This window comes from Moritella sp. PE36 (genome assembly GCF_000170855.1).
In the GTDB taxonomy this organism is placed as follows: Bacteria; Pseudomonadota; Gammaproteobacteria; order Enterobacterales; family Moritellaceae; genus Moritella.
The window spans coordinates 1-52,877 of record NZ_ABCQ01000029.1 but is presented as its reverse complement, the minus strand read 5'-3'; the positions used below and the strand labels follow the sequence as shown (position 1 = coordinate 52,877).

Annotated in this window: 50 protein-coding genes, 1 other RNA gene and 2 pseudogenes; 18 read left to right on the top strand and 35 right to left on the bottom strand. The window is 42.6% G+C overall.

Annotated elements, in window-relative coordinates; translation table 11 throughout:
- From ftsA to rsmI, 15 genes and pseudogenes are all read right to left on the bottom strand, one after another.
- A pseudogene (ftsA, locus tag PE36_RS24425) lies at nucleotides 1-167 on the bottom strand (cell division protein FtsA); the annotation flags it as partial.
- Between the two features lie 5 nt (nucleotides 168-172).
- Nucleotides 173-994 carry a cell division protein FtsQ/DivIB gene (locus tag PE36_RS15375; RefSeq protein ID WP_006032955.1) on the bottom strand — a complete coding sequence of 274 codons (822 nt, stop codon included), beginning with the start codon at nucleotides 992-994 and terminating at the stop codon, nucleotides 173-175.
- Between the two features lie 3 nt (nucleotides 995-997).
- On the bottom strand, nucleotides 998-1,936 hold the full coding sequence (locus PE36_RS15370) for a D-alanine--D-alanine ligase (RefSeq protein ID WP_006032954.1): 939 nt from the start codon (nucleotides 1,934-1,936) through the stop codon (nucleotides 998-1,000).
- Nucleotides 1,924-3,384, bottom strand: a complete 1,461-nt coding sequence (gene murC / locus PE36_RS15365) for a UDP-N-acetylmuramate--L-alanine ligase (protein ID WP_198138621.1) — start codon at nucleotides 3,382-3,384, stop codon at nucleotides 1,924-1,926. The genes PE36_RS15370 and murC overlap by 13 nt, the downstream gene beginning before the upstream one ends.
- On the bottom strand, nucleotides 3,385-4,452 hold the full coding sequence (gene murG, locus PE36_RS15360) for an undecaprenyldiphospho-muramoylpentapeptide beta-N-acetylglucosaminyltransferase (RefSeq protein ID WP_043994598.1): 1,068 nt from the start codon (nucleotides 4,450-4,452) through the stop codon (nucleotides 3,385-3,387). It abuts the gene before it with no gap.
- Nucleotides 4,453-4,505: 53 nt separating this feature from the next.
- Nucleotides 4,506-5,702 carry a cell division protein FtsW gene (ftsW, locus tag PE36_RS15355; RefSeq protein WP_006032951.1) on the bottom strand — a complete coding sequence of 399 codons (1,197 nt, stop codon included), beginning with the start codon at nucleotides 5,700-5,702 and terminating at the stop codon, nucleotides 4,506-4,508.
- Nucleotides 5,702-7,039, bottom strand: a complete 1,338-nt coding sequence (murD, locus tag PE36_RS15350; protein WP_006032950.1) for a UDP-N-acetylmuramoyl-L-alanine--D-glutamate ligase — start codon at nucleotides 7,037-7,039, stop codon at nucleotides 5,702-5,704. The genes ftsW and murD overlap by 1 nt, the downstream gene beginning before the upstream one ends.
- On the bottom strand, nucleotides 7,039-8,121 hold the full coding sequence (gene mraY, locus PE36_RS15345; RefSeq protein WP_006032949.1) for a phospho-N-acetylmuramoyl-pentapeptide-transferase: 1,083 nt from the start codon (nucleotides 8,119-8,121) through the stop codon (nucleotides 7,039-7,041). The genes murD and mraY overlap by 1 nt, the downstream gene beginning before the upstream one ends.
- Nucleotides 8,115-9,551 carry a UDP-N-acetylmuramoyl-tripeptide--D-alanyl-D-alanine ligase gene (gene murF, locus PE36_RS15340; RefSeq protein ID WP_006032948.1) on the bottom strand — a complete coding sequence of 479 codons (1,437 nt, stop codon included), beginning with the start codon at nucleotides 9,549-9,551 and terminating at the stop codon, nucleotides 8,115-8,117. Before murF ends, mraY begins: the two co-directional genes overlap by 7 nt.
- Nucleotides 9,548-11,026 carry a UDP-N-acetylmuramoyl-L-alanyl-D-glutamate--2,6-diaminopimelate ligase gene (murE, locus tag PE36_RS15335; protein WP_232286594.1) on the bottom strand — a complete coding sequence of 493 codons (1,479 nt, stop codon included), beginning with the start codon at nucleotides 11,024-11,026 and terminating at the stop codon, nucleotides 9,548-9,550. Before murE ends, murF begins: the two co-directional genes overlap by 4 nt.
- Before the next feature lie 102 nt (nucleotides 11,027-11,128).
- Nucleotides 11,129-12,856 carry a peptidoglycan glycosyltransferase FtsI gene (locus PE36_RS15330; protein WP_006032946.1) on the bottom strand — a complete coding sequence of 576 codons (1,728 nt, stop codon included), beginning with the start codon at nucleotides 12,854-12,856 and terminating at the stop codon, nucleotides 11,129-11,131.
- Nucleotides 12,853-13,131, bottom strand: a complete 279-nt coding sequence (gene ftsL, locus PE36_RS15325; RefSeq protein ID WP_232286593.1) for a cell division protein FtsL — start codon at nucleotides 13,129-13,131, stop codon at nucleotides 12,853-12,855. The genes PE36_RS15330 and ftsL overlap by 4 nt, the downstream gene beginning before the upstream one ends.
- A gap of 37 nt (nucleotides 13,132-13,168) precedes the next feature.
- On the bottom strand, nucleotides 13,169-14,110 hold the full coding sequence (rsmH, locus tag PE36_RS15320; RefSeq protein ID WP_006032944.1) for a 16S rRNA (cytosine(1402)-N(4))-methyltransferase RsmH: 942 nt from the start codon (nucleotides 14,108-14,110) through the stop codon (nucleotides 13,169-13,171).
- A 169-nt stretch (nucleotides 14,111-14,279) separates the two neighbouring features.
- Nucleotides 14,280-14,655: RNase P RNA component class A (rnpB, locus tag PE36_RS23770), an RNA gene on the bottom strand.
- A 43-nt stretch (nucleotides 14,656-14,698) separates the two neighbouring features.
- Nucleotides 14,699-15,538, bottom strand: coding sequence for a 16S rRNA (cytidine(1402)-2'-O)-methyltransferase (gene rsmI, locus PE36_RS15315; protein ID WP_006032943.1), 840 nt, complete (start codon nucleotides 15,536-15,538; stop codon nucleotides 14,699-14,701).
- Nucleotides 15,539-15,621: 83 nt separating this feature from the next.
- Between rsmI and PE36_RS15310 the strand changes: the two genes are divergently transcribed.
- Genes PE36_RS15310 through PE36_RS15295 form a run of 4 tightly spaced genes read left to right on the top strand, consistent with a single transcriptional unit; the run spans nucleotide 15,622 to nucleotide 19,025 of the window.
- Nucleotides 15,622-17,496, top strand: coding sequence for a penicillin-binding protein activator (locus tag PE36_RS15310; RefSeq protein ID WP_006032942.1), 1,875 nt, complete (start codon nucleotides 15,622-15,624; stop codon nucleotides 17,494-17,496).
- On the top strand, nucleotides 17,459-17,866 hold the full coding sequence (locus tag PE36_RS15305) for a YraN family protein (RefSeq protein ID WP_006032941.1): 408 nt from the start codon (nucleotides 17,459-17,461) through the stop codon (nucleotides 17,864-17,866). The genes PE36_RS15310 and PE36_RS15305 overlap by 38 nt, the downstream gene beginning before the upstream one ends.
- 11 nt (nucleotides 17,867-17,877) lie before the next feature.
- Complete coding sequence (locus tag PE36_RS15300; RefSeq protein WP_006032940.1) at nucleotides 17,878-18,471, top strand: SIS domain-containing protein; 594 nt, start codon at nucleotides 17,878-17,880, stop codon at nucleotides 18,469-18,471.
- A gap of 5 nt (nucleotides 18,472-18,476) precedes the next feature.
- On the top strand, nucleotides 18,477-19,025 hold the full coding sequence (locus PE36_RS15295; protein WP_006032939.1) for a BON domain-containing protein: 549 nt from the start codon (nucleotides 18,477-18,479) through the stop codon (nucleotides 19,023-19,025).
- Nucleotides 19,026-19,139: 114 nt separating this feature from the next.
- Here the strand turns inward: PE36_RS15295 and sspB are convergent, their stop codons facing one another.
- From sspB to zapE, 9 genes are all read right to left on the bottom strand, one after another.
- The gene (gene sspB, locus PE36_RS15290; protein ID WP_006032938.1) at nucleotides 19,140-19,631 is read right to left on the bottom strand and encodes a ClpXP protease specificity-enhancing factor; all 492 of its coding nucleotides are present in this window, start codon (nucleotides 19,629-19,631) and stop codon (nucleotides 19,140-19,142) included.
- Nucleotides 19,632-19,634: 3 nt separating this feature from the next.
- A complete protein-coding gene (sspA, locus tag PE36_RS15285) occupies nucleotides 19,635-20,270 on the bottom strand; it encodes a stringent starvation protein SspA (protein ID WP_006032937.1) in 636 nt (211 codons plus the stop codon).
- Nucleotides 20,271-20,383: 113 nt separating this feature from the next.
- Nucleotides 20,384-21,184, bottom strand: a complete 801-nt coding sequence (locus PE36_RS15280) for a cytochrome c1 (protein ID WP_006032936.1) — start codon at nucleotides 21,182-21,184, stop codon at nucleotides 20,384-20,386.
- The gene (locus tag PE36_RS15275; RefSeq protein ID WP_006032935.1) at nucleotides 21,184-22,398 is read right to left on the bottom strand and encodes a cytochrome bc complex cytochrome b subunit; all 1,215 of its coding nucleotides are present in this window, start codon (nucleotides 22,396-22,398) and stop codon (nucleotides 21,184-21,186) included. The genes PE36_RS15280 and PE36_RS15275 overlap by 1 nt, the downstream gene beginning before the upstream one ends.
- The gene (petA, locus tag PE36_RS15270; RefSeq protein WP_006032934.1) at nucleotides 22,398-22,988 is read right to left on the bottom strand and encodes a ubiquinol-cytochrome c reductase iron-sulfur subunit; all 591 of its coding nucleotides are present in this window, start codon (nucleotides 22,986-22,988) and stop codon (nucleotides 22,398-22,400) included. Before petA ends, PE36_RS15275 begins: the two co-directional genes overlap by 1 nt.
- A gap of 382 nt (nucleotides 22,989-23,370) precedes the next feature.
- On the bottom strand, nucleotides 23,371-23,763 hold the full coding sequence (rpsI, locus tag PE36_RS15265; RefSeq protein ID WP_006032933.1) for a 30S ribosomal protein S9: 393 nt from the start codon (nucleotides 23,761-23,763) through the stop codon (nucleotides 23,371-23,373).
- A gap of 18 nt (nucleotides 23,764-23,781) precedes the next feature.
- Nucleotides 23,782-24,210 carry a 50S ribosomal protein L13 gene (gene rplM, locus PE36_RS15260; protein WP_006032932.1) on the bottom strand — a complete coding sequence of 143 codons (429 nt, stop codon included), beginning with the start codon at nucleotides 24,208-24,210 and terminating at the stop codon, nucleotides 23,782-23,784.
- 248 nt (nucleotides 24,211-24,458) lie between these two features.
- Nucleotides 24,459-25,391 (bottom strand): type I pantothenate kinase, encoded by a 933-nt coding sequence (coaA, locus tag PE36_RS15255; RefSeq protein WP_006032931.1) that lies wholly within the window; start codon nucleotides 25,389-25,391, stop codon nucleotides 24,459-24,461.
- A 251-nt stretch (nucleotides 25,392-25,642) separates the two neighbouring features.
- Nucleotides 25,643-26,755, bottom strand: coding sequence for a cell division protein ZapE (gene zapE, locus PE36_RS15250; protein WP_043994599.1), 1,113 nt, complete (start codon nucleotides 26,753-26,755; stop codon nucleotides 25,643-25,645).
- 177 nt (nucleotides 26,756-26,932) lie between these two features.
- On the opposite strand from zapE, the gene PE36_RS15245 reads away from it, so the two are divergent.
- The 3 genes from PE36_RS15245 to degS all read left to right on the top strand — a co-directional run bounded on the left by PE36_RS15245 (nucleotide 26,933) and on the right by degS (nucleotide 29,920).
- Nucleotides 26,933-27,304 (top strand): YhcB family protein, encoded by a 372-nt coding sequence (locus PE36_RS15245; RefSeq protein ID WP_006032929.1) that lies wholly within the window; start codon nucleotides 26,933-26,935, stop codon nucleotides 27,302-27,304.
- A 67-nt stretch (nucleotides 27,305-27,371) separates the two neighbouring features.
- Complete coding sequence (locus tag PE36_RS15240) at nucleotides 27,372-28,733, top strand: DegQ family serine endoprotease (protein ID WP_006032928.1); 1,362 nt, start codon at nucleotides 27,372-27,374, stop codon at nucleotides 28,731-28,733.
- 95 nt (nucleotides 28,734-28,828) lie between these two features.
- Nucleotides 28,829-29,920 (top strand): outer membrane-stress sensor serine endopeptidase DegS, encoded by a 1,092-nt coding sequence (gene degS, locus PE36_RS15235; RefSeq protein ID WP_006032927.1) that lies wholly within the window; start codon nucleotides 28,829-28,831, stop codon nucleotides 29,918-29,920.
- A 123-nt stretch (nucleotides 29,921-30,043) separates the two neighbouring features.
- Here the strand turns inward: degS and murA are convergent, their stop codons facing one another.
- Together murA and PE36_RS15225 are read right to left on the bottom strand one after the other, a co-directional pair.
- Nucleotides 30,044-31,306 (bottom strand): UDP-N-acetylglucosamine 1-carboxyvinyltransferase, encoded by a 1,263-nt coding sequence (gene murA, locus PE36_RS15230; RefSeq protein WP_006032926.1) that lies wholly within the window; start codon nucleotides 31,304-31,306, stop codon nucleotides 30,044-30,046.
- A gap of 11 nt (nucleotides 31,307-31,317) precedes the next feature.
- Nucleotides 31,318-31,575 (bottom strand): BolA family protein, encoded by a 258-nt coding sequence (locus PE36_RS15225; protein ID WP_006032925.1) that lies wholly within the window; start codon nucleotides 31,573-31,575, stop codon nucleotides 31,318-31,320.
- A 322-nt stretch (nucleotides 31,576-31,897) separates the two neighbouring features.
- On the opposite strand from PE36_RS15225, the gene PE36_RS15220 reads away from it, so the two are divergent.
- The 10 genes from PE36_RS15220 to mgtE all read left to right on the top strand — a co-directional run bounded on the left by PE36_RS15220 (nucleotide 31,898) and on the right by mgtE (nucleotide 40,680).
- Nucleotides 31,898-32,866, top strand: coding sequence for a calcium/sodium antiporter (locus PE36_RS15220; protein ID WP_006032924.1), 969 nt, complete (start codon nucleotides 31,898-31,900; stop codon nucleotides 32,864-32,866).
- A 57-nt stretch (nucleotides 32,867-32,923) separates the two neighbouring features.
- Nucleotides 32,924-33,895 (top strand): KpsF/GutQ family sugar-phosphate isomerase, encoded by a 972-nt coding sequence (locus PE36_RS15215; protein WP_006032923.1) that lies wholly within the window; start codon nucleotides 32,924-32,926, stop codon nucleotides 33,893-33,895.
- A gap of 2 nt (nucleotides 33,896-33,897) precedes the next feature.
- Nucleotides 33,898-34,446 (top strand): 3-deoxy-manno-octulosonate-8-phosphatase KdsC, encoded by a 549-nt coding sequence (kdsC, locus tag PE36_RS15210; RefSeq protein WP_006032922.1) that lies wholly within the window; start codon nucleotides 33,898-33,900, stop codon nucleotides 34,444-34,446.
- Complete coding sequence (gene lptC / locus PE36_RS15205) at nucleotides 34,443-35,003, top strand: LPS export ABC transporter periplasmic protein LptC (protein ID WP_006032921.1); 561 nt, start codon at nucleotides 34,443-34,445, stop codon at nucleotides 35,001-35,003. Before kdsC ends, lptC begins: the two co-directional genes overlap by 4 nt.
- Nucleotides 34,987-35,487 carry a lipopolysaccharide transport periplasmic protein LptA gene (gene lptA / locus PE36_RS15200; RefSeq protein ID WP_006032920.1) on the top strand — a complete coding sequence of 167 codons (501 nt, stop codon included), beginning with the start codon at nucleotides 34,987-34,989 and terminating at the stop codon, nucleotides 35,485-35,487. The genes lptC and lptA overlap by 17 nt, the downstream gene beginning before the upstream one ends.
- 15 nt (nucleotides 35,488-35,502) lie before the next feature.
- Nucleotides 35,503-36,228, top strand: a complete 726-nt coding sequence (gene lptB / locus PE36_RS15195; RefSeq protein WP_006032919.1) for an LPS export ABC transporter ATP-binding protein — start codon at nucleotides 35,503-35,505, stop codon at nucleotides 36,226-36,228.
- Nucleotides 36,229-36,276: 48 nt separating this feature from the next.
- On the top strand, nucleotides 36,277-37,791 hold the full coding sequence (locus PE36_RS15190) for an RNA polymerase factor sigma-54 (protein ID WP_006032918.1): 1,515 nt from the start codon (nucleotides 36,277-36,279) through the stop codon (nucleotides 37,789-37,791).
- Between the two features lie 31 nt (nucleotides 37,792-37,822).
- On the top strand, nucleotides 37,823-38,110 hold the full coding sequence (gene hpf, locus PE36_RS15185; RefSeq protein WP_006032917.1) for a ribosome hibernation promoting factor: 288 nt from the start codon (nucleotides 37,823-37,825) through the stop codon (nucleotides 38,108-38,110).
- Nucleotides 38,111-38,310: 200 nt separating this feature from the next.
- The gene (gene rapZ, locus PE36_RS15180; protein ID WP_006032916.1) at nucleotides 38,311-39,174 is read left to right on the top strand and encodes an RNase adapter RapZ; all 864 of its coding nucleotides are present in this window, start codon (nucleotides 38,311-38,313) and stop codon (nucleotides 39,172-39,174) included.
- Between the two features lie 147 nt (nucleotides 39,175-39,321).
- Nucleotides 39,322-40,680, top strand: coding sequence for a magnesium transporter (gene mgtE / locus PE36_RS15175; protein WP_006032915.1), 1,359 nt, complete (start codon nucleotides 39,322-39,324; stop codon nucleotides 40,678-40,680).
- Between the two features lie 125 nt (nucleotides 40,681-40,805).
- Here mgtE and pmbA read toward each other — a convergent pair whose 3' ends face one another.
- Entirely contained in the window at nucleotides 40,806-42,146 is a 1,341-nt protein-coding gene (gene pmbA, locus PE36_RS15170) for a metalloprotease PmbA (RefSeq protein WP_006032914.1), read from the bottom strand.
- A gap of 125 nt (nucleotides 42,147-42,271) precedes the next feature.
- On the opposite strand from pmbA, the gene yjgA reads away from it, so the two are divergent.
- Nucleotides 42,272-42,823, top strand: coding sequence for a ribosome biogenesis factor YjgA (gene yjgA, locus PE36_RS15165; RefSeq protein WP_006032913.1), 552 nt, complete (start codon nucleotides 42,272-42,274; stop codon nucleotides 42,821-42,823).
- Between the two features lie 119 nt (nucleotides 42,824-42,942).
- Here the strand turns inward: yjgA and tldD are convergent, their stop codons facing one another.
- The 8 genes and pseudogenes from tldD to PE36_RS24095 all read right to left on the bottom strand — a co-directional run.
- Entirely contained in the window at nucleotides 42,943-44,391 is a 1,449-nt protein-coding gene (gene tldD / locus PE36_RS15160; RefSeq protein WP_006032912.1) for a metalloprotease TldD, read from the bottom strand.
- An 8-nt stretch (nucleotides 44,392-44,399) separates the two neighbouring features.
- A complete protein-coding gene (locus tag PE36_RS15155; protein ID WP_006032911.1) occupies nucleotides 44,400-45,272 on the bottom strand; it encodes a carbon-nitrogen hydrolase family protein in 873 nt (290 codons plus the stop codon).
- Nucleotides 45,272-49,168: a YhdP family protein gene (locus PE36_RS15150; protein ID WP_085983557.1), complete on the bottom strand. Its 3,897-nt coding sequence runs from the start codon at nucleotides 49,166-49,168 to the stop codon at nucleotides 45,272-45,274. Before PE36_RS15150 ends, PE36_RS15155 begins: the two co-directional genes overlap by 1 nt.
- A 1-nt stretch (nucleotide 49,169) precedes the next feature.
- On the bottom strand, nucleotides 49,170-50,645 hold the full coding sequence (gene rng, locus PE36_RS15145) for a ribonuclease G (RefSeq protein WP_006032909.1): 1,476 nt from the start codon (nucleotides 50,643-50,645) through the stop codon (nucleotides 49,170-49,172).
- A gap of 16 nt (nucleotides 50,646-50,661) precedes the next feature.
- Nucleotides 50,662-51,279: a nucleoside triphosphate pyrophosphatase gene (locus tag PE36_RS15140; RefSeq protein WP_043994595.1), complete on the bottom strand. Its 618-nt coding sequence runs from the start codon at nucleotides 51,277-51,279 to the stop codon at nucleotides 50,662-50,664.
- 38 nt (nucleotides 51,280-51,317) lie between these two features.
- The gene (mreD, locus tag PE36_RS15135) at nucleotides 51,318-51,800 is read right to left on the bottom strand and encodes a rod shape-determining protein MreD (RefSeq protein ID WP_006032907.1); all 483 of its coding nucleotides are present in this window, start codon (nucleotides 51,798-51,800) and stop codon (nucleotides 51,318-51,320) included.
- Complete coding sequence (gene mreC / locus PE36_RS15130; RefSeq protein ID WP_006032906.1) at nucleotides 51,797-52,666, bottom strand: rod shape-determining protein MreC; 870 nt, start codon at nucleotides 52,664-52,666, stop codon at nucleotides 51,797-51,799. The genes mreD and mreC overlap by 4 nt, the downstream gene beginning before the upstream one ends.
- 60 nt (nucleotides 52,667-52,726) lie before the next feature.
- A pseudogene (locus PE36_RS24095) lies at nucleotides 52,727-52,877 on the bottom strand (rod shape-determining protein); the annotation flags it as partial.

Sequence of the window (52,877 nt, the reverse complement as noted above, 5' to 3'; positions counted from 1 at the left end):
GATTCAAGGTCGTTCACACCACCTTTGTCCATGCCTCTCGACGCACTTTCACCTAAACCGATGATGTTGAGTTCGCCGTCAGGTAGTAACTCACCAACGACAACGGCAATTTTTGAGGTACCGATATCCAAACCTACAATTAATTTTCGTTCCATCGACTTAGTCATTATCATTACTCTTTATTGTCATTTTTCCAGCCAACTGAGAAACCTGTATCGTAACGTAAATCTATATAGGCTATTTTGTCTTTATCTAATACTGCAACATAATCGATGTAGCGCTGGATCCGTGATATCGCATCTTCACGCCCTAAGCGCAGCATAATACCATTACTTAATACAACCGTTATTGCATTTCGCAAATTAAGTGTCATTGTAACGATTTTGTACTCATTAAGCTGCAGTAGCCCATTGAATTGATTGTATTTAGATAATGTTTGTTCGATTCTATCACCGGGACTATAAAGTTTCACCAATGATTTCGGCGCACTGTTAATCTGAGCATCAAAAACAATACCGTCTGCATTCAATAACTGCGTATCATTCCATACTGCAACAACGGGTTGTTCTTGAATATATACCCGTAATAAGTCAGGCCAACTTTTACGCACCGAGGCATGATAAACCCAAGGTAATGATTCGATTTTGCGTTGAATATCATCAACGTTTACTGAAAAATAATTCTCTATTGCCGGTTTTTGTAACAATACCCTGCGGATATCATCATCGCTGACATAATGACGCTCACCTTGAATAATCAGCGCTGACATTGGCATCTTACTGGCATCAGTTAGATAGTTTTCCATGCTGCTAAACATCCAGCTAAAAAAGACTATCACCATAAAGAAGAAAAATAGACCTAAACCACGTTTTAACCGTGACGACGCTAATTCTTCAACGCAGGACTCATCCGCTTGAATTTCAAGTTCGGTGAGCGCATAGATATTATCATCAAGCGTGTCAGGTAACGGCGTAACCGTCGCGGTGGCCATCATCGATTAATGCGCGAGCGCTAATACCTTAGACACTAAACTGTCAAAGTTATAACCCGCGGCATTCGCAGCCATTGGCACTAAACTTTTTTCGGTCATACCTGGCACCGTATTCACCTCCAGTAATTGGAACTGACCTTGCGCATCCAGCATCGCATCAACACGACCCCAACCTTCAGCAGCTACCGCATGAAATGCTTTTAATGCATAGGCTTGTAATTGCTGACGTTGCTCATCGGTAATGGGTGCCGGGCACAAGTATTCGGTGGTATTGGATTGATATTTAGCTTGGTAATCATAAAAGGTATTTGGCGTTTTAAGTTGAATAACCGGTAATACTTCGTCACCGAGAATAGCCACGGTAAACTCTGGACCTTCAATCCATTGTTCAACTAGGATCTCGTTATCATAGGCAAATGCAGCCGTCACCGCAGTTTCTAACTCCGCCACGTTATGCACTTTCGCCATGCCTATACTTGACCCTTCTTTCGCCGGTTTAATGATAACTGGAGAGCCAAGATCAGCGATGATATCGCTAGCGATTGTCGTATTAAAATTAATAGGTGTCACAACACGGTAAAGTGCGGTTGGTAAACCTTGCGATTGCCAAATTTGCTTAGTACGGATCTTGTCCATCGCTAATGCAGCACCTAACACACGGCTGCCTGTATACGGAATTCCCAGTTGCTCTAATGCACCTTGCATCACGCCATCTTCTCCACCACGACCATGCAAGGCAATAAACGCATGGGTAAAGCCATCACGACCAAGCTGATGCACATCGTACTCAGCGGTATCTAATGCATGCGCATCGACACCAGCACGCAGTAATCCAGCGGTCACCGCGGCACCTGATTTTAGTGAGACCTCGCGTTCGGCAGAATGCCCGCCAAATAATACCGCGACTTTTTTAATGCTTGTTACGCTCATGATTACTTCTTCCATTGTTTCATCGTACTAACATTCATTTCCATTGCAGCTAGTTCCTTAGCCAGCGCCCCCACATTACCAGCACCTTGGGTCAATACCAAGTCACCGTCTTGTAAATGCTCAGCTAAAATTGCCGGAATTTCATCAGGGCTAGAAACAAAAATTGGTTCTATATTGCCACGTTGCCTAATACTTCGACATAATGAGCGACTATCCGCTCCCGGTATTGGCTCTTCACCGGCTGGGTATACTTCTAATAAGAATAACAAATCAACCTTTGATAACACGTTGGCAAAGTCTTCATACAAATCACGGGTTCGGGTATAACGATGTGGTTGGAATACGGATACTAAACGTTTTTCAGGCCAGCCTGCACGTGCTGCAGTAATGGTAACATCAACCTCGGTCGGGTGATGACCATAATCGTCTACCAACATCACATTACCGGCACCTGAATCAAACTCACCAAGCTGTTCAAAGCGTCGACCAGTGCCCGCAAAATTAGCTAATGCGGTAACAATCGCCCTATCATCAATGCCATCTTCAGTGGCAACCGCAACCGCAGCCGTGGCATTTAAGGCATTATGTTGACCCGGAGAGTTTAAACTAACACGCAAATCATCACGATCTTTACGACAAATAGTAAAGTGACTTTTATGGCCTTTTTGCACATAATCAATAATACGTACATCGGCATTTTCAGCAAAACCATAAGTCACCACCTGACGACCAACATCAGGAATAAGTTTTTCAATCACCGCATCATCGGCACACATCACCGCTAAACCGTAAAATGGTAAATTGTGCAGAAAATCAACAAAAGTTTTTTCTAACTTAGCGAAGTCACCACCATAAGTGTCCATATGGTCAGCTTCAATATTGGTGATCACCGCAACCATTGGCTGTAATAATAAGAATGACGCATCACTCTCATCCGCTTCAGCAATCAAATAACGGCTAGTGCCTAAACCCGCGTTGGTGCCGGTGCTTTTTACTAATCCGCCATTAACGAATGTAGGATCTAAACCTGCTTCATGGTAAATACCGGTCACCAGCGCTGTAGTCGATGTTTTACCGTGGGTACCAGCAATCGCAATACCATGACGAAAACGCATTAATTCAGCTAACATTTCAGCACGCTTAATCACCGGAATACGGTTTTCATGGGCTGCAACAATTTCAGGATTAGTTAAATCGATAGCCGTTGATACCACCACGACACTCGCATTCCGCACATTTTCGGCAGTATGCTCAAAATTAATTTTTGCACCTAATTTTACGAGGCGATCAGTCACTGGATTCGGCGCGAGGTCAGAACCCGTAATCTGGTAACCTTCATTGGCTAATACTTCTGCGATCCCACCCATGCCAGCACCACCGATGCCAACAAAATGAATAGTTTTAACACGGCGCATCTCTGGCACTATTGTTCTTAATTGTGCGATCTTTTGTTCAGGCATTATCTATCTCTCTTCACTTAACGCTGAACAGGCAGTTGCGACCTGCTCAGTTGCATCTAGAATGGCAGCACTTCTGGCTGCATTTGACATAGTCACAAGGTGTGCTTCATCATCAATCCATTGCTGTAATAATTTGGCTAAATCCACGGCATTTAATTGGCGTTGTGGTATCAATACCGCGCCACCTGCTTGTACCAATGATTGCGCATTTTTAGTCTGATGATCATCCACTGCATGTGGTAATGGAATAAAAATAGCCGGCAGCCCGGCAACCGCGACCTCTGACACAGTTAATGCACCAGCGCGGCACACTACCACATCTGCTTGACCATAAGCTTGCGCCATATCATCAATAAAATCAGTTACCTCAAGTTCAGCTGTCACACCAGCAGCTTGATAAGCACTAATCACCTTGGCTGCATTATTTTTACCTACCTGATGCCGTACACAAATATGCTCTTGCGGTAATAATGCCAGCGCAGCAGGTAACGTATCGTTGAGTACTTTTGCCCCTAAACTACCACCAACCACTAATACTGTCAGTTTGTCTTTCTTCATACGCACTTGCTCATGCAAAGCTAACACGTCTTCACGCACAGGATTGCCGACTAACTGACCATCAGCAAACGCACCCGGAAAGGCCATCAATACCCGTTTGGCAATTTTAGCTAATAACCGATTGGTTAAACCTGCTGCCGCATTTTGTTCGTGCAATACCACGGGAATACCTTGCAGCCATGCAGCCACCCCTCCGGGTCCACTGGCAAAACCGCCCATCCCCAATACCACATCGGGCTTAAAATCTTGCATCACTTTACGCGCCTGCAACACCGATTTTAATATTCGAAAAGGTGCAGCACATAAACGCTTAAAACCGTTACCACGTACACCGGAGATATCAATAAATGAAATATCAAACCCATGCTGCGGCACTAAATCGGCTTCCATGCGATCGGCAGTGCCAATCCAATGGATAGTCCAGCCCTGCTGTTGTAAATATGTTGCCACAGCAATACCGGGAAACACGTGACCGCCAGTACCACCAGCCATCACCAATAAACGTTTTGTCATCATATTATCTTTCATTTGTTATGAGATTTAATTCATTATTACAGTGAGTGTGGTCATTCATGCGCTACTAAGTTGGGCTTGGCATTATTTTCCATCGACACTTTTCGTGCCCGATATTCATAATCGATCCGCAATAATACCGCCACGGCACAGCTCATCACTAACAAGCTAGAACCACCATAACTCACTAAAGGTAAGGTTAAGCCTTTGGTTGGTAATAACCCCGATGCCGCACCGACATTAACCAAGGTTTGAAAACAAAACCAAACACCAACACTGATCGCCAAGAAACCCGCAAAAGATTGATCAGTTTCTAAGCTACGACGGCCAATCTGCAGTGCTTTAAATACCAGTAGCATTTGCAGCATCAATACGATACATACACCGATAAAACCTAACTCTTCAGCAAGGATCGCAAATACAAAGTCGGTATGCGCTTCAGGTAAATACTCTAATTTTTGGATTGAATTACCCAGTCCTTCACCGCTAAAGCTGCCACGACCAAATGCCATTAACGACTGCGTTAGCTGATAACCACTACCAAATGGGTCATCCCAAGGGTCGAGAAAAGAGGTTATTCGACGCATTCGATACGGCGATAATATCACCGCTAATACCCCCAGTAAAATAGCCACAACACATAATGCCATGAAGTGGACTAACTTTGCACCACCGATAAATAACAGCGCCACACTGGTGGTTAAAATAACCATGACAGAGCCGAAATCGGGCTGAAAAAGCAACAATGCAGAAATAACAGCAATGACTAATAAGCCATTCACAAAACCTTTATAACTTTCTTGTAATAAATTCTTTTGACGAACCAGGTAACCGGAAAAATAGGTAAATAAGGCAAATTTAGCAAATTCAGCGGGCTGCATATTCAACGGGCCGAATGAGATCCAACGGGTACTACCATTCACCGTACGCCCAATCACTAATACCAGCACCAATAATCCAATCGCCACAAATAAAAACCGCACACTATTTCGTTCAAAAAACGCAATAGGCACATTCAATACACACGTTGCCGCACACAGAGACACAGCTAAAAAGATCAAGTGCTTTTTCACGAACATAAACGGATCGTTGCCCAAGGCGATACCTTCTGGCAACGAGGCTGATGCCACCATCACTAAACCCACCATCATCAACACGATGGCCAGTAATAATAATTGTCGATCATACACAGCGCTTTGCTGTGCTTCAGCACCGAGTAAATAGTGTTTCGTGCGGATTAAAAATTCCATTACAATGCCTTAACTAGCGCTCTAAAATGATCGCCTCGCGCCATAAAGTTCGCGTACATATCAATACTGGCGCAGGCTGGTGATAACAATACCCAATCACCCGGTTGTACCAACTGACTAATTTCTGCAATCGCGGTATCTAAATCAGCAACCAACTTAGTATTCTCGGCTAAGCCAGCAAAACGTACACCGTCTTTACCAAAGCAATAAGTCAGGGCTATATCATCACGTAATGCCGGCACTAAAGGACCAAAGTCAGCGCCTTTACCATCACCACCGGCAATCAGATATAAGCGTCCTTTGACACTGCTTTTCAGACCATCAAGTGCCGCCAGCGTGGCGCCGACATTGGTAGCCTTGGTATCATTGATCCACATAACATCATTCAATTTACGGATAAATTCGCAGCGATGTGCAAGTCCCGTAAACTGTTTTAAACCCGGTAAGGTTTTAATTCGGTCCACACCCGCAGCATCAAGTAGCGCTATCGCTGACAACGCATTCATCAGGTTGTGTACACCCGTGATCTGCAAATCATCAGCGCTGATAATACCTTCTCCTTGATAAGCCAGCCAAGTACATCCTTGCTGTTGGATCAAACCATAGTCAGCATCATCTGCACCAACGCTATGCTTGCCCACATCGCGATTATCTTGGGTAGCACAAACCGTTAATACATCATCACGATTGGTCACTATGGTTTGCGCATCTTGGTAAATCGACAATTTAGCCTGACGATACGCTTCAAAATCCGGATAACGGTCGAGGTGATCATCCGTTACATTAAGCACGGTAGCTGCGACAGCCTTAAGACTATGAGTGGTTTCTAATTGAAAACTGGAAAGTTCGAGCACATAGAGTTGATAAGGTTCGGCAACATCCAATAGATCTAATGCCGGAATACCGATATTGCCACCGATTGCGGTTTTCACACCCGCCGCATTGGCCATCTCGCCGACCAGTGTCGTCACCGTCGATTTACCGTTTGAACCTGTGATGGCGATAATAGGTGCTTTTGCAGCTCTGACAAACAGCTCGATATCACCAATCACTTCAACACCATGTTGCTGTGCCGCCGCAATCTCAGGGGTCGCAATCGCAATACCTGGACTAACAACTAATTGTTTAGCCTGTAATAAAATCTCTGGGTGTAAGCCACCCTTGTATAACCTTACCTGAGCTGGCAATTCATCTTGCCCCGGCGGTGCATCACGACTATCAACCACAACAGGCACTATGCCTTGTTTTAGAAAATAGCGCACACAAGACAGACCGGTTTGGCCTAAACCAATAATAACAATAGAATCAGCCATATTTCGCTCAGATAAGTGTGTCATTAGCGTACCTTCAATGTAGCTAAGCCAATGAGTACTAATATAATAGTGATGATCCAAAAACGTACAATTACACGCGGTTCAGGCCAACCTTTTAATTCATAATGGTGATGAATAGGTGCCATTCTAAAGATACGTTGACCACGTAATTTATAAGAACCGACCTGCAAGATAACCGATACCGTTTCCATGACAAACACACCACCCATGATCAGCAGCATAAACTCTTGGCGAACTAATACCGCGAGCGTACCTAAACCCGCACCTAAGGCTAATGAACCAACATCGCCCATGAATACTTGTGCTGGGTAAGTATTGAACCACAAGAAACCGAGTCCTGCACCAACCATTGCCGCACAGACAATCACTAATTCACTGGCTTGTGGGATGTAAGGGATAAACAGGTATTCGGCAAATTTAACATTACTGGTTAAGTAAGCCACTAACATAAATGCACCAGCCACTAACACTGTAGGTAAGATAGCTAAACCATCTAAACCATCGGTTAAGTTAACCGCATTACTACTCCCTACAATCACAAAGTAGGTTAATACAATGAATAACAGTCCCAATTCTGGCATGTACTCTTTAAAGAAAGGCACCACTAATGTTGTCTCTGCCGCAGAACCTGCCGTGACATAAAGGTAAACCGCAATGCCAATTGCAATCGCGGATTGCCAGAAGTACTTCCAACGCGCGATCAGGCCATCCGTGTCTTTACGGATCACTTTGCGATAATCATCAACAAAGCCAATTGCACCAAAAGCGACAAACACAAACATCATGATCCAAACATAGGCATTATCCAATCTTGCCCATAATAGCGTCGAGATTAAAATTGCAGCCAGGATCATCACGCCACCCATTGTTGGCGTACCACGTTTACTAAAATGCGATTCTGGACCATCATCACGCACGACTTGACCAATCTGCATATCTTGCAAATAACGGATAAGCTTAGGGCCCATCCATAAGGTCAGGAATAGCGAGGTGAGTATCGTGATAATTGCACGAAAAGTGAGATACGAAAAAACTCTAAATAGCGAGAAATGCTCACTTAACGATTCGAACAACCAAACTAACATTTTCTTTCCTTTACTGTATTTTCAACTAACGTTGTATTTTCGATTAATATAGCAGTGTGCTCAGCGAGCTTAGTGGTTAACAAGCCGATTGCTTGTTCCATTTTTGCGCTGCGAGAGCCTTTAAATAATAAGGTAAACATCTGCGTATCTGGCGCAGTCGTCACTAATTCCACCAGTGCATCAACTAACGCACTTTGGGCTAAAAAAGCACGTCCGCTTTCACCTGCAGTAAGTGCAGCTTCACGGCTAACCGCCCCGCAAGTATAAACATGATCGACCTGTTGCTGTTGCGCATAGTGTCCAACCTGTTGATGCATATCAGCGGTACTGCTGCCAAGCTCGCCCATATCCCCCATCACCAATACATTGGTTGATGGAAAATGGGTTAATACATTAATGGCCGCTTTTACCGACGCAATGTTGGCATTATAACTGTCATCAATAATACGAATACGCGGGGTTAACTGCGATATTTTCAATCGACCCTGCACATTAACCATCGATTCAAGACCGCGCTTAATGGTGCTAATATCAATACCAAAACAGCTCGCGATGGCAGCAGCCGCCAATGCATTAGCGACATTATGACGCCCAGCGACAGCCAAGTTGATCGTGCAATCGCCATTTGACGTACATAATTTAAATGTTGGATTACCCGCATTATCAAATTCAATATCAGCGGCAAAGTAATCGGCGTTATCATCGACAACCGAAAAGCTAACCTGTCGCTGCGCATCCACCTTACGTAACCAGTATGGATAAAACTTATCATCACGATTGAGTACGGCGATGCCTTGCTGCTTAACACCTGATAATATTTCACTTTTTGCAGATGCAACGCCTTGTAAATCACCAAAGCCTTCTAGATGTGCGGCATCAACATTATTGATTAACACTACATCTGGCAATACCAACCCGGTGGTATAAGCAATTTCTTTCTTGTGATTAGCACCAAGCTCCATCACCGCAAATTGGTGTTGTTGCTGTAAACGCAATAAAGTGAGGGGTACACCGATATCATTATTAAAGTTACCAGCCGTCGCCAATGTGGGTGCGACTAATTTCAAAATAGCCGCCAACATCTCTTTGGTGGTGGTTTTGCCATTACTGCCGGTAAGCGCAGCAACTTTAGGAGCAACGTGTTCACGTACCATTTTGCCTAATAAACCTAAGGCAATACGGCTATCTTTGACAATGATTTGTGGGATATCCACCGCTTGTTTTTTTGTTACAATCGCAGCGATGGCCCCTTCTTCTGCCGCTGTCGCTACGAAACGATTGGCATCAAAGTTATCACCACTTAAAGCAATAAATAAATCGCCCGCTTTGATCGTGCGGGTATCTGTTGACACAGCAGTGATAACAACATCATCACCCTGCCACTTACTATTAAGCTGTGCAGCAATGGCACTTAACGCTAAACTAATCATTGTTGGTTATCCAGCATTTCGGTGATCGTTTCACGATCACTATAATGGTGTTTCTCGACACCGATAATTTGATAGTCCTCATGGCCTTTACCCGCCACTAAGATAATATCGTCAGCACTGCTTTGTTCCATCGCCCACTGAATGGCACGACGGCGATCGTGAATAACGTGCGCAGCATCAGGCTTAGCAAGGCCGTTAAGCATATCAGTTACAATCGCAGCGGCAGACTCAGTACGCGGATTATCATCAGTAATGACAGCCATATCTGCAAATTGTTCAGCAACTTGTGCCATTAATGGTCGTTTACCTGTATCTCGGTCACCACCACAGCCATAAATGCACCAAAGCTTGCCTTCACAATGCACACGTAATGCTTGTAATGCCTTTTCCAATGCATCCGGTGTGTGGGCATAATCAACCACACAAGCGGCTTGTCCCGCTTGCTTAAATAGTTCCATACGGCCACATACGGCGGTTAATTTTGGTGCTACTCGTAATAAATCATCCAGATCATAACCGAGCGCTAATAAACTCGCGCAAGCCGCCACTACATTAGAGGCATTGAACTCGCCGATTAAACTGCATTGCAGGGTACCGTCACCCCAGCTGGTTTTTAACTCACAGCTAAAACCACCAGTATCAAAACTTAACTCGTTGCAATAAAGAAAAGCACCGTGATGTGCAGATAAATCTTGTCGTACCGAAAATTGGATAGCATCAGACCATTGCTGAGCCCACATTTTACCGTAAGCATCATCAACATTGAGGATCTTATGCTTTACCGCCCCTTGAAATAAGATTTTTTTAGCATCGGCATAAGCATCCATGTCACCATGATAATCAAGATGATCACGGGTTAAATTGGTAAATAATGCCACATCAAAATCCAGCGCATTGACGCGACCTTGGATCAAACCGTGTGAAGATACTTCCATGGCGCATAATTCGGCACCTTGCTGTAATTGATTGGCTATTTCAGCTTGTACATCTAAACCACTACCCGTGGTATTTTCTGCTTGGGTTAACTGAGCAAATAAACCATTACCTATGGTGCCCATTACTCCCGCTTTACCTGCTAATAAAGTTACCCAATTAGCAATGATCTGGGTAATGGTACTTTTACCGTTGGTACCAGTAACACCGATCAACTTTAATTGCTGTGAAGGCGATTGATAAAAGTTATCAGCTAATGCGGATAGGGCCTGATTAAGACCAAAGAAAGAGATGATAGGGCGCTGGTCGATATAGTCGATATGACCATGTTCAGCCTCGTTATCGGCATCTTTGAGTACCGCCGTTGCACCACTTTTTAATGCCTTACTGATAAAGCGACGACCATCAAGTGCATGACCATTGATCGCGACGAAACAATCGCCAGCTTGCACCTTGCGACTATCAATGATCAACGCATTAACCACTAATTCAAGATCAATATTCCATGCTTGCAGAGATAATACTCGACATGACGAATTCATTTCTAAACCCTTAATATTTAAAGCCCTTGGCATTTTACAATCCTCAGCACCAACCAATCCTAAGTACCAAACAATCCTTAACGCCAGAGCGTCCGTTTATTTTTAAGCGCCTTTTGCTGTTATCGTTAATGATTGTTTTTTATCTGGAGTGACATTCAACATTTGTAATGTTCTTTCCATTACTTCCGCAAATACTGGCGCCGCGATCACACCGCCGTAATAACGATCACCACTTGGTGAGTCGATCACCACCACTAATGCAAAGCGCGGATTAGACACTGGCGCGACACCGGCAAATAACGCAACATAATCATCGCCATAACCACCCGCAATCGCCTTTCTAGAAGTACCGGTTTTACCTGCAACGCGGTATCCATCGATGCGCGCTTTATCACCCGTACCGCCTTTTTCTACCACACTTTCCATCATGAGTAATAGCTCTTGCGCGTGCTGTTCAGATAACACCCGCTCTGACAAGGGCGTGGTGTCTTGTTTTATGATCGTCAATGGGCGATATAAACCACCAGAAGCAATCGTGGCATAAGCATGAGCAAGCTGTAATGTCGTCGCCTGCATGCCATAACCAAAGGATAATGTCGCATTCTCAAACTCTGACCAACGCGAACGGCGTGGCATATAACCTCTACTTTCACCGTTTAAGATCAAGCTACTTTCATTACCAAAGCCAAATTGATAGTAAGTATCGAGCAAACGTTGATGGCCTAATTTCAGCGCAATTTTACTCACCCCCATGTTCGACGAATAACGCAGAATATTGCCCAGTGAAATTTCACCGCGGTTACGGGTATCTTGTACTAAACGCCCGCCTAAACGCATACGGCCAGGGTTGGTATCAATGATAGAATCAGCAGCAATAATGCCATGATCTAAGCCACTGGCAACAACCAGTGGTTTAATCGTCGAACCCGGTTCGTAACTATCCGTGATCGCGCGATTCTTTAACTTATAACTGTCATATTTACTGCGATTATTGGGATTAAACGACGGGCTATTTACCATCGCTAATATTTCCCCGGTTTTCACATCAATCATCACTAACGAGCCAGACACCGCGCCATTGTATTGCACCGCTTTTTTCAACCGTTGATAAGCCAATGATTGAATACGCTGATCGATACTGAGTTGGATATTATTGGCTTGTTCACTTTGCTGAATAACCGAGATATCTTCAATGACATTACCTAAGCGATCTTTACGGACAATTCGTTTTCCAGGAGTGCCCGTAAGGAAATCATTATAAGCTCTTTCAACGCCTTCAATACCGATGTCATCAATATTGGTCATGCCGACAAGTTGGGCACTTACTTCACCCGTAGGATAGAAGCGACGCGACTCTGGAGCCTGACTCACACCGACTAATTTTAATTCATCAACATACTTAGCAACCGCAGGACTAATTTGGCGCTTGATATACATAAAACGACCATTAGATGCCATGATCTTGGTTTGCAGCTCAGCAAGATTTAGATCTAAGATTTCGGCAAACGCTTGCCATGCACGTTTGTTATCAAAGCTATTTTTATTCTTAATGGTACGAGGATCAACATGAATGGCCATGACCGGCACACTCACCGCCAATTCAACACCGTTACGATCGGTAATAATACCGCGTTGCACTTGCTGTGATGTCACCCGCAGAGAACGCATATCAGCTTGTTTACGCAGATGTTCAGGATTGATCACTTGGATGTAAGCAGTACGGGCGAGTAAGCTTAAAAAGATAATAACGACCGTGGCCGCAACTAAATGATAACGCCATAAGATAAAATTGGCGGGTTCTACGCTGGCAATATTTCGACGATTTGTCACTGCTGTATCACCAATTGCTCTTCTGCGGTACTTGGGCGATACATACCGAGTTTGTGTTTTGCGGTGTATTCAATTTTACTGTGTTCTTCTAGCGTACTTTGCTCTAACAATAAATTGCGCCATTCAATATCAGCAAAGTCGCGCTGAGTCAGTAACTGCTCTTTATTATTCGTAAGCTGGCGGGTTTCATGCGTTAACATGATCACGGCAAAAGCGGCAATTAAGATAGCCAATAGCAGACTAACAACGCCTCGATGTTGGCCGATATCAGTCATTATCACTTTGCCTAAATCCCACTTAATGCCGAACATATTACAATTTTTCCGCCACGCGTAATACCGAACTACGCGCTCTAGGATTTAATTCTAATTCATCTTCCGAAGGTTTTAGCATTTTACCGATCGCCTTCATGGTACGCGTTTTATCAATTTCTTCTTGCATGATAGGTAAGCCGTATGGCACTTCTTTACCACGCGCTTGTTTACGAATAAATTGTTTCACAATGCGATCTTCTAACGAATGGAAGCTGATCACAGATAAACGGCCACCTGACTTAAGACATTGTAATGCGCCAGCTAATGCACGTTCGATTTCTTCTAATTCACTGTTGATGTAAATACGGATAGCTTGAAATGAGCGAGTGGCCGGATGCTTGGTTTCTTTTTTAGATTTTGGCACCACACGGCAAATTAAACTTGCTAACTGTGATGTTGTTTCAAATGGCTTGTCGTCACGATCAAATACCACAGCACGGGCAATCTTACGGGCAAATCTTTCTTCACCAAATACTTTCAACACCCACACGATATCATCGTAATCAGCTGTCGCTAACCATTTTGCGGCGCTAATACCGGATGTTGGGTCCATACGCATATCTAATGGGCCATCACGTAAGAAACTGAAACCACGTGATGCGTCGTCTAACTGTGGCGAAGAAACACCAAGATCGAGCAATACACCGTCGATGTGTCCTGTCAGTCCTTTATTTTCCATGTAGTCAGCAATACCAGAAAATGGTCCGTGAACAATGTCAAAACGCGGATCTTCTAATTTTAATGCTTCGCCTACCGCGATAGCTTCAGGGTCACGATCGATTGCGATCAAGCGACCATTTTCACCCAGCTGAGACAAAATAAAGCGAGAGTGACCACCGCGACCAAAAGTACCGTCAATATAAATACCATCCGGTTTTAGGTCTAGCCCAGCTACGGTTTCGTTAAGTAAAACGGATACGTGTGCAAATTCTTGTGTCATGTCGATGAAAGCTCTTAAAAATACTTTAGATTATAGCAGGTGCTAAAATGGTTATTGTAACGTAAAAGGTCTAGTTTAGGGAGGGGTTAAACGTATTGCAAGTGATGTAGGTAATCAGAAGGAAAAAATAAACAAGAACTTATCTATAATAAAGAAGATATAGATAAGGTCTTGGAGTTGGTCGATAAGCCGGGTTTTGTCGTGGACAATCATTCCTCTAGGTCTGCAATCACTCACAGACTCAAGCAACCTACCCGCTTTCAGCGTGGGCCACGCCTATAGAAAGCCTATTTGGTCTTGCTCCGGGTGGAGTTTACCCTGCAACGAACTATTACTAGTCGTCCGGTGCGCTCTTACCGCACCCTTTCAGCCTTACCTGTGCTTCCGAAAAAGCCATCGGCGGTCTTCTCTCTGCTGCACTTGTCGTAGGCTTGCGCCTCCCAGGCGTTACCTGGCACCCTGCCCTGTGGAGCCCGGACTTTCCTCCCCTCTATAACCTCGATATAAATACCGAGTCATAAAGCGGCGATTGTCTGACCAACTCCAAGGCGGAGGATAGTACATAATCTACATCAGAAAATCCAGCGATTAATTAAAGTTTTCTAAACCCCATTTATACAAGGCGTTCTTTTTGCAGCCGTAGATCTCGGCAGTTAATGCCGCTGCTTTTTTAAGTGGTAATTCTTCATTTAATAACTCAAGCGTTTTCAACACCTTAGCTGGAATTTCCAGGCCGGTTGGTTTATAACCAGAAACGAGTAACACAATTTCACCACGACTACGGTTACTGTCTTGGGCAACCCAAACGGCTAATTCTCCAACAGGCATAGTGGTAATGCTTTCAAACGCTTTGGTCATTTCGCGTGCAACACACACTTGACGTTCAGGGCCCATGATCGCCGTTAATGCATCTAAGGTATATTGCAGACGACGCGGTGATTCATAAAAAATCATCGTGCGGGTTTCTTCTTTCAACTCGGTGATTTTATCATTACGGGCTTTTTCTTTCGAGGGTAAAAAACCTTCAAACGAGAAACGATCAGACGGCAGACCAGAACCACTCATCGCGGTGACTGCTGCGCAAGGTCCTGGTAACGGCACCACTTTAACACCATGTGCACGACAGGTATTCACCAAGTGATAACCGGGATCACTGATCAACGGCGTGCCAGCGTCTGAAACCAGCGCGATGCTGATACCAGATTGTAATTTGGATACTAAATATTCGGCTTTTTGTTGCTCATTATGATCATGCAACGCAAATGTTTTAGTCTTTATTTGATAATGGCTTAGCAGTTTTCCGGTATGACGGGTATCTTCTGCGGCGATCAAATCCACACTTCTTAGTATCTCTAGAGCGCGTTCAGTGATATCAGAAAGGTTGCCAATCGGGGTTGGTACGATAAATAAAGTTGCTTGTTCAGACATTTCATTCTCATGGGTAGTTTTTTGTTAAGCGATGATGCTTTAGTATAGGGGTATTATAAATCTCTTTGCAGGATAATACACCAATGGAATTTAAGCACAGCTATTCCCGCTTGATTATGTTTTTTAGCTTGAGTTTACTGCTCAGCGCGTGTTCAAGTATCACGACATCTGAAAAAGCAACATCGACACCACAACCAATCGTTGCACCAGACGTACTGACAAAAATTGATCAGCCGGCACAATTCTACATTGATAAGATTGCATTAGCGAATAAACCACAAGCTATCGCATGGCAGTTATTATCTGCACGGGCTTTGATTGCAGAAGGCCACTCGCAGCCCGCACTGGATATGTTACTGTCGGTTGAACGTAATCCATTATCCACACAGCAATTATTTGAGATCGCGTTAATTAAATCTGAAGCCTACCTATTAGAAAAGCGCTATCAAGATGCTGCGACAACACTTAACTTTAGTTCCACACTGAGCACCACTGAACAGCCCCATTGGCAACGTTTCTACTTATTAAATGCGACTATTAGCGAATTACAGAATAATAACGCTAAAGCGGTTGAATACCGTGTTGCGCTAAACGATTTCCTCGATGCTGAACTGCACAGCACCAACAATTCTCGTTTATGGGAATTGGTTTCGGTAATACCATTGGCTGAACTACAACCATTAACACTGCGTTTTAACACTGAAAATCCGACGTTATCAGGTTGGTACCACTTAGCGGCAATCGCACAGCAATATCGTACTGAACCACAGTCCTTGATCAATGAGTTACAAGCATGGAAAACAACTTACCCACAACATCCTGCATTAAGTGGTTTTCCTATTGAGCTTGTTAAAGCCATGGCAACAATCCCTTACGCGCCAAGTCAAATAGCGGTGCTGGCACCATTAACCGGTAAACGCGCTGTCGCTGGTAAAGCCATTCGAGATGGCATGCTAAGTGCTTACTATCAAGTTAACGCCGCTGACCGTATCGATTTACGTTTCTATGATACCGCCACAGTAAGTGCTGGTAAACTGTATTTGCAAGCCCTTGATGATGGTGCAGACTTTGTGGTTGGACCATTATTAAAATCAAATCTAGCGAAAGTATTACCGCTAGTGAAAGACGTACCCATAATTTCGTTAAATAAACTGCCAGAAACACAGGCAGCAGAAAATATCTATTACTTCTCATTAAGCTCAAATGACGAAGCCATTGCCGCGGCTAAAAAGATGCATCACGATGGCATCAAACAACCTTTAGTCCTGGCACCAAATAACCGTACAGGTAACCGTTTATCTGAGGAATTTAACAAACAATGGCAATCTTTGACGGGGGGGAGCAGCGAAACATATAAATATAAGAGTCGTAGCGATATGCAAAATACCGTGACCTCGCTGTTTGCTGTTACTTCAAGTAACCAACGTATTCGCTTAATGCAAAATTTGGTTGGTGCGGACGTTAAAGCAAAAACCCGTAGTCGCCGCGACATTGATGCGATTTATATTATCGCGACGCCTTCTGAAGCGATGTTAGCAATCCCTTACATTAGTACCACGCAGAACCCGTATGCACCACAAGTAGCCGTATATGCGAGTTCACGTACCCATGGTAATAATTTATCTCGGAGCCAAAACCGTGACCTTAATGGCTTGATCTTCAGTGATATGCCTTGGTTGTTGAACCCAGATCGCGAACTAAAACAACAAACTTTGGCACTGTGGCCAAATATGTCTAAAATACAGCAAAACCTGTTCGCGATGGGCTACGATGCATTTAAATTAATTCCGACTCTGCAACAGCTACGTAATTTCCCTAATTTACGCTTAGCGGGCCAGACCGGTATTCTTTATATCAATGATAATGGTATTATTGAACGCGAATTTAGCTGGGCAAAATACCGCTCAGGTAAAATAAAACTTGAGGAAAGCTACCCTGAATCGAAAACAGCCCCGTAAACGCGGTGAGTATTTTGAAGGCATAGCGGCCGAATTTTTACAGCGCCAAGGATTAATTATCTTGGCGCGAAATTTTGCTTGTCGGCAAGGTGAAATTGATCTAATTTGCCAACACGGTGCCAGCTGTGACATAAAATCTTCAACAACACTACCCACCTTAGTATTTGTCGAGGTAAAATATCGTCAATATACCCATTACGGCGGTGCTATTTCTGCAATTCCGGTCGCGAAACAACGAAAATTGCGTTATACAGCGCAATATTATATGGTGCGCCACGGAATAAATGAAAACTATACTCCTTGCCGTTTCGATGTGATTGCTATTGAAGGTTGCAGTGATAATATTCAATGGATAACCAATGCTTTTTAGAGTAGATACCCATGTTAGAGCTAATTAAAGAAAATTTTACTGAAAGTATTCAAACTAAGATCGCCGCAGCCGAGGCGTTACCAGAATACATTCAAAACTCAGCCATGATGATGGCTCAATGCTTATTAAACGGTAACAAGATCTTAATTTGTGGTAATGGTGCATCAGCGAGTTTGGCACAAAATTTTTCTGCATCTCTGTTAAACCGCTACGAAACAGAACGCCCAAGTTTACCGGCTCTGGCATTAACCCCAGATTGCACCTTAATGACGGCCATCGGTACCGATACCAGTTTCGATTTTGTGTACTCAAAACAGGTGCGAGCCTTGGGTAATGACGGTGATATTTTGGTGGTAATCTCTGCCGGCGGTCATAGCCGCAATGTAATTAAAGCCATTGAAGCAGCCCTTACCCGTAATATGACCATTGTCGCTTTAACCGGTAAAGACGGCGGTGAGATATCTGGATTACTAGGGCCTCATGATGCTGAAATACGTGTACCCTCACGTCGAGAAGCCAGAATACAAGAAGTACATGCACTGATCATTAATTGTCTGTGTGACATTATCGATCAAACTTTATTCCCGCAGCAAGGGCACGAGTAATAACGATGCTTCTAACAAATAAATTAAAATCTTGGTTGCCGACCGCCGTGATGCTATTTAGCCTTGTGAGTATTCAAGGCTGTACTAACAACGTTAGTTTTAGCCAATTAATTGATGATGAAACCATTACCCTCGATATCACTGCAGGGCTTAATGATAACAATAAGCAATTGTTGCTCAATAATAATCTGCATATTCTCACTAACAACAGCAAAGTGCTATTGTCGGGTCAGGTAAGAAGCGCTACAGAACGTAATAAAATCGTCGAGATTGCCGCAGAAACCGCATCGGTACAACAGGTGTATAACCAGATCCGCTTAGGTGTGCCAATCTCATTTGAGCGTGCCAGTAAAGACACTTGGTTAACCACCAAAGTAAAAACCAGTATTCTCAATTTAAAAGGCATTGAGCCACTCAGTATCAAAGTCATCACTGAGAATGCAGAAGTATTCTTAATTGGACGAGTAACAAAAGCACAAGGCGATCAACTTGCAGAAGCCGCACGTTATGTCGTGGGGGTAGATAAAGTGATTAAGGTATTCGAGTATCGCTAATTAGCGCGTATATCGATAAATATGAAATAGAAAGTAGAAAGTAAAAAATGCAGTACTGAATGATGTCCGTCGACATATTCAAGTACTGCACATAGTCGTTAATTAAGTATTATGTTACTTAATGACCCGTAAAGCGGGTTTACCTTTCGCAGGTTTTGGACGTTCTGGCGCGTCACTCTGACTTTCAGAGCTCACCGCAGGCGCACTGACCAACGCAGGCTTGCTTTTCTCTTCACTTGGCTCAACAGCCACTTCAGCGCTATCTTGTTCAGCTTGATCGATATATGCTTGCTCTGGTTCAAACATACTACCAGCACCGTTTTCACGCGCATAAATAGCAGTGATCGCCGCAATAGGCACATAAACATCAAAAGGTACACCACCGAAACGAGCATTAAAGCTCAATGCAGTATTGTTTAACTCAAAAGCAACCACGGCGGTAGGCGCAATGTTCAAAACGATTTGACCATCTTGAACAAACTGTTGTGGCACGTAAACACCAGCAATATGCGCATCAACCACAATGTGCGGTGTTAAGTCATTATCAAGTAACCACTCATAGTGGCTACGTAATAAATAGGGACGAATTGGGGTCATTTTATCCATAAATTACATTAACATTCTCATTTCACGTTCTTGTTCAGTTAAAGATGCTTGGAATGATTCACGATCGAATACTCGTAGCATATAGTTCTTTAACTCACTTGCTGCTTGGCCTGGAAGATCAATACCTAGTTCAGGTAAACGCCATAATAGCGGTGCCATGTAGCAATCTACTAAGCTGAATTCTTCACTCATGAAGTATGGGTATTCAGCAAAAATAGGGCTGATACTCATTAATGCTTCTTGCAGTTGCTTACGCGCTACAGCAGCTTCTTCAACAGAGCCTTTCATGATCTTAGTTACTAATGAATACCAATCGTTTTCGATACGGTGCATCATTAGACGGCTACTACCACGAGAAACAGGGTAAACCGGCATCAAAGGTGGATGCGGAAAACGCTCATCCAGATATTCCATGATGATACGTGAGTTATATAATGTAAGTTCACGGTCGATTAATGTCGGTACTGTTTGGTAAGGATTTAAGTCGATTAAATCTTCAGGTAGGTTATTACGATCAACCTGATGAATATCAACACTTACGCCTTTTTCAGCTAAAACGATTCGGACTTGATGACTATATAGATCAGTCGGCTCCGAATATAACACCATAACTGAACGTTTATTAGCAGCTAATGCCATGCCACCTCCAATAAATTGTAAACACAAACGCCAATGATAGCCTAAACTAGCATTGGCGATACGTAATTCTTTTACCAGCAACTTTTACAAGTAATGCGGCAACATATCAGTGATTAGTGGATATCACGCCAGTATTCGCGGTTCAGGAACCAAGTAAATACAAGTAGAATAAGTAAGAATCCAATAACCCAGAAGCCCATTTCTTGACGTTCAAGCTGATTCGGCTCTGCTGAGTAAACTAAGAAGTTTACCAAATCTAACATTGCTTCATCAAACTCTTCTGCTGATAACTCACCGTTTCCATCGGGACTTAGGTAGCTAGTCAGAATTTCACCTGTTGCAACACCATTAGCGTCAACAACTGCGGTTTCTTTAACAATTCTAGCACCTTCCGGCAGATCTAGCTCTTCTTCGTTATGTTTTATTTCTAAAAGACGCGCTGTACCTTGTAGTTCTTCAAGTACATGCGGCATACCGACACTTGGGAATACCACATTATTCACACCAAATGGGCGAGTTTCGTCAATATAGAAAGAACGCAGATAAGTATAAACCCAATCAGCACCACGTAAGCGCGCTTCAAGTGTTAGGTCTGGTGGTGTAGCACCAAACCATTTAGCACCACTTTCAGCAGGCATCGCCGTTAGCATTAATGAGCCAACTTTCACCCCGGTAAATACCAAGTTTTCAGACATTACATCACGATCGATACCCAGATCGTCAGCAACACGTGAATAACGTTGATATTGCGTAGAGTGACACGTAGAGCAATAATTCATGAATATTTTAGCACCATTTTGCAGTGATGCTTTGTCTCTTAAATCATAATTGGCTTCATCTAAATGTACAGCATTACCAGATGCAAAGGCGGCCATAGGCAATAGGGTAAGTAACGTGATAAATAATTTTTTCATTACATTGTCACCCTTTTTGGTAATGGTTTAGTGGTTTCATTCTTACTGTAGAACCACAGCAGAGCGAAATAGCCAAAGTAACCTAATGTGGTAATTTGCGACAATAATGTACGACCAGGTGTTGGTGCTAATGTCCCTAATACGCCCAGAATAATGAAACAAATAACAAACTGAGATAAATTAAGTTTATGCCAAACACTACGATAACGGATTGATTTCACTTTCCCGCGATCGATCCAAGGCACTAAGAATAGCATCACAATAGCGAGGCCCATCATGATCACACCACCAAGTTTGTCCGGAACCGCACGTAAAATGGCGTAAAACGGGGTGAAGTACCACACTGGTGCAATATGATCCGGTGTTTTTAATGGGTTCGCCGCTTCGAAGTTTGGCGCTTCTAAGAAGTAACCACCACCTTCAGGCATAAAGAAGATCACAATACTACATAAGATAAGCATCACCACGACCGCAACAGCATCATGCACTGAGTAGTAAGGGTGGAATGGAATAGCGTCTTTCGGCCAACCATTTTCATCTTTGTTTTCTTTGATTTCAATACCGTCAGGGTTATTAGAACCAACATGATGCAGTGCCACGATGTGTAAGAACACCAATACCACAAGTACTAATGGCACAGCAATAACGTGTAATGCAAAGAAACGGTTTAATGTCGCACCCGAGATCACATAATCACCACGGATCCAAAGTGTTAAGTCATCACCAATAATTGGGATCGCACCAAATAAAGAGATAATAACCTGTGCACCCCAGAATGACATTTGACCCCATGGTAATAAGTAACCCATGAAAGCTTCAGCCATCAGTGCTAAGAAGAGGAAACAACCAAAGACCCACAATAATTCACGTGGTTTCTGGTATGAACCGTACATCAGACCACGGAACATGTGCAGATACACCACAACAAAGAATGCGGAAGCACCCGTTGAATGCATATAACGTAACAGCCAGCCAAATTCAACATCACGCATGATGTATTCAATTGACGCAAAAGCACCGTCGCCAGATGGGTTATAATTCATCGTTAACCAGATACCCGTTAGGATCTGATTGACAAACACAACCGTGGCTAAAATGCCAAAGTAGTACCAGAAGTTAAAGTTTTTCGGCGCTGGATATTGACCAGCGTGTTTATTCCACGTATCCGTCATTGGGATACGTTCATCAATCCAATTGACTAATTTACCAAGCATTAGGCAGCTCCCTTATCTACACCAATTAGAATCGTCGTTTTATCAATATAATAATGCGGTGGTATGACTAGATTCAACGGTGCAGGTACACCTTGGAATACACGACCAGCCATATCAAATTTAGAACCATGACATGGGCAGAAGAAACCAGAAGAAACACCTTCGACTTGTTCGCCAAAGCTATCAGGCAGATAAGTTGGAGAGCACCCTAAGTGAGTACAAATACCAACGGCTACCAATAACTCTGATTTAATCGAGCGATATTTGTTCTGTGCGTAACTCGGTTGTTGTTCTTGTTCTGATGCCGGATCGCGTAACGAACCATCATGCTGTTCAAGTTCGTTTAACACGCTTTCTGTACGAGATACAAGCCATACAGGTTTGCCTCGCCATTCAACACGAATTAACTGACCAGGTTCAATTTTACTAATATCAACTTCCACCGGAGCACCAGCTGCTTTAGCTTTAGCACTCGGATTCCAAGATTTGATAAAAGGTACGGCTGCGCCGACAGCTCCAATACCACCCACTACACATGTAGCAGCAGTTAAAAAGCGACGACGACCAGAATCAACAGGCGCATTGCTCATCCAATTATTCTCCCATTCGGACTCAGCGCAAATTATTTTTATTATCTTGCAGTGAATACCATTTCAAAAAAGATAACTTTTTATTAGCTAAAAAAGTTACATAAATGCCGTTGAATTTTAATTAATTGGTTACATTTTTACAAGGACAATGAGACATTAATCATGGATTTTCAGTGATTAAGTCAATATCTGTCGCTTATGACCCAGTAAATAGCGTAAGTCGCTCTCTTTCTGTGTCAAGTACTGCTATGCAAGTAAGAAACAGCATTACATTTAACAAAGCTGTAACCGCGTCAATTAAATAAACGATAAAAAAAAGACAAAAAAAAGCCTGGCATATGCCAGGCTTTCGTCGCAATAAAGCGAACCACCAAAAAACGAATTAACGTTTTGAGAACTGTGGACGTTTACGTGCTTTTCTAAGACCAACTTTCTTACGTTCAACTTGACGAGCATCACGAGTAACAAAACCAGCAGCACGTAGAGCAGGACGAAGAGTTTCGTCATATTCCATAAGTGCGCGAGTGATACCGTGACGAATTGCGCCAGCTTGACCAGTAGTACCACCACCTTTAACAGTGATGTTTAGGTCGAATTTGTCTTGTAGTTCAACTAATTCTAGTGCTTGACGAACAACCATACGAGCTGTATCACGACCAAAATAAACTTCCAAAGAACGTTTATTGATAGTTAGTTGACCCGTACCAGCTTTCATGAATACACGAGCTGTTGAACTTTTACGACGACCAGTGCCGTAGTATTGATTTTCTGCCATTTGCTTAAATTCCGTAAATTAGATGTCTAGAACTTGTGGTTGTTGAGCAGCATGATTGTGCTCTGGACCTGCGTATACTTTCATCTTACGGAACATTGCACGGCCTAGAGGACCTTTTGGCAACATACCTTTAACCGCAGACTGGATAACACGCTCTGGAGCTTTTTCAATAAGCTTTTCAAAGCTAATTGATTTAATGCCGCCAATGTAACCAGTGTGCGAGTAGTAAATTTTACCTTTCGCTTTGTTACCAGTTACAACGATTTTTTCACAGTTTACAACGATGATGTAATCGCCAGTATCAGCATGAGGAGTGAACTCAGGCTTATGCTTACCACGTAAGCGAGAAGCGATTTCAGTCGCAAGACGACCTAAAGTTTTACCTTCAGCGTCAACAACGAACCATTCACGTTTGATCGTGCTTGGTGTAGCAACAAAAGTTTTCATTTTATATTGAACCCAATAAAATTTGTTTAAACTATCACATATAGTTATCTATACGTGAACTATATACCTTGCTCATCCCTTCGAATAAGTACATGGCGTCATTAGGACAAGGAACCACCACAGCACCTTGTTCGTGGGCAGCGCGTATTATAAAGAGAAATGAGCGAAATTTCACCTATATTTTAAAAAAATATAGATTAATCTCAAAAAACATCAACATAAGGCCAAGAAAATGACTGAAATTAAGATTATTTCCGCAATTTAACTTGATGCACTTGATGATTTAGGTCTTTAGTAAGAATTAGGTTAGCACGTTCTCGCGTTGGTAAGATATTTTCTACTAAGTTTTTACCATTAATTGTACGCCAAATGTTCAATGCCACATCTTTTGCTTCATCCTCACCTAATTTAGCATAGTGATGAAAATAAGAACTCGAATCGGAAAAAGCACTTTCTCGGAGCTGTAAGAAACGTTGCACATACCAGTTTTCAAGGTTTTCAGTATCAGCATCGACATAGATAGAGAAATCAACAAAATCGGAGACGAACACGCGATGCGGATCATTGGGGTACTCTAATCCCGATTGCAACACATTTAAGCCTTCGAGAATCACAATATCAGGCTGCTCAACAACGACTTCGTTGCCCGGTTCAATATCATAAGAGAAATGTGAATAGACGGGGGCGGTAACACGCGCATTACCTGATTTAATGTCAGCCACAAATTTAACTAAGGCATTAATGTCATAACTTTCAGGAAAGCCTTTACGCTTCATCATGTCATGTTCTTTTAAATACGCATTAGGATACAAAAAACCATCGGTGGTGACCAATGCAACTTTGGGATGCTCACGCCAGCATTGCAACAAGGCCTGCAAGATCCTTGCTGTGGTACTTTTACCAACGGCAACACTACCCGCAAGGCTGATAATGTAGGGTACTTTAGCTACTTTGCGTCCCAAGAATTGATCACGGACAACACGACGTTGCATACGATTAGTGACATATAAATTAAGCAAACGCGACAACGGCAGGTAAATATCGCACACTTCTTCAATTGAAACGCGTTCATTAATACCCTGCAACTGCTTTAATTCGATTGCCGATAAGGTCAGCGGTACCGACTCTCGCAGCTCAGCCCAATATTCCCTGTCAAACACTTGATATGGTGAGTAATTCATTAAACTAAAAGCCTACTTAACGCCCTAATAATCACTTACTTCACGCATTTAGAAGCAAGCCTTTACGATGAATTTAATGACGTAATAACACTATATACGTCACTTTGTCAGTTCATGTCCGCCGAAACAATAGCCTATATACTCATCGTAACTCAATAAATAAATGCGTTAGTTAGTGTATTTATTTTAATAACGTGTACAAAAACTACCTATTCGGTGCTAAAGCAGTCATGTTCATAACGCAATCGGCACTAAGGTAAATGTTCACGCCCTAAATATTCATGCGATTGCATTTCTTGCAAACGTGATAAACATCGGCGAAATTCGAACTCTAATAAACCACTGGTATATAACGCCGACATTTCTAGTTCAGCTGACATTATCAAGGTGACATTGCGTTCGTAAAATTCATCGACCATAGCAATAAAACGACGCGCGACATCACCCGTTAACGGGCCCATCTGTTTTACATTAGCCAGCAAGACCGTGTGGTAGATACGCGAAATCTCCATATAATCAACTTGGCTACGAGGTCCGCCACATAGTTCATTGAAATCAATCATCAACACGCTATCGGCTTCAGCCAATGTCGGTATCTGGCGATTTTCAATGTCGATTGGTTGATTATAGTTACGGGGATCACAAGATAACTGCTGAAAATATTGGTCTAAATTTTTCTGCGCAGCACTGTCCAGAGGAAAATGATAGATCTCCGCTTGCTCTAAGGTACGTAAGCGATAATCCACCCCACTATCGACATTGATGATGTCGCAGTTTTGATTAATCAACTGGATCGCAGGTAAAAAGCGGGCCCGTTGCAAACCATTACGATAAAGCTCATCCGGAATGATATTCGATGTCGCCACAAGAATGACCTGATGGGTAAATAACTCTTCAAACAAGGTGCCTAAAATCATTGCATCAGTAATATCCGACACAAAAAATTCATCGAAGCAAATAACCCGCGTTTCATCTGCTAACTTTTTTGCAATCACTTTAAGTGGGTCTTTCTGCTGTGCTAAACCTTTTAGCTCTTGATGAATTCGATGCATAAAACGGTGAAAGTGAATGCGAGTTTTATTCTCGAACGGCAGACAATCGTAGAAAGTATCAACTAAATAGGTCTTACCTCTTCCCACTCCGCCCCAAAAATAAATCCCTTTAATTGGATTAGCTTGCGTCGGCGTCTGCTTTGTCGTTAAGCCTTTTAGCTTGGCAAATAAACCGCGTTTGGCAGGTAGTTCCGGTACCATTAATAATTCATCAAACAAGCGTTGTAATGCCATTACTGCATTTTCTTGTGCGGCATCAAACAGAAAATCAGGGCGCTTTAAATCAAGCTGATATTTTTCTACTGGGGTCATTATAATTGCTAATCCTTTACTGTTTCTAACGCCTTGTTCACCACGCATTAATAATAATCAATGCTACCATGTTGTATTCTTTTGAAATACACTATTTTAAAACAAAGGTGCTTATATTAAAGTATCAAAAGAAACACGCTATTTTAGTGAGTAAAATTATCATTTAACGAGGTCTATATGCCCTATCTTGAAATACTAATTAGTTTAATTGTCGGTCTTGTTCTCGGTTTTTCTATTGCAAAAGCAACAAATACAAAAGACCAAACCGGTAAGTTTAAGGGTAAGTTATTAGCCAAAGAAGCTGAGATTGAACAATACAAGCATGATGTGAATGAACACTTCACCAGCACTGAAGCGTTATTAATGAAATTATCTGATACCTATGTTGAAATGCAGCAACACTTGGCCAATAACGCCAAACATTTATTAGATAATGTTGCCGTTAAAGATATTCCTTTTCAGACCAAAGCAGTCATCGATCCTGCAGAGCCCGTTGAAGGTCAGCCAAAAGATTACTCAAGTACGGCTTCAGGATTACTAAACAAATAACTTGAACTTTTATATCCTGGCTACATCTAACTATTTATGCTTATAATTTTCAAAGGCTTAAATAGTTATGAACGTAAAATCACATTTAACGACTCTTACCGCACTAACATTAAGCACGGCAATAGGGTTAGCAAGTCTACCTGCAACAGCAGCACTCCCACTCGCTGTTGCAGGACAATCAATACCGAGTCTTGCCCCCATTCTCGAACAAGTCACGCCTGCCGTAGTGAATATTTCAGTTTCTGGTACTAAGGTATCGCAGCAACGTATACCTGAAGCTTTTCGCTATTTCTTTGGGCCTGAAGGCCATGGTTCACAACAACAACGTCGACCTTTCCAAGGTCTGGGTTCGGGCGTGATCATCGATGCTGAACAAGGTTATATCCTCACCAATAATCATGTTATTGCCGATGCTGACGAGATCAAAGTCATGTTGAAAGACGGGCATGAATATGAAGCAAAACTTGTTGGTGCCGATAAAAGCAGTGATATTGCCTTATTACAAATTAAAGCCGAAAATTTAACCGCGATTAAATTCGCCGACTCGGATAAATTACGGGTCGGTGATTTCACTATCGCGATTGGTAATCCCTTTGGCTTAGGTCAAACAGTGACGTCAGGTATTGTCAGTGCCTTAGGTCGCACAGGTTTGCAATTAGAAAACCTGGAAAATTTCATTCAAACTGATGCGGCGATTAATAGCGGTAACTCCGGTGGCGCCTTGCTTAATTTACGTGGAGAGTTAATCGGGATTAATACGGCGATATTAGGACCTAATGGGGGTAATGTCGGCATTGGTTTTGCAATACCAGCGAATATGGCCAATAACCTAGTACAGCAAATCATTGAACATGGTGAAGTTCGCCGCGGCGTATTAGGTGTTTCAGGCCAAGAGCTGACCCCTGATTTGGCGAAAGCGTTCGATATCGATATACAATATGGCGCGTTCATCAACCAAGTAACCCCAAACTCCGCCGCAGCAGAAGCGGGCTTGATAGCGGGTGATATTATTGTCAGTGTTAATAACAATAACATCCGTAGTTTTAGCGAATTAAGAGCACGAATAGGCACGTTAGGGCCAGACAAACAAATCACGTTGGGCGTGGTCAGAGACGGGACCGAAAAGCGCGTAACGGCAACGTTAAAACCGGCAGATAACAAACTTGCCAATGCCAGTAACTTACACCCGGGGCTTGCAGGCACTGCATTGGCCACAGCCGACAACAATCAAGGCGTGCTGATTGCGAAAGTCGAACCCCGTTCAATAGCGGCGGCATCGGGCTTAGAGGAAGGTGATATTATTATTGGTGTTAACAAGGATAAAGTGAAAAACTTAGCCCAGTTACGTGAATTACTCACTGAAGAAAAAGCCACTCTCGCACTTAATATCAAGCGCGGAAATCAGCATTTATTCTTGGTATTACGCTAGTACTTACATCACTTTACGTTATTTCCTACATTATAGTAGGCAGAGGTGCTATTCTCTACGTTGCGATTTTTAGTGGGTAACGTAGGGATATCTCGGTGCAAGGTTTGTGGTCATATATTTCAAAAAGTATCTTACTCGGTATCGCTGTAGCGGCAATACTGCTTTTGGCGTTACCGCAATTACAAAACAAGCAAAGTTTAGGACTGACTCAGCCATTTTCATTGGGCCTTAATGATCAAATGAGTTTTTCAGCTGCGGTAAAACGGGCTGCGCCTTCCGTGGTTAATATTTATACCCGCACCTACCAAAAATCAACGATCAATAGTAAACCAACATTACGCCCACAAAGCCTAGGTTCTGGCGTGATCATGAATAACAAAGGTTATTTACTCACAAACTACCACGTCATTGCTAATGCAGATCAAATTATTGTGGCTCTGCAGGACGGTCGATTTTTCACTGCGGAATTAATTGGTTTTGATCGATACACCGACCTGGCCGTATTACACATAGATGCTAAAAATCTACCCAGCATCCCCCAAAGTAAACACGAACAGACCAATATTGGTGATGTAGTTCTGGCTATCGGTAATCCGTACAACTTAGGTCAAACCATCACTCAAGGTATTATCAGTGCACGTGGTCGCATTGGCATGAGTACCACAGGACATCAAAACTTCTTACAAACCGATGCGGCCATTAACGAGGGGAACTCGGGTGGTGCATTGGTTAATAGCCTGGGTGAATTAGTGGGTATTAATACCGCGTCATTTCAGGTCGCGAATAATGTTGAAACTATGGGTATCAGCTTTGCGATCCCTTATCCGTTAGCCGTTAAAATTATGCATGCATTAATTGCCAATGGTCGCGTGATCCGTGGTTATCTCGGTATTGAAGGCACATCAATTAATGCCGTGATGGCAAAATTACTCGGTTTGAAAGCCAATCAAGGTATTGTGGTGCAAAATACCGCACCTGATTCGCCCGCAGAAAAGGCCGGATTGGTCGCAGGCGATGTAGTGATCAAATTCAACGGATCTGAGATTGATAATGTTATTTGGTTAATGGATGTGGTGGCAGAACAGCGCCCGGGTTCAAAAATTAATTTAACCGTCATACGAGAAGGCAAGCAACTCGAGATCTCTGTAACACTCGGTGAATTGCAAGCACTACAACCACAGTCATAACTTAAGAAAAAAACAGATACAAAAAAGGCGCATATCAATGCGCCTTTTCTATAATATATATTCTATATAATAACCGAATACAGGTTATTAGCCGTTATTCACACGACAAAACGTCGAGCAATATTAGCCTTCAATACGGGTAATGTTGCCGCCTAGAGCTTGTAGCTTATCTTCAATAAACTCATAACCACGGTCTATGTGATAAATACGCTCAACCGTTGTTTCACCTGTCGCCAAGAAACCAGCAATAACCAGACTTGCAGACGCGCGTAAGTCGGTTGCCATCACTTGTGCGCCAGTTAAACTCTCGGTATCACGACAGATAGCCGTATTACCTTCCAGTTCAATGTCTGCGCCCATGCGGGCTAATTCAGGCACGTGCATGAAACGGTTTTCAAAAATCGTTTCAACGATCGTTGATGTCCCTTTCGCGACGGTATTTAATACCGTGAACTGTGCTTGCATATCCGTTGGGAAACCAGGGTAAGGCACTGTTTTGATATTGACCGCTTTTAAGTCACGGCCTTTCATATCAAGTGAGATCCAGTCATCACCCGTTTCAATCTTGGCACCCGCTTCTTCAAGCTTGAGAATGACGGCGTCAAGTAATGAAGGGTCTGTTTTATGGCATTTAATTTTACCACCCGTTACCGCAGCAGCAACAAGGAAAGTACCAGTTTCAATACGATCAGGTTGCACTGTATAGGTACCACCATGAAGCTTTTCAACACCTTCAATGGTTAATACGTCAGAGCCCATACCACTAATTTTCGCACCCAGTCCATTTAAGAAGTTTGCTAAATCAACCACTTCAGGTTCTCTTGCGGCATTCTCAATAGTGGTAACGCCATCAGCAAGTACTGCGGCCATTAATAGGTTTTCAGTGCCGGTTACGCTGACCATATCCATGAGGATACGCGCCCCTTTTAAACGGCCATCAACGCGGGCTTTAATATAGCCTTCTTCAACGTTAATATTCGCTTGCATCATTTCTAAACCATGAATATGTAGATTCACTGGACGAGCGCCGATCGCGCAACCACCCGGTAAAGATACATCTGCCGTCGAGAATTTCGCAGTCAAAGGACCAAGTGCCAAAATTGACGCACGCATCGTTTTAACTAATTCATAAGGGGCTTTTTGGCAGTTAACGGTACCAGCAGTGATAACAACATCACCGTCGGCATTACGCTCAGCCTGTGCACCAAGCTCACGTAACAATTGCAACGTAGTCTTAATATCTCTTAATTCAGGCACATTCTTAAGAGTGATAGTTTCATCACTTAGCAATGTAGCAAATAAAATCGGCAGTGCCGCATTTTTAGCACCCGAAATAGTCACATCGCCATTTAACTGACAAGGACCTTTAATTAAAAACTTATCCATTCTAATCCAGCCTAAGAAGGTAATATGAATTTACGTTCGCGAACCCATTCTTCAGGTGTGTATGCCTTGATGGATAACGCATGAATACTATTTGATGCAATCTGCTCTTTTAATGGTGCATAAATAGCTTGTTGTTTTTTTACACGGTTCATACCGACAAACATCTCGGCGACAGCGATAACTTCATAATGGCTGCCTTCACCTTTCACGTGTAATTCCTGAAAGGTATATTCACTTTCCAGCAATGTTTGTAATTCTTTAATATCCATAATACTTAAATCCTATGATCGCCATTCTAAGCCGAGTTAAAACTGTACATGTCGCTAACATGGATCTATATAGACCCCTTACAACACGTTTAGTTTTAAGTGAACGGCGATATATCTGAGAAAGTTGCGCTTAAAACTAAAGTATTAAAATAGCCAAGTATTCTAAAAGTAATCGCTATAATACACAATCACAAAACATCACTATGTCAGGATTTTTATCCTGCAACCTTGAATAATAAACAAGATTTAACAATTTACCTTTTCTTTCAGTGCAAAAAGACCGAAAATAGTGTTCTTTCTTACCAACGTTTAAATTGTGCCGATGCTAACTACAAATATTATAATTTTAATTCTTGGATTTATTGGTCTCGTCATTAGTGCCGATAAATTCGTCTATGGTGCTGCTGGACTCGCGCGAAACCTCGGTATTTCACCACTGATCATTGGTCTAACAATTGTCGCGATGGGTTCGTCTGCGCCCGAGATGATGGTCGCGGTATCGGCATCCCTTAATGGTTCACCAAACACCGCCATTGGTAATGCGATTGGCTCTAATATTACCAACATCACCTTAGTATTAGGGATCACCGCGTTAATAAAGCCATTACTCGTAGGCTCGACAACAATCCGTCGTGAGATCCCGATGGTATTAATTACCACACTACTGGCGGGTGTTGTGCTGTGGGATTTAAAACTGGAGATGTACGAAGGCGTGATTTTATTATTACTCTTCTTCATTACTATCCTCACTTTAACTATCCTCGCATTAAAACGTCCAAGCAATGATCCACTTACCCAAGAGCATGACGATGAAGTTCCTGAAGGCGTACCAACCAGGAAAGCGGTTGCTTGGTTAATCTTCGGCATGATTGCATTACCTGTCAGTTCACATTTCCTGGTCGGTTCAGCCGTTGTGATTGCCCAGCATTTTGGCATGAGTGATTTAGTCATCGGCCTGACTATTATTGCCATTGGCACGAGCTTACCAGAACTCGCCGCATCGATATCGGGAGTATTAAAAGGTGAAGATGATCTTGCTATTGGTAATATCATTGGTTCTAATATATTCAACATCTTAGCTGTATTATCACTACCAGGTATTTTAGCTCCCGGCATGATTGACCCGGCGATTATTAGTCGTGATTTCTATTATATGCTTGGCGCAACGGTGGTCATGCTAGTGATGGCAATCGGCTTTAGAGGCCGTCCAGGACGTATTAGTCGTGTTGAAGGTGGTATTTTATTAGCTGGTTTTGTCGCATATCAATTCATTGTATTTAGTAGCATTTAACCGTACTTAATATTTTTATATCTCAGTATTAAACAGTATTTTCATTAGGGAATAACCATGTCGAGTCAGTTTAACTATTGCCAAAGCGCGCTTAATGTCATTAACACGGAAGCGGCAGCGATTTCTCAATTAAGCCAATATATTGATGCCACGTTTACCGCAACTTGTGAATTATTAATCGCACGTAAAGGCAAAGTCATTGTGACTGGCATGGGTAAATCAGGTCATATCGCCAATAAAATTGCCGCGACATTAGCCAGTACCGGTACCCCTGCATTCTTTGTGCATCCAGCCGAAGCAAGCCATGGTGATCTGGGCATGATTGAACGTGGTGATGTGGTGATGGCATTATCTAATTCCGGTGAATCAGATGAAATTTTAGCATTATATCCGGTGCTTAAACGTTTAAGCATTCCCATTATAGCAATGACAGGTAATGCTGATTCAACCATGGCGCGCGAAGCAAAAATTAGTTTATGTATTAAAGTAGATAAAGAAGCTTGCCCGCTGGGATTGGCACCAACATCAAGTACCACAGCAAGTCTGGTGATGGGTGATGCGATCGCGGTGGCCTTGCTCGAAGCAAAAGGATTTACCGCAAATGACTTTGCACTGTCTCATCCCGGCGGTCGCTTAGGCAGAAAATTATTATTACGTATTTCAGATATTATGCATAAAGGTGACGGCGTACCAAGCGTACAACAGAGCGAAACTATTTCAGAGGCGTTATTTGAAGTCTCTAAAAAAGGGCTCGGTATGACAGCCGTTAATAATGGTAAAAGGTTGGTTGGCATTTTCACTGATGGTGATTTACGTCGTATTCTTGATGCACGTATAGATATTCACCAAACCCCAATCAGTGAAGTAATGACCCGAAGATGTGTTACTATTAATGAACATATCTTGGCCGCAGAAGCCCTCGCCGTCATGGAAAATAAAAAAGTTAATGGTTTAATTGTCGTTAATGAACAACAAGAACCGGTCGGCGCCTTCAACATGCATGACTTACTACGCGCAGGTGTATTATAAATATGATCAACACATTATATGGTCCAATCCCACAAGAGATCTTAACCAAAGCAAAAACATTAAAGCTACTCATTTGCGATATAGATGGCGTATTTTCTGATGGTCGAGTGTATATGGGTAACAATGGTGAAGAGCTAAAAGCTTTCCATACCCGTGATGGCTTTGGGGTTAAATCACTCCTCAATGCAGGTGTCGAAGTGGCGGTGATCACCGGACGGCAGTCAACGATTGTCACCAACCGCATGCAAGGTTTAGGTGTTAAACATATTTATCAAGGTCAAGACAACAAAGTTATCTCCTTTAATATGTTGCTCGAAAAATTAAACTTATCACCAGAGCAGGTCGGTTATATCGGCGATGACGTCATTGATTTACCGGTAATGAATCTCTGTGGACTCAGTGTTGCCGTTGCCGATGCCCACCCTCTGGTTAAAAAAGGGGCCGATTTTAGCACCTCAATCCGTGGTGGCTTTGGCGCAGTAAGAGAATTAGCAGATCTGATCTTATTAGCCAAGGGCGTTTTAGACCAAGCACAAGGCACCTCGGTATGAGTCGGCAAAATATGGGGATTGTTATCCTCTTTTTGTGTGCCCTGGGTATTTGGCGCTTTCTTTCGCCTGATGAACCGTCAACAACAACCGCCTCAACCGAATATCAGCCTGATTTCACCGCCGAGGTCCTACGCAGTGTCGAATTCAGTATTGAAGGGAAAATCATACGTCGCATTTTTGCCGATAGTATGGAGCATTATGGCGAGTTAGGCATGACAATGTTCACTAACCCCGTTATTATCCTTTATGATGACAATGCCCAAGCGACGTGGAAGATCCAAGCCAAAGAAGGTAACTTCAGCAGTGAGGATGTCGCCACCCTACGCAATGATGTGGTCATCAAGAATATGAAGAAAAATGATTATATTGATGTCATCACCACCAGTTATTTACAATTAGAACTGACCAAAAACTTGGTACGCAGCGATCAACTAATTACTATCACAGGAGCCTTGTTCAACCAAACCGGCATTGGCCTTGAAGGTGATTTAAAGCAAGAATACATGACTATCCTTAAGCAAGTTAAAGCGATATATACTAATGATGAAAAAATATAAAATTTTACTGTTAACATTATTGATGAGTAATTCAGCGCTCGCTTTAGAGTCTGACTTTGCAGAAAATGTTGTCGTAAACGCCAAACGTCAAGAAGTGTTTATTAAAGAGAACCGCGTTATTTTTTATGATAATGTGGTGGTGACTCAAGGCACAATATTAATTCATGCTGATAAGCTAACGGTATTAAGTCCTGGTGGCAAAGGTACTGAAGTGATGATAGCGACAGGTAACGTAGCCACTTTTTATCAAGAGCTTGATGACGGCAAAAAAATCAATGCTGAATCGAATGAGATCCGTTATGAACTCGGCAAAAAACGTTTAACATTAACAAAAAATGCCCGCTTACGTCAGGCTGATAGTGAAGTCAAAGGTAACAAGATCATCTACCAAATTGATAAGCAAGAAATGATAGCCGAAAGCGGTAATAATGAATCAGATCGCGTGATCACTATTTTCACCCCTGAAGACAACAAAACTAAGTAGAGTAAATAAATTCATATGGCGCGTTTAAAAGTATCACACTTAGCAAAAAGTTATAATAAACGTAAAGTTGTTTCTGATGTGAGTCTCGAAGTTGAATCAGGCCAAATTGTTGGTTTACTTGGGCCCAATGGCGCAGGTAAAACCACCACCTTTTACATGGTGGTTGGCTTAGTTAAGCGAGATCATGGACAAATCTTCATTGATGACCAAGAATTAACCCATGAGCCAATGCATATTCGTGCACAACAAGGTATTGGTTATTTACCTCAAGAAGCCTCAATTTTTCGTCGCTTATCGGTAACTAAAAATATCATGGCAATTTTAGAGTTGCGCCCAGAGTTAAGCCGTTTTCAACGAGAAGAGAAATTAGAAGAATTACTCGAAGAGTTTCATATTACCCATATCCGCGATAGTTTAGGGATGAGCTTATCTGGTGGTGAACGCCGCCGAGTTGAAATTGCCCGCGCACTGGCAGCTGATCCTAAATTTATTTTATTAGATGAACCCTTTGCTGGTGTTGATCCTATCTCGGTTGGCGATATTAAAAAAATTATTCAACATCTGCGAGATCGTGGTTTAGGGGTATTAATTACCGACCATAACGTACGTGAAACACTGGATGTATGTGAATACTCTTATATTGTAAGTCATGGGCACTTAATTGCGTCTGGCACTTCAGAAGAGATTTTATCCAACGCACAAGTGAAAGAAGTATACCTTGGAGATCAATTCCGACTATAGTTTGATATTGATACATAGCCGCATTAAGGAAGAGAGAGTAGTCGTTAGATGAAGCCATCATTACAACTTCGTATGAGTCAATCTCTGGCAATGACGCCACAGTTACAACAAGCTATTCGATTATTACAATTATCGACCTTGGAGTTACAGCAAGAGATCCAAGAAGCGTTAGACAGTAATCCGCTACTGGAACAAGAAGATCCCAACACCACGCTGTCAAATGATGCAGAAAGTAGTGACGCACACAACGCGGATAACGCGGATAATAATGACTCCATTACCGATAGCAGCCAAATCGAAGTCGGTGATGCCCTCGCCAGTGATTCCATCCCTGATGAACTGCCTACTGACAGCAATTGGGATGACGTCTATACCCCACAAATACAAAATCACAGCGGCGGCAGTGCCGGTATTGATGGACTTGATCAGGTTTACCAAGGTGAAACCAGCGAAGGTTTACACGAACATCTTATGTGGCAAATGGAATTAACCCCATTTACTGATATCGATCGCGCCATTGCAGTCGCTATTATTGACGGCATTGATGATCATGGTTATCTCAATCAAAGCTGCGAAGAGATCCTGCACAGCGTGGTTCTCGGCCACCAAGAACACGATGATAATAACGAAGATCAACTTGAATTAGATGAAGTCGAAGCGGTATTAAAACGTATTCAACATTTTGATCCTATCGGTGTAGCAGCGCGCTCACTACAAGAATGTTTACTGATCCAACTTCGACATTTACCTAAAAATACCCCTTGGTTATCAGAATGCCAACAAATAATTCAATCCTATATGGATTTATTGGGCAATCGCGACTACCGTCAATTAAGTCGTAAAACAAAATTAAAAGAACCACAACTTAAAGAGATAATGCAATTAATTCAGAGCTTGGAACCAAGACCAGGTAATGTGATTGATCAGTCGGAAGGGCTGTATGTTATTCCCGATGTATTAGTAAAGAAAAAAAATAACCAGTGGATAGTCGACTTAAATCCTGACATTGTGCCAAGATTAAAAGTGAACACTGAATATTCTCATCTGTCGACCGGTAACCGTAATAGTAGCGATGGGCAGTTTATTCGCGCTCATGTGCAAGAAGCAAAATGGTTTATTAAAAGCCTAGAAAGCCGTAATGAGACATTATTAAAAGTAACAAAGAGTATTGTTCAACGCCAAGTAGATTTCTTTGAATATGGCGATGAAGCCATGAAACCTATGGTGCTGAATGATATTGCAGAAGAAGTAGAAATGCACGAGTCGACAATTTCGCGGGTAACAACGCAGAAATTTATGCATACACCACGTGGTATTTTTGAACTGAAGTTCTTCTTTTCAAGCCACGTCAGTACTGACAATGGCGGTGAATGCTCATCAACCGCTATTCGGGCATTAATTAAAAAATTGGTGGCGGCAGAAAATGCCATTAAGCCACTAAGTGATAGCAAGATTGCTGATTTACTTGCTGATCAAGGTATCAAGGTGGCTCGACGTACGATCGCAAAATACCGAGAGGCACTAAGCATACCACCATCTAATCAGCGCAAGAGTCTTTTATAGCACTCATCCTACCTTCATAAGGGAGACATATATGCAAATTAATTTAACCGGTAGACATGTAGAAATTACAGATTCACTGAAAGATTACATTGATAGCAAGTTTTCCAAATTAGAGCGGCATTTTGAGCACATTAACAATATTCATGTGATCTTAAATGTCGAAAAACTACTGCAAATTGCAGAAGCAAAAATACATTTAAATGGGGGTGAAATCTTTGCCGTACATGAACATAACGACATGTATGCTGCAATTGATGGCTTACTGGATAAGCTCGATCGCCAAGTGATTAAGCATAAAGAAAAATTAATTCGCCATTAACTTTAGTCCCACAACAAATAACCTAAAGGAAAAACCCTTTTCCTTTAGGTATTAATGTTCCTGACATAATTAAAACATATCATATCCAAATCAATTGCGGGATAATGAGCAAATATTTTATATCGTGATGAGTTTAAAATTAGCCAGCTAACTTTTACTCTGTCCACGATATATTCGCTGCGCAGATGTGAGGACAAAAAATGAAGTTAATAATAGTCAGCGGCCAGTCAGGATCCGGTAAATCAATTGCATTACGGGTGCTTGAAGATTTAGGCTACTATTGCGTAGACAACCTGCCAGTGACATTACTCCCACAACTACTGCAAACCTTAAATGCCAAAACTGAACAAGTAGCAGTCAGCATTGATGTACGTAATTTACCGAAAGAAAAGCAAGAATTAAACGATATTATTGCCGAGCTAAAAGCCAGTACTGAGCTAACCAGTTTATTTCTTGATACTAACCAATCTGTCCTTATTAAACGCTACAGTGAAACACGTCGCCTGCATCCATTAACAAAAGACGACTTGTCACTATCGCAAGCCATTGAAATAGAACAACAGCGCTTACGTCCTTTAGCCTTACTTGCGGATCTGAAAATCGATACCACTGAGCTTAATATTCATGAACTCAGTGAACAAATCAAAGAACGTATTTTAGGCAAGAAAAAAAACCAACTGGTCTTAGTCTTCCAATCATTTGGTTTTAAACATGGCTTACCAATGGATGCAGACTATGTATTCGACGTACGCTTTTTACCAAACCCACATTGGATCCCAGAATTAAAACCTTACACAGGTCTTGATGAACCAGTCATTAACTACCTCAGTCAGCAACCAGAAGTGATCAGCTTTGCGCTGCAAATTGAAAATCTATTAACGACCTGGTTACCGCTGCTGGAAAAAAATAATCGCAGCTATGTTACTGTTGCTATCGGTTGTACTGGCGGCCAACATCGCTCTGTATTCATTGCAGAGAAATTAGCGAAATACTTTAAACAGCAAGATTACGTGGTACAGACTCGTCACCAAACGTTAGAAAAAAACAAACATAAAATTAGCTAAGCATTCACTTAGCCATAGCATTAACAATCAATACAGTTCATTATTATAATTTATTGTTAATGCTGATTATAGATACCGATTAAGCTAGAATTGCACAGCATCAACAAGCAAGGTCTTGCAGCAGAATAATAAGAATGGGGACGACATATGCCAGAACAGATGGAGCATGAAAGTACACACCTACGTTTAAGTGAAATGAATGAAGCACTCGAGAGTGGTATGTTTGTTCACGTGAAGCGAATGCTCTACCAAACACCCCCTTGTGATATCGCCTTATTACTCGAATCATCACCACCAACAGGTCGTAAAGTCTTGTGGCGATTAACCGACTCTGAAATGCAAGGTGAGATCCTCGATGAACTCAATGAAGATGCTAAAACCAGTATCCTCAAACTCATGGATACCGAATCCTTAGTCGCGGCGACAGAAGGCTTGGATACTGATGATTTAGCCAATGTGCTGCGTAGCCTGCCAGACAGTATCTACCAAGAAGTTATTACCCAAATGGATACCCAAGATCGACATCGTTTAGAAACCGCGATGGCGTATCCAGAAGACACGGCTGGCAGTATCATGAATACCGATACCATCACCTTACGTCCAGACGTAACCGTCGATGTGATCTTACGTTACATACGCTTACGCGGTGAATTACCCGAAGCCACTGATACCTTATATGTGGTGGATAAAGATGATCGTTTGATCGGTGATGTGCCTTTATCTATGCTGTTAACCACAGATCCAAACAGTGTCATCAACACCATTATGGATCGCCAGGCAGAAACATTATCGGCCAATATGGATACCTCGGAAGTAGCTAAACTGTTCGAACGCCATGACTGGATCTCAGCGCCAGTAACGGATGAAACAGGTAAACTACTTGGTCGTATCACGATTGATGACGTGGTTGATATTATCCGCGAAAATGCCGAGCATGACATGATGGGTCTGGCTGGTATGGATGATGATGAAGATACCTTCGCCCCCGTGCTACAAAGTACCAAACGCCGCACACTTTGGTTGGGGGTTAATTTAATTGCCGCACTAACTGCCGCCTCCGTCTCTAACATGTTTGAAGCGACTTTAGAACAACTCGCGACGCTGGCCATTTTAATGACCATTGTACCGAGCATGGGAGGTATTGCTGGTAATCAAACCCTCGCACTGGTTATTCGTGGTATGGCGGTCGGTCATATTAGTGACGACAATAGCCGTTGGTTAATCGGTAAAGAAGCCATGGTGGGCGTGCTTAATGGCGCTATCTGGGCAATATCCATCGCAATCATCGTCTCATTATGGAAGGGCGATCCATCGCTAGGCCTGATCATTGGTGGGGCAATGTTTATTAATATGTCGATGGGCGGATTGGCCGGCGTGGTCATTCCATTGGTGATGAAAAAATACAATATCGATCCCGCACTCGCAGGTGGTATGGCGCTTACCACCGTGACCGATGTGGTTGGTCTATTTTCCTTCTTAGGCATGGCAACACTGGTCTACGGTTAATCTTTTCAACCAAGCTAGCGAGCAGAACGTAAAATTAAAAGTAAAGCAAAGTTAATAGCCCATAACGTAAAAAGCCTGCGTCATCATGACGCAGGCTTTTTCACTTAACTTAAATCGAGGGGATATTAGTTACCCGCAATCTGCATTGACTCTAATAGTGTCGAGCCCATTAGAATACTGCTGCGTATATCGATATCGTTACCGACAGCAACGAGGTTTTTGAACATGTCCGTTAAGTTACCTGCAATGGTAATTTCATGCACCGGATACTGCAACTCACCATTTTCGACCCAGAAGCCTGACGCGCCACGGCTGTAATCACCGGTCACAATATTAACGCCCTGTCCCATTAGTTCAGTCACTAACAAGCCGGTGCCCATTTGGCGACACAGTTGGTCTAATGTTTCGCCTTTACCGGTGACATTCCAGTTATGAATACCACCAGCATGACCGGTTGTTTGCATCCCTAATTTACGACCACTGTAACTGGTTAATAGGTAGCTCTTTAAAATACCTTGTTCTACCACATTTAAATCTTTAGTACGCACACCTTCAGCGTCATACATTGACGACGCTAATCCACCTTTAATGTGCGGACGTTCTTGAATGTTTAACCACTCAGGGAAAATCTGTTCACCCAGCTTATCGAGCAAGAATGATGATTTACGGTATAAACTACCACCACTGATGCCCATCACCAGTTGACCCATTAAGCTACTGGCAACATCGTGATGAAAAATTACCGGGACATTACAAGTATCAATCTTACGTGCGCCTAAACGGTCTACAGTACGATTAACCGCTTCGGTAGCAATCTGCTCTGGTGTCCACAATTTACTTGCGTCACGCGCCATTGAGTAGCCGTAATCACGCTCCATTGCGCCATCTTGTTCTGCAATCAATACCGAACTCATGCTGTGACGGGTACTTGCATAACCATTTACTAAACCATGGCTGTTGCCGTAAACTTTAATGCTGCTGTGACTGGTAAAAGAACCTTCACTATTGACGATACGTGAGTCTTTCGCTAACGCTAAACGCTCGGTCAAGCAAGCTTGCTCAATGGCATACTCAGGTTCGATCTTAATCGGATGGCATAAATCTAAATCTTCCGGTGCAAACGCCATCAGCTCAAAGTCAGCTAAACCAGCAAATTCATCTTCAGCAGTATGTAAGGCGATATCTAACGCGGCGGCGACTGCGCTTTGAATTGCCGCTTCACTTAAATCAGAGGTTGATGCATTACCTTTACGTTGACCGCGGTATACACAGATACCTAACGCGCCATCATGGTTGAATTCAACATTTTCAACTTCACCCATGCGTGTACTAACAGACAAACCCGTTTGTCGCGAAATAGCTACTTCGGCATCACTCGCGCCCGCCTTTTTGGCAAAATCGAGTGCTTGAGTAACGGCTAATTCCAATTTATTTTGTTCTAAAGTAATTTGCTGTTTTAAGTTCATGGGCTCGTTTCAATAAGTTATACTAGATTAAGCATACCATGTTGCGATAAAAATTCCTGCAGCAACTGCGCAATTAGCAATAAACTGATACAATTAACATATCAATCGTTTTGAAAAAGAATATTATGAGCGTAAAAGAACGGAATATTACCAGCGAAAAGTCTTACCGACGTGCTGAAGACGACGAGCTATATCAAAGTCGTGCAAAAAATAAAATTGAAATTGCCGAGACACTGAAACTCGCTGGCGCGATCTCTTTACTCAGTAAAGCAGAAGTTGCCAAAATGGGTTTTTCTGAACACTTACTCGCAGCAATTGTGACAGCAAGAAAAATTGCATTACGTACAGATGCTTACAGTAGACATCTATCGCACATGAGCAAGATCATGCGTAGCGATGGTCTCGAACCGATCCAAATGGCATACGATAAGATCACCAATAAACACAACCAAGCAACTATTGAGTTAAAAAAATTAGAGATGGTTCGTGATGAATTGGTTGCCGGTGGTGATGCTGCGATCACTGCATTATTAGAAACATATCCAAATGCTGATCGTCAGAAACTACGTCAATGGATCCGCCAAGTGAATAAAGAACTTAAAGCAGAAAAGCCGCTTAAAGCTGCAAAACCAAGCAAAGAGATCTTTAAACACCTCCGCGAGATTGCCGGTATATAATATTAATCTGCCATCTCAGCATAATTAATGTTTAACCAGTATCAACAATAAAGCCCTAACAAGTCATTTATATACTTGCTAGGGCTTTATTTTTATCCACTAAATGTCAAAATAACAAATTAGCGACCAGTGCCACCCACCGTCATGCTATCTAGTTTCAATGTCGGTTGACCAACACCTACCGGGATACTCTGACCTTCTTTGCCACAAATACCCACACCTTTATCTAATTCTAGATCGTTACCGACCATTGAGATGTGCTGCATGGCTTCATGACCATTACCGATCAAGGTTGCCCCTTTAATTGGCGTGGTGATTTTACCATTCTCAATTAAATACGCTTCAGATGCGGAAAATACAAATTTACCCGACGTAATATCAACTTGGCCACCACCAAAGTTAGGCGCGTAAATACCCTTCTTAACCGTGCTAATGATTTCTTCTGGTGAATGCTCGCCAGCTAACATGTAAGTATTGGTCATACGTGGCATCGGTAAATGCGCGAATGATTCACGACGACCGTTACCCGTAGACTCCACACCCATTAAACGCGCGTTAAGCTTGTCTTGCATGTAACCTTTCAAAATACCCTTCTCAATCAACATGGTATTTTGTGTTACCGTACCTTCATCATCAATATTCAATGAACCACGGCGGTTGGCTAAGGTGCCATTATCCACAATCGTACACAATGGCGATGCCACTTTTTCGCCAATTTTACCAGCGTAAGAAGATGTGCCTTTACGGTTAAAGTCACCCTCGAGACCATGCCCCACCGCTTCATGTAATAATACCCCAGGCCAACCAGCACCCAGTACGACTTCCATGGCTCCAGCTGGTGCATCAATAGCATCAATATTAACTAACGCTTGACGCACTGCATCTTTAGCATAGCTAAAAGCACGCTGTGTACCATCAACGTCATCTAAGAAGTAGTCAAAACCATAACGACCACCGCCGCCAGCACCGCCTCGTTCACGTTTACCATTCTTTTCAATTAACACCGAACAGTTCATGCGTACTAATGGACGTACATCTGTCGCCAGTGTGCCATCTGTTGCAGCAACCAATATCTCTTCGTATACCGCCGATAAGCTCACGCTCACTTGCGTTACGTGCGTGTCTAATGAACGCGCGTACACATCAACTTCATGTAATAAGTCAATTTTACGCTGTCGTTCCATGCTAGTTAATGGATCGAGTGGCTGATAGATTTCACTACCTTGTGGTTTGCTCCACGCTTTAACTTTGCCTTGACCACCACTTGCCGCAATACCACGTGCCGCTTTGGCAGACTGCGTTAAGGCGTTTAAACTGATCTCATCAGAATAAGCAAAACCGGTTTTTTCGCCCGATACTGCACGTACGCCAACACCTTTCTCGATGTTAAACGAACCTTCTTTGACGATACCGTCTTCTAATCCCCAAGACTCATGTTTGCAAGCTTGGAAATAAAGATCACCATAATCAAGTTGATTACCCATCAATAATGATAATGTATTCTGCAGCTTATCTAAGTTTAGATCCGCAGGCAGTAAAATTGAATTTTCGACTTGTTCAAATCTCATCTGAGTTGTTACTCTTTATTTTTCAAGCTCGCCGTAAAGCGCGCGTGTTGTAAAATCGGTATATCAGTACGTATTTGTACTAACTTATGTTTGTCTAATCGTGCACAGCTAATGCCGCATGCCGACGTTTGCTGAGCCAGAATGTCGCCCCAAGGGTCTAAGATAACAGAGTGGCCCCAAGTATGACGGTTATGGCCGTGATCACCCACCTGATTCGCCGCTAACACATAGCATTGATTTTCTATTGCTCGGGCTTGTAACAAAGGTAACCAGTGCGCTTTACCTGTCGCATAAGTAAATGCGGCCGGTAATAATAAAACATCGACGTTCGCCACACTGAGTACCCGAAATAATTCAGGAAACCGTAAGTCATAACAGATCGCCATACCAAATTTAATATCACCGACAGTAAAGGTCGCAACCCGATCACCAGCAATAAAGCTATCTGACTCTTTGTATACTTGTGTCGTTGATCCAGTGGTAACTTGGCTATCACTCGTGGCGACGGATACGGTTGGTACATGCGCATCAAATAAGTGGATCTTATTGTAATGTTGCACCAATTCCCCATTGGGGTCAAATGCTAAACTGGTGGTATAAATACGATCATCAATATTACTAAGAATAGGAAAAGAACCCGCAACCAGCCAACATTGATACTGCTTAGCCCAAGTGGCAAGTTGCTGTTGTACCGGCCCTTCACCTAATGGCTCGGCATGGGTTAAATAATCATCACGATGGGAAAATAAGGCAAAGTTTTCCGGTAATAATATCAAGGTCGGGGCAACCTGAGTATTAATCAATGCCAATTGCGAAGCCACATACGCTAAGTTTGCTTCAATATCAGCACCCGAGGTCATCTGTATCGCCACTAATTGCATTATTTATTCCTCGTTCTTTTCGGCCCAGCAGCATTAATCAGTTTATCAGGCACAGTAATCGCTTTTTGATTACGTTTGACTTCGGTAAATACCGGATTTTCAAGATCGCCGCTGACGTTAAATTTAAGTTCAGTGATCACCTCTACCACGGGTTCGAGTAATTTCGACAGTGCAAAAACAGCCAATGCTGTGGTCGGCGTTACCGCAAACGCAGTCAATAGCGGTAAACTCGATGTCACATCTGGGAAGAAACTTAAATTATAATTGATGGTATCCGTCACTAAATCAATATAGCCGTTACCAGTAATTTTACCGCTACTGGAATTAAGTAAAAAATCTTTATTATTAATCGCACCATCGGCAATCTGTAGCGAGGCCTGCATTGATGAATACGGAAAGCCGTCATTAAACACATCACTAAAGTCTAAACTTAATCGCTTCACCAATGACTGTAAACTCAGCACACTTAAGAAGCGGGTGCCTTTGTCACTGACATTCGTGATCCGCCCTGCTTGAGTTGTTATCGTCGCGTTACCCTTCAGTGATTCAACATCAACATCGAAGGGCTGGTCTTGCCAAGCTAAACGAAAATCAACCTCTGCAGGCGTCTTTGCTAACGGACTAATTAGCCCTAAACCCGTCATAAATTCTTCGATACTCTTGGTTTTTAATTCACCTCGCAATTGCGTCGCTTGCTTACCTTGCGCATCAGTAAACCAGCGCCCGGTCATCGCCACCGTTGAGTGTTCCATATCAATATCAAGTGCTTTAAGTGTCAATCCAGACGCGCTCTTAGTCACTTCTACAGATGTACGACCTAAATTAATTTCACCCAGAATACAGGCACCACAATTGAAGTTGAAACCGGGGACATCTTGCCAGACCAGTGTTGTTGCTTTGGCTTCTTGCGCGGCATCATCAATGACATCTGACGGCAACACCAGATCAGGTAAATAGAGATAATCAAAATCGATATTGATATTACCGATATCCGGAATAACAACCGAACCATTAAACTCACTCGCTTTAAGCTCAATACCCCAGTTACGATAGCCTTTGGTCGCCGTTATCGTTAAATCATCCAAGGGCTGTTGATAGTAAATCGTATTTGCTACCGCGATTTTAATTGAGGATAAGGGCTCTACCGCGCTACTCACATCAAATTCACTATCAGGTAAACCGCCATACCATAATTGCCACTCGGCGATATCAATATTATCAACATTAACCACGATAGCATTAGCGGTATCGCTGATCAGCAGTTTGTCAGCATTACCAATTTGTACTAACGATTGAATCAAGGCTACATTATCATCGGCGTAATTAACTTGCCCAGAGAAATACAAGATATCACTGCTGTTTAACTGGATATGAGCTTGTTTATCATTACCAACCACAGAGATATCGGTTGGCCAATCCTGACTCGCCAATTTTTCCAACGGCATCGGTAAGTCGAGTTCGAACTGAGTTAAATCACTTTGCACATCAAATTCATAATTAAAGCCTTGCTCAGGAAAGCGCATATTTAATGTGCCTTTCCAGTTCACATCACCAGACACGTATTGCTGGTATGTAGGCATTAACTGTGCCATCACCTTGTCACTAGACCAACGCCCAGCCAGTTCAACATTCACTTGATAATCATTATTGTTCTGCACGGTACTAAAATTAATATCAAGCGGCTCACCGAGCAATTTAGCTGTGAACCGGCTGGATAACAGGCCATCATCAGCAAATTTGAAGCGACCATTAACATTCGTCAAGGTTAATGCTAATGCGGGTAAGTAAATACTGTCATCGACCAAGTCTATTTCACCTTTGACCGTGACTTGGTCATCGTCGGTGAATGGAATAACCAGATCGAGTGTGCCGGTTATATCACCGCTAACTTGCAGGCTGTTCAATGCAGCCGTCACTTCTGGTAACGGACTTAAATCAATAAGCGCTTTGGCTTGCTTGCCGGTCGTTTTAAACTGCGCCTGAATACCCAGCGCTTTGACGTCACTTAAGTTTGGTAACTGTAAATCTACTCGCGATAAGGCAAGCGGCCCCAGGTTACCGTTGCGGGATGACATAAATAGATCATCATTATGAAATAATAATGCTAACTGTAATTCGGTTAAGCTTGGCCATTGTGGATCAAATTTAAACTCAGCATCAACGACATTTAAGCGCGTCTGAAATATGCCATCACCTTGAGAATAAGGATAATTGGCAAACTCACCAAACCATAATAATTGACCATTATCCGCATGCCCTTGTTTTAAAGCATCACGCAGGTAATCAATGAGTGTTTCCCCCATATACGCCGTTGGGTAGTAGTAATAGGCTTTACTGGCATCACGTAATGTTAAATCGCCAGCAAGGCTGAGAAACGGCGCAGCATTGGTCGGAATATCTAATAAAAATTGACTATCGAGGACCAGTTCAGGGGTATCAACAAATACCTTATCGGCGATAATTTCAACCCCAGAACGGCTAAATGTACCGGCTAAATCAGTATTGCCATAGCGCTGCCAAGTCAGCTCAGTGGAAAACTGATTAACCCGAATATTTTGGTCTAAGTATTGTGTTAGATCTAATACCGCATCCTGCATAGCAATGCTGATCTTACCGCTATTTAAGTTACCCGTCACCGCAATATCAACATTGTCGATACCCGGGAAACCCTGCCAACTTTGTAACTGCAGATCTTCCACTTGTAACTGATAACGCAACTGAGTCCAATCTTGCATTGGGATCTTAATTTTAATGTCACGCACTAGACCATGTGGATATAGGGTTTTAAGATCATTAAACAAAGCTTCATCAACATGACGAGACAAGGCCACAATCGGCGCCAACTTAGACAACTCAACTTGATTAACAAAAGCAAACAGTTCATTGCCTTGCTGCCTGACTTGCAAATCAAGCGGTGGCCAGACAATACCATTAGTCACTAGCGCTAAATCACGGCTATCCAATTGCCAACCAGCATCCGTTAACTGCCATTCCAGCTCTCCCCCCCATATATTCAGGTTTTGTTGGAGGTTAGCACTTGTCCAAGTAAATGCTGACGGTTGTAACTTTAATAATGCCGATGTCGGTTTATTGCTAACAATATCAATCCAACTTTCAAAACTTAATGCACCTTGTTTTAAGCCTTCTCGTTTAAACAATACCTTTTCAAACCAACTGGATAAACTCATGTTTTCGGCTTGCACATAAATCTGACCACTGACATTGGTTAAATCATGTTTGGCACTGGTAACATCAACCATGATGCGTAAATTGTTATCATCAATATCATCATTAATGTATGCCCAACCTTCGCCTCGATGACGATTGCCTTGATTTAACCAAGCAAACTCTGGAATATGAATGATCTTTTCTTCACCCGCAGGGGTTAATATCCGTAGATTACTATTGGTTAATTCGAAATGCGTAAGTTGACGGAAAAATACATCAAGAAGACGAGTTAATTCGGGAGAGGCAAGTTTAGGGTCTTTTTCGTCAGCATCCTGAAACGGAGAAAGGGGTAATTTTATCTGCACGCCATCTAAGATCAGATTATCGACCAGCAGTTTTCGTTCTAATATACTGTTCCAAAAATCAATACTGATCTTGATACGTTCAACGTCAAAGTCATACGGTAATGACTCATCAAACTTAACGTCTAAGGTATTAATAATTAATACCGGGCCGAATTTATACCAGCCCGCATCAATACTTTGTACTTCAATACTCACCGATTGATCCGCCACCAGCCAATCAATCACCCGATCATGATATTGATTCAGGTAGGGTAAACTCGCCCGTAGCAGACTAATCGAAACCGCAGAAAAAACAGCTAAACAGGCAAAAGTATAAAGGCATATTTTACCACATCGTCTTAGCCAATTTCGTTTCCCTGCCACGTTACATCATCACCACATCAAACTGCTCTTGTAAGTACAGAGGTTCAGGTTTGATCTTCACCTGCTTACCCATGAATAATTCTAATTCCGCAATACTGTGAGATTCTTCTTTTTCAATATACTCAGCAACGGCGACAGACGCATAGACGTTAAACTGGTCCGCATCGTAAGCACGATTAACACGGGTTACTTCACGGAAGATCTCATAACATACGGTTTCCACTGTTTTCACCGAGCCGCGACCGTCACACGTGGGACAATCAGAACATAACACATGTTCTAATGATTCACGGGTACGCTTACGGGTCATTTCGACTAGCCCTAACGCCGAGAAGTCATGAGTATTAGTTTTAGCGCGATCATGGCTTAATGCCGCCTCTAAACATTCCATCACCCGACGGCGATGCTCAGAACTTTGCATGTCAATAAAATCGATGATGATAATACCACCCAGATTACGTAATCTCAGCTGTCGTGCAATCGCTTGGGTTGATTCCACATTGGTATTAAAAATAGTATCTTCAAGATTACGATGGCCAACAAAAGCACCGGTATTAATATCAATCGTGGTCATAGCTTCAGTCTGGTCAATAATTAAATAACCACCTGACTTTAACGTTACTTTTCGCTCTAAAGCACGCTGAGATTCATTTTCAACATCGTACATTTCAAAGATCGGACGCTCACCGGTATAGAGTTCTAACGCGCTGACTAATTCAGGCACATAGGATTCGGTGAATTCACATAACTCAGTATAAGCAAGACGAGAATCGACCCTGATCTTATCCAGTGGTGAACCCACAAAATCACGAATAATGCGGAATGCTAATGACGGATCTTGATACAACATACTCGCACTTGGATTACTTCGTTGACGCTGTAGTACTTTGGTCCATAAACGTTTTAAGTAAGCGATATCTTGTTCGATTTCTTTATCACGCACCCCATCCGCGGCCGTGCGAATAATATAACCACCAAGCTCATCGACCTGAGCTTCGGTGATAGCTTTTAAGCGACTACGCTCTTCTTCACAATCAATACGTTGTGAGACCCCCACGTGAGAGCTGCCCGGCATAAACACTAAATAGCGCGAAGGCAGGGTAATATCTGTGGTGAGACGTGCACCTTTGGTACCCATCGGATCTTTCACCACTTGTACGGTGATATCCTGGCCTTGACGCACCAGCTGAGAAATATCAGCAACTTTAAAATGTTTTTTTTCACCCGCAGCAACACATTCGGTATGCGGGACAATATCCGATGCATGTAAGAATGCCGCCTTATCAAGACCAATATCAATAAATGCAGCTTGCATGCCCGGTAATACCCGACTTACTTTACCTTTATAGATATTACCCACGATGCCACGTTTCGCTTCTCGCTCTACATGTATTTCTTGTAATATGCCATTTTCAATCAAGGCAACACGTGTTTCGCTCGGGGTGACATTTACTAATAACTCTGTCGTTTGACCCATATTATTTAGCCCTTCATTACTTATTCTGTTCTGCCTTAAAGGCTTGAATTAATTGCTCGGTTTGCATTAATGGTAAGCCGACAACAGCGCTATAACTACCGCTCAGATGACTGACGAATTTACCTGCAAGACCTTGAATTGCATAACTACCGGCTTTATCGCTGGGTTCACCAGTACGCCAGTAATCCTGCATTTCAGAGCGTGATATTTCTCTAAACTGTACTTGAGTGGTGACGAGTTCAACCCAGCAACGCGTGCTATCGGCCAGCGCAACCGCGGTCATCACTTCATGTTCATGACCTGATAATAAACTTAACATCCGAATCGAATCTGCTTCATCAACCGGTTTTTCTAATACTTGTCCGGCATAGACAACGATGGTGTCAGCACCTAACACCACGTATTCAGCGGCGGTATTCATATTAACCTGTGTTGCGTGTGCATTGATTAGCGCAGCAACACCCGCTTGCGCTTTATCCCGAGCCAGGCGTGACACATAATCAGGTGCTAATTCACCCACTTGCTGTTGCTCTTCTACATCAACGGATAATACCGAGAATTCAACGCCAATTTGGGTTAATAACTCACGGCGACGTGGCGACTGCGACGCTAAATACATATTTATCTGTTTCATCTTATTATTTTCTACTCAATTAAGCTATCTTCAGGCCATTATCTAATCGCAAATTGACGACGGATTTTCCGTAAAATCAAGAATATCCATGGCCATATTAACATCGTGGTTAAGATTGACCATAAGTACATAGGTGTTATTGAGATGTCGAAAAGTAATTTTTCAGCCCAGAATATGATTAACTTATTCAGCATCGTTAAGAAGCCAACAATTAATGCTTGCTGCCATAATGATATGTTCCGGATCAGACGATGATTCATCACGATAATATAGATAACAATAGACAAGGCCAAGGAGTGGATCCCTAACGGTGCACCTAATAATATATCTAGCGTTAACCCCGTGATCCAGGCATAACCAATACTGACGCGATATGGCAGTGCCATACACCAATAACCCAATACCAATAACAGCCAATCAGGGCGGAAATGATTTAAAGGCTCGGGCACAGGAAGTGCCGTGAGTAATAACGCGACGATTAAGGTCAGGATTATTTTAAAACGACCGTTCGCAGATGTCATAATGCCTCCACCTTGTTACTCTGTTCAGCGTTGTTATTTGACGTATTATCTTCATCCCAGGTTAATAGGACGTAACGGATCCGCTCCAATTCGACAGCCGGTTTTGCTTCGACTTGCGCATAAGGTTGACCCGTCTGATAAGTAAAGTCCGTGATTGTCGCAACGGGATAACCTTCGGGAAACACGCCTCCGAGGCCAGAAGTCACTAACACATCACCCACTTTAATATCGGTACTGTGTGGCACATAGGGTAGATTTAGACTGTTTAACTCACCGCTGCCATTGGCAATCGCACGAATATCATTACGTTGTACTCGCACCGGAATACCATGACTAATATCAGCAATCAGTAATACTCGACTGTATGTGGCAGCCACATCGACAATTTGTCCCACCACACCTTGTTCGTTTAATATCGGTTGGCCAATATAAACGCCATCCGTAGCGCCTTTATTAATCACCACTTGCAGTGAAAACGGATCGGAATTAACAGTGATTATTTCAGCAACTAACTTACGCTGGTCAGAATGCACGGGTGAATTAAGTAACGCCCGTAGCCGTTTATTTTCTTGTTTTAGATGCTTAAATTCCAACAACTGGACTTGCTGAATGAATAGTTTGTCTTGTTGTTCTGTCACTTTTTTTCTTAAGTCTCGGCGGCTGACAACAGTATTTGATACACCTTTGAGCATTTCACTGGGGATATCTGCGGCATAAATTAACGGTGATACCGCGGTATTTAAATAAAGTCGCACATTCGAAAATGAATCAAATTTTGAATCAAAAACAATCAATGAGAAAGAGGCGATAACAGCCAGGAACAAGCGCAGTTGTAAAGATGTTGAAGTAGCAAAAATAGGTTTCATTAGATGGTATTCTCAAAGGATGGCGCGTCCGCCATCCTATAGGATTATTTAATCACGTGCTTAATCGTAATTAAACAGATCACCACCGTGCATATCAATCATTTCTAATGCTGTACCACCACCACGAGCCACACAGGTAAGTGGATCTTCAGCGATAACCACAGGATACCTGTTTCTTCAAGTAATAAGCGGTCAAGCCACGAATTAATGC

Bases quoted from the DNA above. Each gene is read 5' to 3' on its own strand.
- PE36_RS15375 (WP_006032955.1), bottom strand. From the start codon at position 994: ATGATGGCCACCGCGACGGTTACGCCGTTACCTGACACGCTTGATGAT.
- PE36_RS15370 (WP_006032954.1), bottom strand. From the start codon at position 1,936: ATGGAAGAAGTAATCATGAGCGTAACAAGCATTAAAAAAGTCGCGGTA.
- murG (WP_043994598.1), bottom strand. From the start codon at position 4,452: ATGACAAAACGTTTATTGGTGATGGCTGGTGGTACTGGCGGTCACGTG.
- ftsW (WP_006032951.1), bottom strand. From the start codon at position 5,702: ATGGAATTTTTAATCCGCACGAAACACTATTTACTCGGTGCTGAAGCA.
- murD (WP_006032950.1), bottom strand. From the start codon at position 7,039: ATGACACACTTATCTGAGCGAAATATGGCTGATTCTATTGTTATTATT.
- mraY (WP_006032949.1), bottom strand. From the start codon at position 8,121: ATGTTAGTTTGGTTGTTCGAATCGTTAAGTGAGCATTTCTCGCTATTT.
- murF (WP_006032948.1), bottom strand. From the start codon at position 9,551: ATGATTAGTTTAGCGTTAAGTGCCATTGCTGCACAGCTTAATAGTAAG.
- murE (WP_232286594.1), bottom strand. From the start codon at position 11,026: ATGAATTCGTCATGTCGAGTATTATCTCTGCAAGCATGGAATATTGAT.
- ftsL (WP_232286593.1), bottom strand. From the start codon at position 13,131: ATGACTGATATCGGCCAACATCGAGGCGTTGTTAGTCTGCTATTGGCT.
- rsmH (WP_006032944.1), bottom strand. From the start codon at position 14,110: ATGACACAAGAATTTGCACACGTATCCGTTTTACTTAACGAAACCGTA.
- rsmI (WP_006032943.1), bottom strand. From the start codon at position 15,538: ATGTCTGAACAAGCAACTTTATTTATCGTACCAACCCCGATTGGCAAC.
- PE36_RS15310 (WP_006032942.1), top strand. From the start codon at position 15,622: ATGGAATTTAAGCACAGCTATTCCCGCTTGATTATGTTTTTTAGCTTG.
- PE36_RS15300 (WP_006032940.1), top strand. From the start codon at position 17,878: ATGTTAGAGCTAATTAAAGAAAATTTTACTGAAAGTATTCAAACTAAG.
- PE36_RS15295 (WP_006032939.1), top strand. From the start codon at position 18,477: ATGCTTCTAACAAATAAATTAAAATCTTGGTTGCCGACCGCCGTGATG.
- sspB (WP_006032938.1), bottom strand. From the start codon at position 19,631: ATGGATAAAATGACCCCAATTCGTCCCTATTTATTACGTAGCCACTAT.
- sspA (WP_006032937.1), bottom strand. From the start codon at position 20,270: ATGGCATTAGCTGCTAATAAACGTTCAGTTATGGTGTTATATTCGGAG.
- PE36_RS15280 (WP_006032936.1), bottom strand. From the start codon at position 21,184: ATGAAAAAATTATTTATCACGTTACTTACCCTATTGCCTATGGCCGCC.
- PE36_RS15275 (WP_006032935.1), bottom strand. From the start codon at position 22,398: ATGCTTGGTAAATTAGTCAATTGGATTGATGAACGTATCCCAATGACG.
- petA (WP_006032934.1), bottom strand. From the start codon at position 22,988: ATGAGCAATGCGCCTGTTGATTCTGGTCGTCGTCGCTTTTTAACTGCT.
- rpsI (WP_006032933.1), bottom strand. From the start codon at position 23,763: ATGGCAGAAAATCAATACTACGGCACTGGTCGTCGTAAAAGTTCAACA.
- rplM (WP_006032932.1), bottom strand. From the start codon at position 24,210: ATGAAAACTTTTGTTGCTACACCAAGCACGATCAAACGTGAATGGTTC.
- coaA (WP_006032931.1), bottom strand. From the start codon at position 25,391: ATGAATTACTCACCATATCAAGTGTTTGACAGGGAATATTGGGCTGAG.
- zapE (WP_043994599.1), bottom strand. From the start codon at position 26,755: ATGACCCCAGTAGAAAAATATCAGCTTGATTTAAAGCGCCCTGATTTT.
- PE36_RS15245 (WP_006032929.1), top strand. From the start codon at position 26,933: ATGCCCTATCTTGAAATACTAATTAGTTTAATTGTCGGTCTTGTTCTC.
- PE36_RS15240 (WP_006032928.1), top strand. From the start codon at position 27,372: ATGAACGTAAAATCACATTTAACGACTCTTACCGCACTAACATTAAGC.
- murA (WP_006032926.1), bottom strand. From the start codon at position 31,306: ATGGATAAGTTTTTAATTAAAGGTCCTTGTCAGTTAAATGGCGATGTG.
- PE36_RS15225 (WP_006032925.1), bottom strand. From the start codon at position 31,575: ATGGATATTAAAGAATTACAAACATTGCTGGAAAGTGAATATACCTTT.
- PE36_RS15220 (WP_006032924.1), top strand. From the start codon at position 31,898: ATGCTAACTACAAATATTATAATTTTAATTCTTGGATTTATTGGTCTC.
- PE36_RS15215 (WP_006032923.1), top strand. From the start codon at position 32,924: ATGTCGAGTCAGTTTAACTATTGCCAAAGCGCGCTTAATGTCATTAAC.
- kdsC (WP_006032922.1), top strand. From the start codon at position 33,898: ATGATCAACACATTATATGGTCCAATCCCACAAGAGATCTTAACCAAA.
- lptC (WP_006032921.1), top strand. From the start codon at position 34,443: ATGAGTCGGCAAAATATGGGGATTGTTATCCTCTTTTTGTGTGCCCTG.
- lptA (WP_006032920.1), top strand. From the start codon at position 34,987: ATGATGAAAAAATATAAAATTTTACTGTTAACATTATTGATGAGTAAT.
- lptB (WP_006032919.1), top strand. From the start codon at position 35,503: ATGGCGCGTTTAAAAGTATCACACTTAGCAAAAAGTTATAATAAACGT.
- PE36_RS15190 (WP_006032918.1), top strand. From the start codon at position 36,277: ATGAAGCCATCATTACAACTTCGTATGAGTCAATCTCTGGCAATGACG.
- hpf (WP_006032917.1), top strand. From the start codon at position 37,823: ATGCAAATTAATTTAACCGGTAGACATGTAGAAATTACAGATTCACTG.
- rapZ (WP_006032916.1), top strand. From the start codon at position 38,311: ATGAAGTTAATAATAGTCAGCGGCCAGTCAGGATCCGGTAAATCAATT.
- mgtE (WP_006032915.1), top strand. From the start codon at position 39,322: ATGCCAGAACAGATGGAGCATGAAAGTACACACCTACGTTTAAGTGAA.
- pmbA (WP_006032914.1), bottom strand. From the start codon at position 42,146: ATGAACTTAAAACAGCAAATTACTTTAGAACAAAATAAATTGGAATTA.
- yjgA (WP_006032913.1), top strand. From the start codon at position 42,272: ATGAGCGTAAAAGAACGGAATATTACCAGCGAAAAGTCTTACCGACGT.
- tldD (WP_006032912.1), bottom strand. From the start codon at position 44,391: ATGAGATTTGAACAAGTCGAAAATTCAATTTTACTGCCTGCGGATCTA.
- PE36_RS15155 (WP_006032911.1), bottom strand. From the start codon at position 45,272: ATGCAATTAGTGGCGATACAGATGACCTCGGGTGCTGATATTGAAGCA.
- rng (WP_006032909.1), bottom strand. From the start codon at position 50,645: ATGGGTCAAACGACAGAGTTATTAGTAAATGTCACCCCGAGCGAAACA.
- PE36_RS15140 (WP_043994595.1), bottom strand. From the start codon at position 51,279: ATGAAACAGATAAATATGTATTTAGCGTCGCAGTCGCCACGTCGCCGT.
- mreD (WP_006032907.1), bottom strand. From the start codon at position 51,800: ATGACATCTGCGAACGGTCGTTTTAAAATAATCCTGACCTTAATCGTC.
- mreC (WP_006032906.1), bottom strand. From the start codon at position 52,666: ATGAAACCTATTTTTGCTACTTCAACATCTTTACAACTGCGCTTGTTC.